Origin of the sequence: Bartonella sp. HY328 (genome assembly GCF_025449335.1) — a bacterium.
Classification (GTDB): Bacteria; Pseudomonadota; Alphaproteobacteria; order Rhizobiales; family Rhizobiaceae; genus HY038.
In genome coordinates, this window is the sequence record NZ_CP104883.1 from 2,111,959 (window position 1) to 2,169,629 (window position 57,671).

Consider the following 57,671-nt stretch of genomic DNA (forward strand, 5'->3'; position numbering starts at 1 on the left):
TGATGAATTATCAGAAGAAGTGCTGCGCCTGCTTGAAGAAAACGTCAAAGCAACTCCTCATATTGTACCATTTTTGCAAAACCTTGCTAAGCCCTATTGTGTTGCATCGTCATCTGCAATGCCACGCATACGCTTATCTTTGACTACAGCAGGATTAATTGATTTTTTTGAACCGCATCTTTTTTCATCCTCCATGGTAAAACATGGAAAGCCAGCGCCTGATCTCTTTTTACTTGCCGCAGAAAAAATGGGAGCGCAAGCACAACAATGCTTGGTCTTTGAAGATTCAATTGCCGGAGTTACCGCCGCCGTTGCTGCCAATATGACTGCCATTGGTTATATAGGCGCGAGACATATGCCCGAAGGTCATGAACAGCGCCTAATTGAAGCTGGCGCAACAAAAATAATTGCCGATTGGAGCGAGGCTGATGCAATTATAAAAGAATATAGGGTATAAAAGCATTTAGAGGATAATTTATAAATTGTTCTTCAATTTTCGTAAGCAATTTTAAAAATAGGTAAAAACAAATAAAATCAATAACTTGAATGAAATTCATCATTCAGTTAAAAAATTACTATAAAAACCATGCAAACCAATGTTACCTATAATATCAGTATATTAGCAATAATTCCTTAACCATAATATAAAGCTACAACACCAATCATTAGATAGCCTATAACGTGTTGTAGCCTATTTTTGTCATTGCTATAACTTAACAGATATGCAACCGAACTTTGCTCAAAAAATTAACGACGGCGGCGGCCCCGTTGTGGCTTTTGTGCCATATTACGGTTTCTTTTGCCTGTTTTATGATGAGAAAGCATTGAGAACGGTAATTCTTGCGGTTTGCTCAACATCTCAAAACGTAAAGCACCCGCAACTGGCAAGGCTTCAACCAAACGCACAGACACAACGTCCCCCATTTGGAAACCTTTTTGGCTGCGCTCTCCAACCAAAGCATGACGGGCTTCATCATGAAGATAATATTCAGCGCCAAGCGTTGAAATTGGTATAAAGCCATCAGCACCATAAGGATCAAGCTGGACAAATAAACCTGACTTGGTCACACCGGTGATACGGCCTGAAAATTCAGCATTAATTTTATCGGCAAGATAATGCGCTATCAAGCGGTCGGTTGTTTCACGTTCGGCTGCCATAGCACGGCGTTCTGTTTGCGAAATTTGCGCGGAGATTTCGCCAAGCTGCTCTTCCTCACGATCAGTCAAACCATCATTACCAAGCTTTAACGCCTTGATAAGCGCGCGATGCACAATCAAATCCGCATAGCGGCGAATAGGTGAGGTAAAATGCGCATAATTATGTAGCGTTAAACCAAAATGGCCAATATTATCTGGACTATATTCAGCCTGAGCTTGCGAACGCAAGACGACTTGATTAACCAAGTCCTGCTGTTCACTGCCCTTTACCTTACTCAAAATAGCATTAAACTTAGATGGTGTAAGATCTGCACCGCGAGCAAGCGGCAAGCCAATTGTTGCCAAAAATTCCCGCAAGGTTTCTTGCTTAGCAAGTGATGGCTGGTCATGAATTCGGAAAATTAATGATTGACCTTTGCTTTTCAAAGTTTCTGCAGCGGCGACATTGGCGGCTATCATACATTCTTCAATTAAGCGATGCGCATCAAGACGCAAGGGAATATAAACATCTTTAACGCGCCCCTCTTCATCAAGAAGTAGCTTCTTTTCTGGTAAATCAAGATCCAATGGCTCACGCTTGTCACGCGCTTTTTTAAGGCTGTCATAGGCCTTCCAAAGCGGCTTCAAAATTGTATCAATAATCGGTGCCGTTTTTTCATCCAACACCCCGTCAATTGCTTTTTGCGCTTGTTGATAGCTTAACTTTGCATGGGAGCGAATCATTACCCGATGGAAACTATGGCTTAGCTTGTGACCATCCTTATTATAGACCATACGCACGCTTATTGCTGGACGCTCTTCACCCTCACGCAGCGAGCAAAGATTATTGGAAATCCTCTCTGGCAGCATAGGCACAACACGATCGGGAAAATAAACAGAATTACCGCGTTTTAATGCTTCCCTATCCATTACCGAATTAGGACGGATATAGGTGGAAACATCGGCAATAGCCACCATAACAATGTGACCATGTGCATTGGCCTCATTGCTGTCTGGCTCAGCATAAACTGCATCATCATGATCTTTAGCATCATGGGGATCAATCGTAACAAATGGAATATCGCGCCAATCTTCACGCCCTGCGCCATCTTTACAATCAGCCATAACCACTGGCTTCACATTATCAGATTCCTGCAAAACCTCTTCAGGAAAAATATGCGGTATGGAATGAGCATAAATCGCAATCATTGAAAGTGCTTTTTCACTTTCAATACTACCCACCACTTGCCGCACCATGCCACGTTTTAAACCATAGCGGCTATCACGACCTAATGTCACTTCAACGAGATCATTTTCCTTGGCATTTTCCAATGATTGCGGATCAATAAGAACAGGATCTTGCTTGCGATCAACCGGCTCCAACCGCCATTCGCCTTTTATCTCGCGCAACACGCCAAGAATGGTGTTATTTTTCTTGTCCACTTTACGAATAAGGCGCCCTGTATAGGCAGGGCCTTTTTCTTTAGATGGAAAAACTTTAGCGGTGATACGATCACCAACGCCAATTGCAGGACCACCGGCGACTTTACCGGCGCGCAATAAAACAATCGGCGGCTCATCATCATGCCAATCGACAGGTCGACCAAGTAATGAACCATCTTTATCACGACCAAAAATATCCAGTACTGCAACCGGCGGTAAACTACCCTTAGAATGAATAGTTTTACGCCGCTTTTCAATAATCCCATCATCAGCTAAACTGCGTAAAAGATTTTTCAGCCAAATACGGCCTTCACTTTTTAAACCAAAGGCTTTGGCAATTTCACGCTTACCATTATTTCCGGGATTATCGGAAATAAATTGCACTACCTCGTCACGGCTTGGTAAATGAACCATTGCCTTATTAGGACTAGATTTGCTGTTGCTTTTCTTTGGTTTTTTAGCCAAGGTTACTCTGCTTTCTCAAAATTATTTTGTTTTCCTATAATTAGTCTGTTTTCTTTGCTGCAGCTTTTTTTGTCGCAGTAGCCTTTTTAGGTGCGGCTTTTTTTGCAGCCTTCGGCGCTTCACCGCTACCCTCAGCTACTGCCGTTTTTTTGGTTGCGCTTTTTGTTGCGACCTTTTTGGCGGACGGCTTCTTAGCAGGTGTTTTTTTAGCAGCCACTTTCTTTGTTGGTGCTTTAGCAGCCTTTGCGGCTAGCAAAGCAATTGCTTCTTCAACAGTTAAGCTAGCAGGATCCATACCCTTCGTTATGGTCGCATTTATTTTACCCCAATTAACATAGGGGCCATAGCGCCCATCACGTACGGTAATTTCGCCACCATCAGGATGCGCACCTAAATTGGCTATGGGTTTTGCACTTGCAGCACTTGCACGCCCACCGCCTTTACTTGCCTTGTCTGCAAGCACGCTCACTGCACGGTTAATACCAATGCTAAACACTTCATCAGCATTTTCTAGGTTAGCATATTTGCCATCATTGGCAATATAAGGGCCATAACGCCCAATGCTTGCTGTAATCATCGTGCCAGTTTCAGGATGCAAACCAATATCACGTGGCAAAGCCAACAAAGCTTGTGCCTTTTCAAAATCGATATCGGCCATTTGCCAACCTTTTGGCAAGCCGGCACGTTTGGCATCCTTACCATCACCACGCTGCACATAAGGACCAAAACGACCAGTGCGCAAAGTTATATCCTCGCCGGTTTCAGGATCCTGTCCTAACACTGCAGGTTCATCACCGAGTGCTTTACCATCACCTTCACCCTCACTACCAAGCTGACGCGTAAATTTACATTCAGGATAATTAGAGCAACCAACAAATGCACCGTAGCGGCCAAGTTTTAACGATAATTGTCCTTGTTTACATAGTGGGCAAGAACGCGGATCTGAGCCATCTTCACGCGCAGGAAAAGCGATTGGCGCAAGTACTTCATTCAAAACATCAAGAACAGCTGTTACCCGCAAATCAGCAATATCGGTAATCGAAGACGAGAATTGCTGCCAAAAATCGCGCAAGACATCTTTCCAAACCAACTTACCATCTGAAATAAGATCAAGCTTGTCTTCAAGACTAGCGGTAAAATCATATTCAACATAGCGATTGAAAAAGTTTTCAAGGAAAGCAGTAACCACCCGTCCTTTGGCTTCAGGAATAAGCTTGCGCTTATCGATATTTATATAATCACGGTCCTGCAATGTCGCAAGAGTGGACGCATAGGTAGATGGCCGACCAATGCCTAATTCTTCAAGCTTTTTAATCAAGCTTGCTTCCGAATAGCGTGGTGGTGGCTCAGTACTATGCTGATCAGCGTCAATGCGAGATTGGGTGAGCACCTCACTCTTTTCCATAAATGGCAAACGTGCACTGCCCTCATCATCTCCAGCATCTTCCTCACGAACATCCATATAGGCAGCTAAAAAGCCATCAAAACGAATAACCGAACCCGTTGCACGAAGATCGGCAATAGACTCGCCATTTCTTGCAGCTATATCAACCGTGGTACGTTCAATATCGGCCGGTAACATTTGGCTAGCAATTGCACGCTTCCAAATAAGATCATAAAGGCGATATTGGTCGGCATCCAAAAATGCCTTCATGGATTGCGGGGTGCGTGAAAAATCAGTTGGTCTAATCGCCTCATGCGCCTCTTGCGCGTTTTTAGCTTTTGCTGAATAAAAGCGCGGCTTTTCCGGCACATAATTATTGCCGAAATTTTTGGCAATTGATTTACGCGCGCCATCAATACCTTCTGGTGCCATTTGCACACCATCAGTACGCATATAGGTTATAAGACCAGTTGTTTCTCCACCAAGATCAATACCTTCATAAAGGCGCTGCGCAACTTGCATAGTGCGTGACGCCGAAAAGCTTAAGCGCGATGACGCGGCTTGCTGTAAGGTAGATGTTGTAAAAGGAGGACCAGGATTGCGCTTTGTTGGCTTTGCTTCCACCGTTTCAATTTTGAAACTCGCACCAACTAACATTTTGCGAATTTTTTCTGCCTGCTCGCCATTTTTAATATCAAGCTTGCCAAGCTTTTTACCTTCAAAATTGGTAAGGCGTGCAATAAATTTTTCCTGACGCGGCGTATTAAGTTCAGCTGCAATCGTCCAGTATTCTTCACGAATAAACCGCTCGATCTCGGCTTCACGATCACAAATCAAGCGCAGCGCTACCGACTGTACACGCCCAGCAGAACGCGCACCCGGCAATTTGCGCCATAAAACGGGCGACAAATTAAAGCCAAAGAGATAGTCTAATGCGCGGCGAGCAAGATAAGCATTTACCAGCGCATCATCAATTTGGCGCGGATGCGCCATAGCATCAAGCACGGAGCTTTTAGTGATAGCATTAAAAACGACGCGGCTTACTGGCTTGTCTTTTAAAACGCGCTTAGCGTTTAGCACATCAAGCACATGCCAAGAAATTGCTTCCCCTTCCCGATCCGGATCGGTAGCCAATATCAATTGGTCAGCATCCTTGACGGCTTTAGCTATTTCAGACAAGCGCTTTGCCGATGCGCTGTCTGTATCCCATTTCATGGCAAAATCTTCATCAGGCAAAACAGAACCATCTTTGGCCGGCAGATCACGCACATGACCAAATGAGGCAAATACCTTATAGTCGCTTCCCAGATACTTATTAATTGTTTTTGCTTTTGCTGGTGATTCGACAACAACTACTTTCATCTTCAATTCCCATTTTGGAACAAACCTATTGGTTAAATAAGTCATCCCTTGTGTTAAATCGCATCAAAATTCAAAAATCGCGAAAAAAAATCTCTGCATTCAAATGACCAGTCAATGAGATAACGTCAAGTCCTGATTTAAAATTAACCATAAATAAGATGTTTTTTGGTAAAAATATCGCACTAGCATTGGCTTACCCTTGAAATATCTTATCATACCGATATTTTTAATCATTCATTCAATGATGCAATGAAAAACAAGTAGCCCAATACATAAGTCAAAATTGATGAGATAAATTATTGTGTTAGGCAAAACATCGCATTAGATAAACGACTAAGAGAGCCGAGGTTACATGACCGACCAAAAGAATCAAAATATTAAATCGGCTAAGGAAATCGATCAGGTCGGAACGATTAACTATATTCATGAAATGACACTTTCTCTAAAATTAATGGCAGCTAAGGTTAACGAGCCACTGCTTTTTTTTCTACTTGAAGTTGTTGAAAAAGAAAGCCTAGTCCGATTACAAAGTCTTAACGACGCACTTCATCATGAAACAGGCGCAAGTGACACCAAACCGCCTGAATGACGAAGCACCTTGCCAGCAAGGTCAAGCTCTAAAATCGCAAGATAGACTTTTGGCAAAGATAAATCACAATAAAGCGCCAAAGTCTCGACATCAATTGGCGTAATTGACAAATGACGAACAACAGCTTTCCGTTCATTTTCGCTAAGATCATCATCAAGAGCGCTATCATTAACATCAAAGTGGTTTGGATTTACAAGTGAAGTACTTTGTGAGCGTGGCTGGTTCGTTATTGATAAAACGTCCGTAATCGGTATATGCTCATCCTCATATAAATGCTGTTCATTAGATTCATTAACATCTAAAGGTAGCATCTTATCAAATAATGTCATTTCAGGGCAAAGAGGTGTGAGGCTTTCAATAATATCTTTTGCACAATCAACAAGACTTGCGCCTTCCTTGATTAAACCATTGGTGCCAACTGCACGCGGATCAAGTGGCGAACCTGGCACGGCAAAAACCAAGCGACCATAATCAGCAGCTAATCGCGCTGTAATTAACGAACCAGAACGCTTTGCGGCCTCAACCACCAACAATCCTAAACCAATACCTGCAATCAATCGATTTCGGCGTGGAAAATCTTGCGCCCTAGGCTGCCAGCTAATTGGCATTTCACTTATTACGAGATTATTGCTTTTTAGAAGGCTTTGATAAAGATCTCCATGCTCCGTTGGGTAAATATGATCAAGCCCACCTGCCATAACTGCAATCGTTCCGGTTTTTAAACTAGCCAGATGGGCAGCCCCATCAATACCGCGCGCAAATCCAGAAAGGCTAATAAGTCCAGCCTCCCCTAAGTTTGCGGCAAATTGGCTTGCCAGTTTTTGGCCAGCCGCTGATGCATTGCGTGAGCCAACTATGCCAATTGCTGTTTTTTGCAACAACTCTAAATTGCCCTTAGCCGATATTAGCGGCGGTGGATTATCAATAGCGCGCAATAAAGAAGGATAGGCTGGCTCACCAATGCCGATGAAATGGATATTGTTACGCTGTGCAAAATCGAGCTCACGCTCTGCATCGCTTGCCTTTGCAATACGAATTTTGCGCCCACCACCTTGTGACGCTAAATCTGGTACAGCTAGCAATGCTTTTTCTGCCGACCCAAAACGCTCAATCAACTGACGAAAAGTCTGAGGCCCAACATTTTCACTGCGAATAAGCTGTAGCCATGAAAGCCTTTGCTTTTCACTTAATTTTATTCCCCGCCCTTTAATCACAATCCCCTTTTATTTCCCTTTCGCGCCAATTTTACTCTCATGCCCAGACATTAGCCGGCTAATATTACCTTTATGTTTAACAACAATTAAAAATCCCATCAAGACTAATATTGCGGTTATCAAAGGAGAGGTAAGAAAATAGGCCACGAACGGCACTACGATAATCGCAACCAGCGCAGAAAGCGAGGAATAACGCGTTATAAAAGCAGTAATCAGCCAAGTTCCAAGAAAAATAAAGCCACCTTGCCAAAAAACTGCAAAGACTACACCAATATAGGTTGCAACCCCTTTACCGCCCTTAAACTGCAACCAAACAGGAAAAAGATGCCCCAAGAAAGCAAAAAAACCTGCAATCAACCCCGCACCAGGAAAAAGTGCATTGAAAAAAATTACTGCGAAACTGCCTTTTAAAGCGTCACATAAAAGCGTAGCCGCTGCAAGTTTTTTATTTCCAGTACGCAAAACATTGGTGGCACCAATATTGCCTGAACCAATATTGCGGACATCCCCTAAACCAGCAGACTTGGTAAAAAGAAGACCAAAAGGAATTGAGCCCAATAAATAACCTAAAATAGCTGCGGCGATGATCCACAAAACTGGAATTGCTGTTAGTTCATTAAAAAGCATAAAGGCCACCCCTTAAATCTGACGGCTAAAAATTTTTAATAATAATTAAAACATTTTTTTAAAAAGGAAAAGTATAGTTTATAAAAATAGATGATTGCAAACTGTAAAACTAACACAGACTTGTTTCAAATCGAAAGTTAAAATAAATAATGACAACCATGCCAAAATTTATTATGCTTGTTAAGTAAAGGTTAATGACATAAAGGTATTTATAATGACAGAATTTTCAGAAGCTGAAATGATAGCACCTGCACTAGATATAATGGCTAAAACGCCAAACGGTTTCATAACAACGACAGATCTTATAGCGCAATTAAGGCATTGTTTAAAACCTGATGGAAAAGATGTAGCTATATTAACTAATAGGAATGATGATCATTTCAGTCAAAAAGTTAGAAATTTAGTTAGCCACAGAAAAGAAGCAAATGGCTTAGAATGTCGTTCATTAGCTGTATATGATGACGACAGGCAAGGTTGGACCATAACGCAAAAGGGGCGTGACTTCATCTAATAAAACAATACTATTGATAATCATTTGTTTTTTCAAGAGCTTTTCGGCAAGGCGGAACCCAAGTTAAAAGAGGTGACGTTTGCTTATTTTTAATCCAAATAAACCAAGCATAACCGGTCGCTGTACTTGCCTTTGGATCCACACGCCCCTTTACCATGGGAACACGCTCAGAAAATTGAGCAAAAACTGTTGGCGGATTTGTTTTATAGATCCCTTCAAATCTGCCAACACTCTCTAAAAAAACCGTACGAGCTAATATGGCGACTCCTTCGCGCGCCACTTTTAAAGAATTTTCTAAAAATTCCTGAGCTAAGCGGAAAGGCGGATTAGTTATGACCCAATCAAACGACTCAAAATCATATCTCCCAGCAAGAAAATCTTGAACATCTGAATAACCATAAGGATAAATATCAGAAGATACCACATCTAAAAAATATTCAGACAGTGGGCGAGACATATAGCCCCTACCACAAGCTGGCTCCAAACAAGTCTTGGTATGCAATTCTTTATTTTTCAATATAAATTCTAAAAGTGCGCGAGTTGCCCAAGGCGGAGTTGGAAAATCATCTAAACTATCAGGACTCTCAAAGCGCTGAGACATGACTGCATGTGATTTGTTTTGCATAGTATTTAATTCACCTCATACCCTAACAAAAGGTAAATTATAATAAAACAAAAAAACTAAAGTGGTACGCCCAAGGGGAATCGAACCCCTGTTTCCGCCGTGAAAGGGCGGCGTCCTAACCGCTAGACGATGGGCGCCCAAGCAGTGAATGGGCTTATAAACACAAATTTTAAAATCCGCAAGCCCTATTTCACATTTTTTTCAAATAATTCTATTTTTTTCCAGAACAGGACCAATTCCAGTCCCGTCGCGGACCAATATCAACATGGATGGCTTGGTGGCAATAGGTACCTACACCGCCGCGCCCTGGCAAGCTGCGTACAAATTTTGCAACTTCGTATTTGTGGACGCCCGGTACAATAATATCAGCGGCAGCACATGACATATGGAGAGAACGATTAGCACCATTGACCTTACGATTATAAATTGGGTTACGGTATCCCGATGTAATATAGACTGGCCGATTATAATTTCTTTCAATTGTTTTTAAGAGATTAATCAATTGCGGTTTCAAACAGCGCGCATCTACGGCTTTGTGGGCAAGACGCAAGCCATTTGGCAGATTACGGCCCAAACCACCAACTGAGGCCATTTGAATAGATGGAAACACTTCCACCTCGTTTGCATCAATATCAGTATCGTCATAAAGGCTAGAACGATGTTTAATTTCAATACCACCATTAGGGCGCACACCTGGCAATTCACCAGAATATTGACTACGATCAACTCTATCGGGCTTTATCGAGGCAAGCTTATCGGTAGAGCCAATCCCGTTACCTTTTCCCGAACTATCGCTATTTCCTGAAAACAACCGTAAACGCGCACCCTTGTCCTGACTATCGGCTCGTCCTAGCAAACTCTTATCGCCAGTCAAATTTTTATTATTGGTAGTTGTGTTTTCAGAATCATTGTTAGGGTTAAGATTCGCGCTGGTTGAACCACTCTTTTGTTGTTCATCATTCTTTTTATTGGAAAACATCGAGAATAACGACTTTGGCTGCTCTTTTTCGATTTGGTCATTGGATCGAGAAGCTGCGACTTCGTTGTCTGTACCGGTTTTAATCTCAGCTTTATCTTGTTTCGTAACATTGCTGTTTTTAGAATCACTTGTTTCACCAGATGTTACTGGCGCCACATTGCTCTCATCTAAAGTTTTCTTGTTGGAAAACATCGACAACAAGGTTTTAGGTTGGCTATCGGAGGCTTCAGAAACATTAGCCGCTTGCGCTTGCTCATTAACAGCTGTTTTGTTTGATAAACTTTCTTTATTGCTTGAATTTGCTTCCACGCTATCTTCATCTGGAACGGGGATCACATCATTAACGCTGCTAGATTTACGCTTTTTGTTATTTTTAGCGTCTTCTCCATCAACTGTCTGAGCGATAGAGGCAGTATCAGCCAATTGATCATTAAGTGATGTGCAGCTGCTAACAAATGGAAAAAGAACCAAAAGTGCCCCCACCATTTTTACCCCAACGATTTTTGAATGTGGGATGAATGGAAAAGCCCCCTTGTCGTTACAAAACAGTTTCAAACAAAATCTCCAATTTGTTACCAATTTTAAGCCAGCAATAAAAATTTATTAATAAAACGCCATTATGCTTAGTTGAATAAAATTCGACAAGGCTAGTATCAATTGGCAGTAGACCAAGCGCTTTAAATTTTCACTTGCATTAGTTAACAACTAAAGCATAGGAAAATATCACGCTATCATAATGCTGTGGCGATTGGGTTCCAGTCAATTATTATTGCGAGATTTTAACAAAAAACAACATAAAATGGTAAAGATTGATGATAATTAATCTGTAAATTAGTTGATTTACGAATAAAACGGCCGCAGATTAGGGAATCGGTTCATTCTTTTCAATTGAGTTAACCTGACAACAACCAGCACTAATGAAATAGTAAAAATATTTATCGCTTTTTAAAAAAAATAAAAATATAGTTTTTTAGTTGCTTTTTGATTATGTTTTTGTTGAAGCCTTGACGATAAAGATGCAATAGTCAAAATAGAATAAGCATAATAAAGCCATCCTATTGGTTTTTGCTATAATGCTAGCCCATAGGCATGAGGAAATGGATTAAAATGACAGTAGAAAACTATAAAAGCCCTAAAATCCTTTTTACAGTCATTATATTGGCACTTGCTGGAGCGCTTGCTGGGTGTGCAGGCGGCAAAGAGTTTGAAACAGTACCGCAGGAGGGCGCCAATAGAACTGGCGTTTTTCCACGTTTTTCACAAATGCCACAAGGTGAAACCGCACAATTCACTAAAGAAGAGCGTGATCAGCTCGCCAATCAATTAACTCAAAATCGCACAAACCTTGAACGAGCGGCCACCGAGGCTGTTCCAACAGCGCAAGATATTGAGCGCCAAAAGCAAGCTGCGGCGAAATCTGCCGAAGAGACCTTGCGCAAAATTGAACAAGCCGGACAATAATAGAGTTTTTTAATCGCATATATCTGAAATATCTCATGTAAAATGCGTTTATCCTAAGGCATAGGTTTAGCATTTTTGTCTAACACTTAAGCTTCATGCATATAATTAATACATATGCTGACAGATATGCCCATTACATAAGCCAACACATATGATTGAATAATTGGCCGTTGACAGAATGCCATTATTATAATCATGTGATTTATCATTTTAATATTAACTTTAATCAACTAATAGAATGGTCTTGCCATGTCGGAAGAATTTCATAAAATTCGTCGCCTCCCGCCTTACGTCTTTGAACAGGTTAATCGCCTAAAGGCCGCCGCGCGAGCCTCCGGTGCAGATATTATTGACCTTGGCATGGGCAATCCAGATTTGCCAACCCCCAAGGCAATTGTACAAAAGCTTTGCGAAGCTGTCCAAGATCCACGCGCCCATCGTTATTCAGCATCAAAGGGCATCCCCGGCTTACGCCGTGCACAAGCTGCTTATTATGAGCGCCGTTTTGGTGTAAAGCTTAATCCAGACACACAGGTTGTTGCAACTTTGGGTTCCAAAGAAGGCTTTGCCAATATGGCACAAGCAATTACCGCTCCTGGTGATGTGGTGTTGTGCCCAGACCCTACCTATCCAATCCACTCTTTTGGCTTTCTCATGTCGGGCGGCGTTTTACGCTCTATGCCAGCAGCACCGGGTGAAGAATTTATGCGTGCGTTAGATCGCGCAGTGCGTCATTCCATTCCAAAGCCAATTGCGGTTATTTTAAATTATCCATCTAATCCAACCGCTTATGTCGCTGACCTTGATTTTTATAAAGAAGTTGTCGATTTTGCCAAGAAAAATGATTTGATTCTACTCTCAGACCTTGCCTATGCGGAAATTTATTTCGACGATAATCCGCCGCCATCAGTCTTAGAGGTACCAGGCGCCATGGATGTAACTGTTGAATTTACCTCCATGTCAAAAACATTCTCTATGCCGGGTTGGCGTATGGGTTTTGCCGTTGGTAATGAGCGCTTGATTGGTGCTTTAACACGAGTTAAATCTTATCTTGATTATGGTGCTTTCACACCGATTCAGGTTGCTGCGACCGCAGCGTTAAATGGTGATGGCTCGGATATCGCAGAGGTGCGTTCCATCTACAAAAAACGCCGTGATACCATGGTTGAAACCTTTTCACGTGCTGGCTGGGATGTACCGCCGCCAGCTGCAACTATGTTTGCTTGGGCGCCTATTCCACCTAAATATGCCCATTTAGGATCTTTAGAATTTTCTAAATTATTGATTGAAAAGGCTGACGTTGCAGTTTCACCTGGTGTTGGCTTTGGCGAGCACGGCGATGACCATGTACGCATTGCATTGGTTGAGAATGAACATCGCTTGCGCCAAGCCGCACGTAACTTGAAACGTTTTTTCTCTGGCGATAACGCATAATAAAGTACACAATAAGTGTCCACGGTTAGCAACATAGCTAACCGTGGAAATCATTTACAAAAACCAATGCTGCGGCTTATAAATAGCTTTAGAAAAACGAAGCTATCCCATTGATTTAACTATAAAAATAATTTTTTTCAGCAGATATCAATGATAAAATTCAACAGCTCCATTACATTTATCCCGCATATTTTAGCTTGGCACAGCTAAAAATCATTAAAACAATTATAAAATAGAATGATAGACAGAGCGAATGTTATCTGGTTAATGATTGGCAACAACCTTTTAATTATGCTGTATATCTGTATAAGCGGTGGATAAAACCATATTTGATATAAAAATGCTATTTGCACTTGATAGAAGAATAACGTTTTTTATTATAGATTATTTAATAATAAGAGCTTGAAACATCATTACAATAGCTTGATATTTTATTGTAGAAGTTGCTACAAACAAAGTTAGAAACCACATTCTATTTAACTACAACAGGTCAAACCATGAGCGAAGTTTTAAAAGTCGGTATTGCAGGATTAGGAACTGTCGGTAGTGCTGTTATCAATATTCTTCAACAAAAGCAGGAAGAATTAAGCCGTGAATGCGGCCGCAAAATTGAAGTTGTCGGTGTATCGGCTCGTAATCGCAGTCGTGATCGTGGCATTGATTTAAGCGCAATAGAATGGTTTGATAGTCCGGTGGAACTTGCAGCTTCCGATAAAATCGATGTTTACGTCGAGCTAATGGGCGGCGAAGAAGGTTCAGCCCGGCACAGTGTTGAGGCAGCCCTTAAAAAAGGGCATCATGTTGTAACCGCAAATAAAGCCTTGCTAGCTCGTCATGGTATTGAACTTGCACAAATTGCTGAGAGCAAAGGTGCCTTACTAAATTATGAAGCTGCTGTTGCTGGCGGCATTCCTGTCATTAAAGTCATGCGCGAAGCGCTAAGTGCTAATAAAATTACGCGCGTTTATGGCATATTAAATGGCACTTGCAATTATATCCTCACCAAAATGGAAAATGAAGGTATCTCGTTTTCTCAATGCCTCGCCAATGCACAAGCTCTAGGCTATGCCGAGGCTGATCCAACATTTGATATTGAAGGCAATGACACCGCCCACAAATTATCGCTTTTAACTCGCCTTGCTTTTGGCTGCGTTACTTCAGTCAATAATATTTACCTTGAAGGTATTAGCAATATCTCCTTGGCCGATATCCATGCGGCTAAAGAACTTGGCTATCGCATTAAATTGCTTGGCGTTGCGGTTAAAACAGAATCAGGCATTGAACAGCGTGTCCATCCAACAATGGTACCAATATCCTCGGTTATTGCGCAGGTGCAAAATGTAACCAATGCCGTTTCCATTCAAACGGATCTATTGGGAGAAATTATACTATCAGGTCCTGGCGCTGGTGGTGCAGCAACCGCTTCTGCTGTTATTGCCGATATTACCGATATTGCAAAATCCACTCCGGGCTTTCAATATGGGCCAGTATTTGGTACCCCTGCCCGAGATCTTATTCCTTATAAAAAAGCTAAAATGCGCTCTCATGCCGGTGGTTATTTTATCCGTCTTTCTGTCCATGATAAGACAGGTGTTTTTGCAGCAGTTGCAAAACGTATGGCGCAAAACAATATTTCATTGGAATCAATCGTTCAACGCCCAATGTCCGAAGAATTACACCCAGGAACAAAGACAATTATTCTTATCACCCACGAAACAACCGAGTCTTTTGTTCGTACCGCTTTGGAAGCAATTACTAAGGATGGCAACCTTGTTGACAAGCCACAAATGATCCGAATTGAAAGACCCGCATCATAAAATCGATTTAAATTTCTAAATGTAATCAATTATAACGTAAGTTGAACGATCAGCCTCTTGCGTCATCGGCTTGTCTTTGACAAAAGACATTATATAAGATTTGCCGATTTGGTTCGGCATAAGGTGTGCAACCCAAATCCGGTAGGATATTTGTGATGGCTAACTCCACTGACCATAATGTAAATGGACTTGATCGTATTTTAACCCTTGAGCTTGTGCGCGTAACGGAGCGTGCTGCGGTAGCAGCTGCGCGGTTACGCGGACGCGGTGACGAAATGGCTGCCGACCAAGCAGCTGTTGACGCTATGCGCCAAGAGCTTAACCGCTTGCCAATTAATGGTACTGTGGTGATTGGCGAGGGTGAGCGCGATGAAGCCCCCATGCTTTATATTGGCGAAGAAGTTGGCACCAAGCACGGGCCTGCTGTTGACATTGCGCTTGACCCATTAGAAGGCACTACAATTTGCGCCAAAAACCAACCTAACTCAATTGCTGTTATTGCAATTGCAGAAAAAGGCAATCTCCTATACGCACCTGATGTTTACATGGAAAAGATTGCCGTTGGCCCTGGTTATCCAAAAGGTGTTGTTGATATTGATGCATCCGCAACCGATAATATCCATGCACTCGCTAAAGCAAAAGGTGTCGCAATCGAGCATATTACAGCCTGCGTTATGGATCGTCCACGCCACGCTAAGCTCATTGAAGAAATCCGCAGTACAGGTGCTTCGATTCGCCTTATTGGTGATGGTGACGTTGCCGGCATTATTCATACAACAGATCCTGACGAAACAGGCATTGATATTTATCTTGGCATTGGCGGCGCACCAGAAGGCGTTTTAGCAGCGGCGGCACTTCGCTGCATTGGCGGCCAAATGCAAGGACGTCTGCAATTAAATACCGATGAAAAAATTGCGCGCGCGGCTAAAATGGGTGTTTTAGATCCGAAAAAAGTTTATGATATGAGCGAAATGGCCAAAGGTGACGTGCTATTTGCGGCGACCGGTGTCACAGACGGTAATATGCTTTCAGGTGTTAAATTTGCTCGCCATTATATCGAGACGGATACCATTGTTATGCGCTCCCATACCGGCACCATCCGTAACATTAAAGCACGCCATCAAAAAACTGATAAATTCGATTAACATTACCTAAAGGAATCGCTTTTTAGCAAAAGCCTGATTACTATTTATGTTGTAGTGTGATTTTTTACAAAACGCCCTGATTTTAATCATGGGCGTTTTTTATTCTTACAGGTTAGTTTTCTTGAAATTTTTTGTTTTTTTAGGCATTCCCAAAAAACTAAACCTTAGCAATTTAAACTACTTTATTAACATTTTGTTTTTACAGATTTTTATTAAAAACCTATTCCATATTTTTCAACGATCTACACGGAATTAATCGCCAATAAGTTTAAAATCTATTTAACTTAAGCAAAAAGCTAATTGCATCTTGGCATTGCCTTATTCTATAAAAGGCTACGGTTTTATAAAGGCACTCGCCATGACACATCAAAATGATCATCCGATTTTTTCCCATCGCCATTTTCTTGGCATAAAAGGGCTTTCACGCCCAGATCTTAATATTTTACTCGACCGCGCTGATGAAAATGTTGCCATTTCACGCCGCGCCGTCAAAAAGAAGTCTATTTTAAGCGGTCGCACGCAAATCAACCTGTTTTTTGAAGCATCAACCCGCACCCAGTCTTCATTTGAACTTGCTGGTAAGCGGCTTGGGCTTGATGTGATGAATATGGCGGTTGCCAATTCATCACTTAAAAAAGGCGAAACGCTGATTGATACAGCTATGACCCTCAACGCTATGCAGCCTGATGTCTTGGTTGTGCGCCACGCATCGGCTGGCGCAGTTGCATTACTTGCGCAAAAAGTGTCTTGCTCGGTCATTAATGCCGGTGACGGTGCCCATGAGCACCCAACCCAAGCCCTGCTAGACGCATTAACAATTAGGCGTGCCAAGGGCACGATTGAAGGCTTAACTATTGCAATTTGCGGCGATGTTTTACATTCACGCGTTGCGCGCTCTAACATTATTAGTCTCAATCAATTGGGGGCTAAAGTGCGTGTTGTTGCGCCTTCAACACTTTTACCGACCGCTATTGAAGATATGAGCGTTGAAGTTCACCGCGATATGGCAACAGGCATTAAAGATGCAGATGTTATCATGATGCTGCGCTTACAACGCGAACGCATGCAAGGCGCATTAATTCCATCGGTACGCGAATATTTCCATTTTTTCGGGCTTGACCGCGAAAAGTTAAAACTTGCTAAGCCTGACTGCATTGTCATGCATCCAGGCCCAATGAATCGGGGTGTTGAAATTTCCTCCAATGTTGCCGATGGCCCGCACAGCGTGATCCAGACACAAGTCGAAATGGGTGTTGCCGCCCGCATGGCAGTGATTGAGGCATTGCTTGACCAACGCAACTTAAAATTTCGCGGAGATATAGCATGAAAACACATGTTTTAAAGAATGCACATATCGTCGATCCATCTCAAAATATTGATGAAACTGGCACAATTATTATCGAAGATGGTAAAATTTCTGCCATAGGCAAAAGCATACAAAATCAAGGCGCACCTGAAGGCGCTGAAATCCACGACCTCGATGGAAAAACAGTTACTCCAGGCTTGGTCGACACGCGAGTTTTTGTCGGTGAGCCTGGGCAAGAATATCGTGAAACCATTCGCTCGGCAAGCCTTGCTGCCGCCTCTGGTGGGGTTACTTCTTTTTTCATGATGCCCGACACAACACCGGTTATTGATGATGTGTCTTTGGTTGACTTTATTTTAAAAACCGCGCGAGACAATGAATTGGTGCGCGTTTTCCCTACCGGCTCGATCACCAAGGGTATGGAAGGCACAGAAATGGCCGAGATTGGGCTATTAAAAGCAGCGGGAGCTGTTGCCTTTACCGAAGGTAAGAAAACAATTGCCAATGCCAATATTTTACGCCGCGCCATGACTTATGCACGTGATTTTGATGTGCCAATTATTCATGAAACGCAAGATCGCGATTTAACTGGTTCTGGCGTTATGAACTCAGGAATTCTTGCAAGCTGGCTTGGTCTTTCAGGCATTGTCCGCGAAGCAGAACTCATTGCATTGGAACGAGATTTACGCCTCGCCCAATTGACCAAAGCGCGCTATCATGCAGCACAAATTTCCTGTGCCATGTCTGCCGATGCAATTAAACTTGCAAAAACTCGTTGCACTACTATTTCGGCCGGTATTTCAATCAACCACCTATGCCTTAATGAAAATGACATTGGTGAATATCGCACTTTCTTCCGTCTTTCACCACCACTACGACATGAAGAAGACCGTTTGGCTATGGTTGAAGCACTGCGCGATGGTGTTATAGATATTATTGTATCTTCCCATGATCCGCAGGATGCTGATACTAAAAGATTGCCGTTTTCCGATGCTGAACCAGGGGCAATTGGTTTAGAAACCTTACTTGCCGCAGCCCTAAGACTTTATCATGATGGGTCCGTACCGCTGATGCGTTTGATTGATGCCTTATCAACCAAACCTGCACAGTTGTTTGGCCTTGATGTTGGCACATTAAAGACAGGTGCAAAAGCTGATCTTGCGATTATCGATCTTGAGGAACCATGGGTGGTGAAGTTGGATGAATTGCATTCACGATCCAAAAACACGCCTTTTGAAAATGCTCGTTTTCAGGGGCGAGTTCTTAAAACCATGGTTGGGGGACGATTTGTTTTCGAACGCTGATTGATACGATTCAAGCAGAATAAAATAGGCATGAATGAAACCATTCATGCCTATTTTTATAAGTTTTTTTTGATTTTGGCTATTGCAATAAAAATTTAATTAAAAAACTTAGTTTGCTGGGCAAGGCCCGTTTGCCTTTACCACAAAATCTTGTGCTTCAGCCATACAACGATTGCCAAAGGTTTCTGCCTTGCCATCTTTCACACCGCAAACTGGTTTATATTCGCGGGTACAGGCAAATTTTAAAGGCCGCTGTTCTGAGCTACTATTTTCAAGAGGCTTTGGAGTTGAATCCGCAGGAACTTGATCTTGCGGCTTACAGGTGCCTTCTTTAATAATTTTAAACTCGGCAGCTTCCGCCATACAACGGTTAGAAAAGTCCTTTTGCTCACCATTTTTTTCACCACAAACGGGCAAATAATTTAATGGGCAAGGCTTAGCACTGGTATCGCTTTCTTCTTTAGAAGAATTACAAGCTGATAACACCCCAATGGTGGCAAAAACTATTGTAACAAGTGAAATTATACGCATGAGTCGCTCCTTGATTAGAACCAACATAAAACTAGGTAAATGAATATCCTATGAATACCAGAAAAGACTTGCCAAATGCTTTGTAATATCGCAATCTCTTTTTTGTTCGGGGCAATTTACGGACATAGAAAGATAGTAATGAGGCATTTTAGGCCAAAAGCGCTTAATCTGTCATGGTTTTATGGAAACCCGTTATAATATCTCTTTCCATATTACAAAAACTGCCTTTGAACGCTGCTTGACTTTTCAGCAGTCAGGCGGTCTAGTTATAAAGCTTTTTAATAAAAGCCAGATATTATACAAAGGAAATTGAGAATTATGGCTCAGACGGGTGAAGTTAAGTTTTTTAATAATGAAAAAGGTTTTGGATTTATTAAGCCAGATGACGGCGGTCCAGATATTTTTGTTCATATTTCAGCGGTTCAAGATTCAGGTCTGCCCGGCTTGAACGACGCACAGAAAGTGTCATATGACACTGAACCTGATCGTCGCGGCAAAGGCCCTAAGGCCGTAAATATTTCTGTTACCGGTTAATTTTATAGCCATAATCGAATACAAACCCGGTTTCCCTTTTGGTTGCCGGGTTTTTCATTATTTTTAAATCTATAGTCTATTTCGTTTTTCGCAATATATATGGCCCACCATCGCATACTTAAAAACCAAACAACTTTGTTTTTGCATCAAAATATTTAGCATTGAAACATTATGTGACACTTTGCGACAAATCTGAAGTTTACAAAAAAATAACCATTAAATACAATAAATTAAGCTACTTACTGCAAAGAAAAAAATCCATTTATCTATTATACCCCAACATTGTTAGTAAATTGTTCATAATCCATTCAGATGCCATCATCAATAATTGCACATGAAAGCGTTTCCAGACAAACCTTGGTTAGGTCTTAAACTCCAAACCAATTAAAACTGGAAATGACCTCATTATTAAGGTCAATGATTCCAGATAATGGAGTGTATTATGAATAAATTTTTTAAAATTGCTATTTTATCCTTTGCAGCTATCGCGTCGGCTTCAGCCCCAATGTCGCAAGCCTTTGCTCGTGGTCCTTATGGACCTGGTCCCGGCCCTTATTACGGCGGTGATGGCTATTATGCACCGCCGCCACCTCCTCCACCTTATCGCCATCACTCTAAGCGCCGTGACCATAGCGATGCCATTGCCGCAGGTGTTATTGGTTTGGCTGCTGGCGCAATTATCGGCGGAGCTTTATCGCAACCAGCGCGACCAAATGTGGTTTATCAAGCACCACCTCCACCGCCAGCTTATTATCCAGCGCAGCCGCAGCCAGTTTATCAACAGCCGCGCCCGGTTTATCAGCCACAGCCTGTTTATCGAGGATTAGATCCATGGACGCCCGGTTGGTATGATTATTGTTCAAGAAAATACCGTACATTTAATTCACAAACAGGTACTTTCCGTGGTTATGATGGCCGAGATCATTTCTGCAATGTGCCTTAAGCATTTTATCAAATGACCTCATTTTAGCTTGCCTCGATAATAACAATATGAGGCGAGATACTATTTGAATAACTTAATTTTTTTAAAATTATAACGCTGCACCCCCTGCAGCGTTTTTTTATTTTACTATAAAAGAAAACGAAAATTGTAATCTAAACCACTAAATATCGCAAAATAGGTGACGCTACAGATTAAATGAAAATCTCATTGCATAATTTTAATTTTGCGGTTAAATAGATTTCCATGAAAACATGTCAAAAACAAACACGCATTTTTAATATTTGGTGGTGGGCCTGCTTATAGCGGTCGTTTTTCGCATGTGCATTTTTTAGGTGCGAGGCCGCAACGGATAACCGAGCGGCCTTTTTAATTTTCCGTTTGGTCTATTCTTGTGACACAACGGGAGAATGTCCAATGATGAAGGACGGATTAATTTTGGAAAATACATCTTTTAAATATACCACAGATGGTGGCATAGATATTACGCGTCATCGTGATTTTATCGCCTATGAAGGTGCAACCGATAAAATGGTTGATGCTCTTGATAGCCGTCTTGGTGCTTTATTTTCTTCAAACTATGAATATCCAGGGCGTTACACGCGTTGGGACACTGGCATTATTGATCCGCCATTAAGCGTCACATCATCAGGACGTAATTTATCAATTGCGGCACTCAATAGCCGCGGTGTTATTATCTTGGCAATGATCCGACCTAATATTGAAGCACTGAGCGATATTGAAATCACATCAATAAGTGCGGAAAAGCTAAGCCTATATATAAAACAACCAACACGGCGCTATACGGAAGAAGAACGGTCAAGACAACCTTCGGTATTTACGGTTTTGCGTGAAATTGTTAAAATTTTTCATTCTGATGCCGATGAAAATTTGGGCTTATTTGGTGCATTTGGTTATGACCTGGCATTTCAATTCGAGGCTATTGATTTCAAGATAGAGCGTGAGAAAGATCAACGCGATCTTGTGCTTTATTTGCCTGATAGTATTTTAATTGTTGATCACCATGCCGCAAAAGCTTGGATTGATCGCTATGATTTTTCTACGTCCTCCCTTTCCACACGTGGCGTTGAAAATGATAGCCAAGGCCAAGATTTTAAAGTTTCCACAACTACTCCACCGCGCAGCGACCATAATCGCGGTGCTTATGCTGATCTTGTGCGTGAAGCAAAGAAAAGTTTTGCCTGTGGTGATTTATTTGAAGTTGTGCCAGGACAAACGTTTTATGAGCCTTGCAAGGATTCGCCATCTGCAATTTCACGACGCTTAAAAAAGACCAATCCTTCCCCCTATTCATTCTTCATCAATTTAGGTGAGCAAGAATACCTTGTTGGTGCTTCGCCTGAAATGTTTGTACGGGTGAATGCTCGCCGCGTTGAGACCTGCCCTATATCAGGCACTATCAAACGCGGAGAAGATGCAATTGCCGATTCAGAACAAATATTAAAACTACTCAATTCTAAAAAAGATGAGTCAGAGCTTACCATGTGTTCTGATGTGGATCGCAATGATAAAAGCCGCGTTTGCGAGCCGGGTTCCGTTCGGGTTATTGGCCGCCGTCAGATAGAGATGTATTCACGCCTTATCCATACGGTTGACCATATTGAAGGGCGTTTGCGCGATGATATGGACGCCTTTGACGCTTTTCTTTCTCATGCATGGGCAGTGACAGTAACAGGCGCGCCGAAATTATGGGCTATGCGTTTTATTGAAGAACATGAAATGAGTTCGCGCGTTTGGTATGGCGGCGCCATTGGCATGGTGCATTTTAATGGTAACATGAATACTGGCCTTACCCTACGCACGGTGCGGATTAAGGATGGCATTGCCGCAGTTCGCGCTGGCGCAACTTTGCTTTTTGATTCCAATCCTGAAGAAGAAGAAGCAGAAACAGAGCTTAAAGCTTCGGCAATGATAGCAGCTATTCGCGGTGCAACCCAAAGCCATAATGATAATATTGCCCATCGTGCCCAAAAAATCGGTGAAGGTGTTTCGGTTTTACTGGTCGATCACGAAGATTCATTTGTGCATACGCTTGCTAATTATTTTCGCCAAACGGGCGCCCATGTCACAACATTGCGTAGCCCAATTAGCAGTGAAATGCTTGAAGAACTATCTCCAGATCTTGTGGTTTTATCACCTGGCCCTGGTAATCCAAAAGATTTCGATTGCGCTGCAACAATTCGCCGTGCACGCAACCGTAATTTGCCAATTTTTGGTGTTTGCCTTGGGCTACAAGCGATTACTGAAGCCTATGGCGGCAGCTTGAAGCAATTGCCCATACCCGTTCATGGTAAACCATCGCGCATTAAAACTCTTGAGGCAGGAACTGTTTTTGCTGGCCTTCCGGAAGAAATTACCATTGGTCGCTATCATTCGCTATATGCAGATAAAGCCACGTTACCAAACGACTTTATAATCACAGCAGAAACAAATGATGGGATTATCATGGGAATTGAGCATAAAAGCGAACCCATCGCTGCAGTACAATTTCACCCTGAATCAATTATGTCGCTTGGGGGGGATGCAGGTTTGCGGATGATTGAAAACGTCATTGCCCAACTTCCTAAAAAACGCGAAATTTTATAACGGCATATGAAGAAATAGCTAAAATGAATTTTAGCTAAAATAATAGAAAACACTCAAATAAAAGCTATTTTACATTGTCTTATGTAAAATAGCTTTTATTGATATGACCCAAGCTTTAAACAAATAGAGAGTGGTTAGATACCATTTTAAAATTTGGTAATAAACGGGTGATATTGGATTGAACAAATTTTTTATAAAAGCAGGATGCAATTTAAATGGCTGGCAATATGAAACTTATTAATCGGATGGCTATTATGTCCATCCCTGTATCTCTTGCTGTATTAGGGCTTAAATATCTTGCTTATTATGTAACGGGATCGGTCGCCCTTTATTCCGACGCCATTGAATCTATCGTTAATGTTATTGCAGCACTCGTCGCTTGGTTTGCTATCCGCATCAGCCATAAGCCAGCAGATCACAATCATCCATTTGGGCACCATAAGGCCGAATATTTTTCTGCAGTGCTTGAAGGTGTTTTAATTATTATCGCCGCATTATTGATTATCAACGAAGCTTGGGGAGCACTCAAAGAACCGCCAGCCATTGAAACTCCCACCTTAGGTCTTGCTATTAATTTTGTTGCCAGTGTTGTCAATTGCGTATGGGCGGTATTATTGATACGTGTTGGTAACCGCCTACGCTCGCCAGCACTTCTTGCTGATGGACACCATTTAATGACCGATGTTTACACATCTGTTGGTGTTTTAATTGGTCTTTTAGCAGCGATTATTACAGGTTGGCATATTCTCGATCCGTTATTGGCCATTATTGTTGCAGTAAATATTCTTTGGCAAGGTTGGAAAGTTATCAATAATTCGGTACAAGGATTAATGGATGTTGGTGTGGAGCTTGAAGAAACCATGCGCATACGCGACATTGTATCAGCCAATGCCGATGGTGCAATTGAAGCTCATGATTTACGCACGCGCCTTGCTGGCCAATTAACATTTATCGAGTTTCATTTGGTTGTACCTGCTGCCATGACTGTAGGAGAATCTCACAAAATTTGTGATCGTATTGAAGATGCTTTACATCGTGAAATTCAAAACAGTAAAGTTGTCATCCATGTTGAGCCAGAGGAAGAAGCAAAACTTCCCCCCGGCACAACGGCAGTACCATTTGCATGATTACAGCCAATTTTGCATGATTAAAGCCAAGCTCAATCACGACAAGAATTGAAATCGCATTTTTTAATGATTATTCTTGGCTTATTAACTATTGTATTGGACAATTGTTCTAATACATATAGAACAGACTTTTAAATTAACGGAGCTATTTATGTGCGGCATTATTGGTATTCTTGGAACAAGACCGGTTGCACCATTATTAATTGATGGTTTAAAGCGGCTTGAATACCGGGGATATGACTCAGCTGGCGTTGCAACCCTTGAAAACGGCATTCTAAAACGCATGCGCGCCGAGGGAAAGCTCGTCAATCTTGAAGAAAAGTCAAAATCGCATCCGCTTGCTGGCACAACAGGTATTGGCCACACGAGGTGGGCAACCCATGGCATGCCGGTAGAAAAAAATGCTCATCCGCATATGACAGAACAAGTTGCCGTTGTGCATAATGGCATTATTGAAAATTTTTCAGAATTAAAGGCAGAGCTATCAGCAAAAGGTTATGAATTTAAAACTGAAACCGATACTGAAACCGTCGCCTATCTTGTAGAAGAATTGCTTAAAGCTGGCAACACTCCAAAAGATGCAGTTGAAAAAGCATTAAAGCGCCTTAACGGTGCCTTTGCACTTGCCTTCATTTTTAAAGGTGAAGACAATTTAATGATAGCTGCGCGCCAAGGCCCCCCTCTTGCCATTGGCTATGGCGATGGCGAGATGTATGTTGGCTCGGATGCTATTGCCCTTGCGCCATTTACCGATCGCATTAGCTATTTGGAAGATGGCGACTTTGCTGTTCTTACCCATGATAGCGTTAAGATTTATGATGGCGAAGGCAATGAGGTAGAGCGTACAGAAACCCGTGCGACAGGTGCTTCATTCCTTGTCTCAAAAGGCAATCATCGCCATTTCATGCGCAAAGAAATGTTCGAGCAACCAGAAGTCATTTCCCATACGCTTGCCAATTATCTTGACCTAGCAAAAGGCAAAATACGCACGCTTGAAGGTATTGACTGGAAAAAAATTAGCCGCTTATCCTTCGCAAGCTGCGGCACCGCGTTTTATTCAACCCTTGTCGCCAAATATTGGTTTGAAAATCTTGCGCGTCTTCCAATAGACAATGATATTGCATCAGAATTTCGCTATCGCGAACCGCCGCTTGATCCAAATACTTTGGCGCTTTTTGTTTCACAATCGGGGGAAACGGCTGATACTTTGGCTTGTCTTCGCTATTGCCGCCAGCAAAATATAGCAACGGGCGCGGTGGTAAATGTTGCCCATTCAACCATGGCACGTGAAGCAGATAGAGTTTTTCCAACATTAGCTGGCGCGGAAATTGGTGTTGCATCGACTAAAGCCTTTACCTGCCAATTAGCAGCCCTTGCTGCATTAGCAATTAATGCAGGCGTTGAACGCGGTGTTATTGATGCAAAAAAAGAACAAGAGCTCGTAAAAATATTGGCGGAAACTCCGCGTTTTATCAACCAAGCTTTGAAGCTTGAAAAATCAGTTGAAGCCATTTGCACTGAATTGATGAGCGTTAAGCACGTGCTTTATCTTGGCCGCGGTACATCATATCCTATAGCCTTAGAAGGCGCATTAAAGCTTAAAGAATTATCATATATTCACGCTGAAGGTTATGCTGCTGGTGAATTAAAACATGGGCCAATCGCCTTGATTGATGAAACCATGCCGGTAATCGTTGTTGCGCCTTATGATCGTTGGTTTGAAAAAACGGTTTCCAACATGCAGGAAGTTGCAGCACGTGGTGGGCGAATTATCCTCATAACCGATCAAAAAGGCAAAGAAGCCGCCAATATGAAAACCTTGGCAACCTTGGTTATGCCTGAGGTACCAGATTTAATTGCACCGCTGGTCTATGCGGTACCAATACAGCTCATTGCATATCATACTGCTTTATTATTGGGCACGGATGTTGACCAGCCACGCAACCTTGCAAAGGCTGTAACCGTCGAATAATTTAGCAAGTAAAAATTCTAAAAGCCGACTTAGAGCGCATTTCGATCTGATTGGATCAGATCGGCGCTCTAATCCATTGTTTACACCGCGTTTTTTGTCCGAAAACCGCTTCACACTTTTCGGAAAACGCTCTAGAATAAAATAAGTCTGCTTTTTATGTCAGCGTGATATTTATCCTCAAGTTAAAAAAAGGTTGCAGACAAAATCTGCAACCTTTTCATTATCTTGCTATAGCAACTAAATTTTAATTAAAGCTAATATTATTCAGCTGCCTCAACTTCAATCACTTTTGATGATGTTTCAACACTAGTGGCATTATTATTCGCAACATTGACGTTGATGCGGCGCGGCTTCATTTCTTCAGGCACTTCGCGCTTGAGCTCAATATGCAATAGGCCGTTCTTTAATTCTGCACCGACTACTTCTACATGGTCGGCAAGCTGGAAGCGGCGCTCAAAAGCCCGTGTAGCTATGCCACGATAGAGAAATTCGCTTTGATTATCATCACTTTGTTGAGATGATTTATTAGCTTTTATAGTCAATTGATTGCGATGAGCTTCAATTTCTAATTCATCTACCGAAAAGCCAGCAACAGCCATCGAAATACGATAAGAACTCTCGCCTAAACGTTCAATATTATAAGGCGGATAGCTTTGTGCACCTTCTGGCTGAGAAAGTGTATCAAACATATTAAATAAACGATCGAAACCAACAGTTGACCGATATAATGGTGTAAAATCTACTTGACGCATAATTATGCCCTCCTTTAGAGCAACATGAATTTGCAAGAATAAAATCCCGCAATGGGCGATTTTAATTTGCACGCAACCCCAATAGTGGCGGTTACATTTACCATGTGGGTAGAGAAATATTATTTTTCAAGATTTATAAATAAAATTATTTTAACCATTTAATAGCCAAAGCAGTTTAATCTATTTAAAGAAAATTTTAAAGCCATAGCCGCCTTGGATGCTCATTAAAACCTTAAGCAATGTGATTGATAATGATTGAAACAATATCGACAATTGATAGTAAAACAGACTATATAATGGTGCGCAAAAACCTATCAATGCGTTATATCATCTCCAAGCCACAAAGCAGCGCGCCCAATGGTACAATCTTGCTTTTACAGGACTATGGCAAACAGGCCGAAGATTATCAATCAACAATTCACAAATTGGCAGTGCGCGGCTTTTTTACTATCTGCCCTGACTTTGTTGGCCAAGGAAAATCAGATAAATTGCGCGGCGACAAATGGGGCGGCCATGTCAAGGATTATCGCAAATTTATTGACGACCTTGATATATTATTTAACAGAGTAATTTTAGAGAGTTTGCCAGCTCCTTACTATATTCTAGCTGACGATATGGGAGCAATCATTGCGCTTACGGCGCATGATTTGTTTGCTACTAAAATCAGACGACAAATTCTAGTTTCTCCACCACTAACACCGGGCAATCATAGCAATAATGGTTTTTTTCATAAATTTTGCCGCATATTAAGCGATAGTGGATTGGGGCGCATCAGAACGAAAAGCCCGTTAATATCTACAGATAACTTTCCAACAAGCGCAAATAATAAAGATAGCACCGCTATAATACATAACAATAAAAGCGCTTATCCAAGCCTTGGTTGGTATTCTACCATGCTTGATGCAATAGGCTATATTGGTTCAAGCCATTATATCGACAATATGACTATTCCGACCCTTGTCTATCAACCCAATCAAGATAATTTTAGCAGTTCGCCGAAAAATCGTGAGTTTGTTTCTAGATTACGAATGGCACAAGTGATTGATTTGCGTGGTGCGCCCCACGATATTTTGGCAAGTAAAGACAAATTTACAAGGCAATTCTGGCAAGGATTTTCAGCCTTTATACCAGGTTCATCCTTTATGCCTAATTTTAAGCAAAAGAATGAATGGTATAATAACATTGCTACCACCAATTCGATTGATAGTGCTGACGCAATGCTAAAAATTCCGGCACGGTAAGCTATATTGTTTTTTTAAACCATTTCCGCAATTAAATAGCTTTGGCTAAAATTTCCATTGCTTTTTCATGCAATTGTGGCGTGGCCGCCGCAACTATGTTACCTGCTTCCTCTGCTTTACCGCCATCCCAACGGCTAATCACCCCACCAGCTTTTTCAACAATTGGAATAAGTGCAACAATATCATAAGGTTTTAATCCAACCTCTACCACGAGATCAACAAAACCAGCAGCCAACATAGCAAAAGCATAACAATCGGTACCAAAACGGGTTAATTGAGCCTTTTGTTCTAAACATGCAAAAGCCTCCCCCTCCTTACCTTTTAATAATTGCGGCGCGGTTGAAAAAAGCGTTGCATCTTCAATGTGAGTGGTATCACGACATTTTATCGTCTGGGTTGAGCCATTATGATGTAAAAAACTTCCCTCATCATTGGCAAAGAACAACTCACCTGTGAATGGTTGGGCCATCATGCCAGCAATGGCGTCACCCTTATGCAATAATCCAACAAGCGTACCCCAAACCGGCAAACCTGAAATAAAAGCCCTTGTGCCATCGATGGGATCAATCACCCAAACAAATTCACGCTCTCCACCTTCAATGCCCCCCTCTTCACCCAAAATACCGTCTTGCGGTCGATTTTGCTGTAAAAATGCTCGCAATGCGGCTTCAGTCTGCTGATCTGCCATTGTGACTGGATCAAAACCATCAACTTCTTTATTGCTTACGGTCAAGGCTTGTCGAAAAAGCGGTAAGGACTGACTCGCAGCTATCTCATTTAACTTACAAAAAAAAGTTTCATCATAAAATGCCGACATAATCAGTCCCCTACACGCCTTATTTACGTAAAATTAGAATATTTTTTTAATCGATTAGTATTTTGTGTCATTTTTTTGGTCAAATTGCATTGACCTCACGGCCAAATTATTTTAATTCTTGGTTAAGCAATGTTTCATTGCTACCTAGATAAACTTGGCCGCATGCTTTTTAAGTATGCGGTCCTTTTATTTTATAGCTGTCCATAATTCAAAATATATTTTAATTAACCAGCCTAAAATTAAAAAGAATGAGTACTACTCTGCTGCATCTTGCTGCAAGATAAAGGCACTGTGTGACAATTGTACCATTTGCTCTACAAAAAATGACATATTTTTCTTTAAAGCATCAAAACCACTATTAGGCTCTAAAGTTTCTGAATCAAGATAAAGATCGCGATTGATTTCAATTTGTAAAGCATGGAACATATGCAAAGGCCGCCCATAATTCATGGTGATAAAGCCTCCAGCATAAGGCTGATTACATTGGACATAATAGCCCATTTCACTTAATAGCTGCGCGGCAAAGCGACTAAGCTGTGAAGCGCAGGAACGACCATAAACATCACCAAGAACAAAATCTGGCTGGCGCGTTCCTTGAAAAAACTTCAATTGCCCCGGCATTGAATGGCAATCTATCAAAACTGCATAGCCAAATTGCGCTTTAATCTTTTGCAATTCAAAATCAAGACAAGTGTGATAGGGATGATAAACCTGCTCAATACGATTTAAAGCAGTTTTGACTGAAATACGTCCAGCATAGATATTTTTACCCTGGGCGACAATTTTAGGAACACTGCCAAGCCCGGCTAAAACACGCGGAGAAGGTTTTGGCACAAAACTTGGCAAAGCCTCTTCAAACATTTGATGATCAAGCTCAAAAGGTTCTCTATTCACATCAAGATAGGCACGCGGAAAATCAGCTAACATAAGCGGTGCACCAAATTGCGGCACAGTACCAAAAATTAAATCAACATAACGATCTTCAGATAACCGGATATCAAAATCATTAAGACGGGTCATTTGCAAAAATGACGCAGGATATTGCCGCCCCGAATGGGGGGAATTAAATAAAAAGGCAACAGTTTGGTTATGCGGACGCATAATCCGAAAGGGAAGTTGCCCGCCAAAATCAATATTTGCAACCATTTATCTGCTATCCCACATTACCAAATTTAAATTACAAAATTAAGTGCCATTTATTAATACGCAATTTTTCAACATTTGCATGCAATGACATCAGGCACTACCCAAGCAATATCTTTTATCAATAAGCTTGAAGGAACAAATCAATCACGCGTTACTCGCTCCAAAATCTATTGCCCTTAGCCACAGCTTCCATAAAACTACTTTAATAAATGAAACCAATAGATTGAAATAAAAAGGATTTTTTAACAGCTATTTTTTTCATTATTAAAAAAATGATAGATATAATTTTATGTTAGGCTTATAAGATTTACAAGGAAAAAGAAGCCGATATTTATTTAACCATGACAAATCTTGCCCTTATTAGAATGCCCCTAAAAAGCAAGTAAGGCACGCCTGGTTAAAATAACAGCCTGTTAGTATTAACCAAGAATGAAGAGGATTAAATCTCTTTATTTCCTTTTTACCAAGACTTGCTATTATCGATTCTCAAATAGGGTCACACCTTAAATAACGGCTTTAATTAAAATTTGGATAGGTCGATGAAACGTATTCTTCTTGCTGAAGACGATAATGATATGCGCCGCTTTTTAGCCAAAGCGCTAGAACGGGCAGGTTATGAAGTAACCGATTTTGACAATGGTGTTAGCGCTTATGAGCGTTTACAGGAAGAGCCGTTTGAGCTACTTTTAACCGATATTGTCATGCCTGAAATGGATGGTATTGAACTTGCACGCCGTGCAACCGAGATTGATCCAGATCTTAAAGTCATGTTTATTACTGGCTTTGCCGCAGTCGCGCTTAATGCAGATTCGCAAGCACCAAGTGATGCGCGTATTTTGTCCAAACCCTTTCATTTACGTGAATTGGTAAGCGAAGTGCAAAAAATGCTAATCGCGGCGTAAAAATAGCGATTTTTAAATAACAAATATGCAAAATAAAAAGCCATGCAAAACCTTGCATGGCTTTTTATGTGTTTAAAACATTTAAAAAGAATGTGAATGAATATTTACCGTTCTTTTTAAATACGTATTCCCACCAAGATATCGACTACACAATTAAAAAACAAAAAAACCAACACCAAGAACCTAAACACCAAGAACCCAAACACTGTGCAACTTTATCCACAATTACAAAATATTTTAAAAATAAACTCATTTTGCAAAAAATGCCATTGACTGTAAGACACTAATATGGTCTATGACGCGACATCAAATGGGCGTGTAGCTCAGCGGGAGAGCACTACATTGACATTGTAGGGGTCACAGGTTCAATCCCTGTCACGCCCACCATTTGAATAAAATTTCTTTGTAACATATTAATTTTATGAAAAGCACTAGCCAGTTTTAAAACTGTCTGGGCATAATATGTTAATTTTTATTGCTGCTTTGCTTGTTAAAATTTTCTGTTGCAAGCTTTTTCCTACCTTCCAATTTTGTATATAAAAACTATGGCATCAGCTTGCCAGCCAAGAAACGCTTTTAGTTGCATAACAGTTGCGCCAGCGTTAGCAGCGCAAGGCCAGTTGATTGATTGGGGTGTGTTTGGCCTGATGAAGGTGCGGCTGCGCATTTTTTTAACCCTTCACCAACAGCAGCTTGCGCCAAAAACTGCTTGGCAAGCCCGAACATCATTGCAGCAGAAAAAGTCATGCCGCTTTGCGCCAAAACTTTTTTAAAACTATGCGCTTGGTAAGGCAAAGGGCCAAAGATGTTTTATGCGCCGCACTGCAAAAACAAAACTCGAAAAATTCATATAAAGCAAGGCCGCATGATGGCGCGCTAAATGCCCCAGTTTCTGCTTTTAGCTGTGGGGATTTTTAAAATGAGAGCCACGCAAGCCAATAGTGCCACAAAGCATGATACCTTTAAACCCCGCCTAAGACCTATTACTGGTAAAGCCCTTGCTGCAAATCGCAGAGGTTTTAGCCTCTGGCGCACAAAATATGGCAACTATAAATGGCGCAACCAAACCGCTGGCGGTTTCGCGTGGGGCGGTTTTACGCTGCCACCCTGCGGCATCAATTTGCCTTTTAGAATGGTAGGGATTTTGGCACAAAGTCCAGCCTGCCCCACCTTGCCCACAACCTCTGAAATATCATGTTTTTGCTTGAGGTTATGAGCAAACTTAGCGGCGTTGATGATCGTGTGAAAAAGGAGGCCATGTGATGGTGGATAATCTTTCATGTAACGCTAGGGGGTACGAGTGGCGGGGCGTCAACATCGCGATCGCTGAGCGGCCGAATACCCCATTTTTTAAAACCACTATTAATCATAGCGTCGGTGAGGGCTTCATCGTTAAAAAAGCAAGTATTACCAAAATCGAGATTATAAAAATTTTCTGTTCTTACTATCCGAAAGTCATGACTAGTAGAAGTAGGAGTCCCCAAAAGGCAATTTTTAAAAACATTTTTATAAGGATAATACTCTACTCCATAATCGAATCACTCGCCTGTAATCGGATTATAATGTGTTTTACTTACCATAATATGTACTGGTATAAATTTGTTTTGTTGGTTAAATGTGCATCTAAAAAATTCGCAATTTTTACATCTAAAAGGTACGTATTTTTCATCGAAAACTGTTTCTTTAAATTTATAACTATCATAAATAATGCCCTTGGTATTTGGCCACATTTTAAGCCCATTAAGCATTTGATTGCTTTTAATTGTTACATCATGGAGAACAACTGCACTCCCATTATTTTGATTGTACTTGTCAATAACATCAAGTGCTTCAAATTCAATTGGATTGGCATTACAATTCATACCATCAGGGCTTTGCCGTGCACGTTCATTGACAAACAATTTAAGCACTTTGACAGCCTGATATGCAAAAACGTTATTTGTGTCAGGAACGTCAATGATGTAAGATAAACAAATAACTCCAGCCATTTTTTCGGCATCTGTTGTATCAGTACCCAACAATTTAGTTCCGTCAACCAGCAATTTTGCAAGATTGTTTTTTTGTGTTTCAATCAAATTATCGGTGGCATTTTGAAATTGCTGGTTACCGAGTTTAAGTTGCTCAATTTGGATTTCTTGTTGCTTTGTATTCAATATTCTTTGCCAAGCAGTAAAACCCAAGGTGAAAAAAGCTGTTACAGCAATCGCAATTTGAATAATTGTAGCCTTATCCCACTCCAAAGTAATATGCAATTTTATGGCAAGCCATTCATAGCAAAAATAATACACCCAGCAAGTTACCCCAATAAACAGTGCAACTACAGCAGATAATCTAAGCCCGTTGTTAAAATTTTGTCAGAAAGAATGTCGGGAAGAAGTGTTGTTTTATTTGGTTTCTTTTTGCCTTCGCTCATGCTTTTCCCTCATATTTCACACAAGGAAGATTTTTAGCATGAGTGGTTCAATAATCAAGCATTATACCTCTAGAGAACTAAAGATAAGACGTTGATTTGCTTTGGAACCGAATTTGAATATTTATTGATGTAAATAGCCAACAGCTTATTGGCTAAATCTTAAATCCAATGCAATGCATATCCAAGCACTGGAGCAAGCATCACATTAACAATGCCTACCAAAACCATCACAAGGCCGGCGATTGATCCTTCTTCAACGCCTATTTGGTGGGCGCGTGCTACCCCTGCGCCATGCGCGCCCATACCAAATAGTGCGCCGCGCGCAATTTTGCTGCGCAAAGGCAAAACCTTCATAACCAATTCGCCAAGGGCTGCGCCAAATACACCCGTTAGAACCACAAAAATTGCAGTTAAATCTGGAATACCACCAATATCGCTTGAGACGGTCATTGCAAAAGGCGTACTCATCGAGCGTGGCATGAGACTTAGCCGCATAGATTCATCGAGTTGCAACATAGATGCTAACCCATAGGCTGTGAGCATAGCAGTTGTGGAACCGGCAAAAACACCAATTGCTAGAATTACCCAATTTTTTCGGATAACCTTTCTTTGTTGCCAAATAGGAATTGCAAAAGCAACAGTTACTGGCCCTAAAATTGCCATTAACCAATGAGTTGAACTTATATAATGTGCGTAATCACCTTTTAGCAGCACCACAAAAATCATAACTAATAAGGGTGTCACTGCTAATGGTGTTAACCACCAAAACGTAAAGCGCCGATAAAAAGCCTTAGCGGCATAATAAAGGCCGATGGTGAGCAATGACCAAAAAACGGTTTGCACAAGCGGATTATAAAAGAAATCAATGCCGTTCATGGCGCAACGTCCAACGATAACAAAGATCAATGGTCAAAGCTGTGACGCTCATCACCACCAAAGTGCCTGCAAGTATGACCAAAAGAATTTTTAAACCAAGAAAACCAATAAACTCCTTATGGTCAAGCAATGCCAATACTGCAGGCACAAAAAACAATAGCATTTCTGCTAAAAGCCAATTGGCACCACGCTTCATACTTGAAAGACTAAGCCAGCCAAAACCTAACGCTATTAAAACAAGACCAAGACCAATGATACCACCAGGCAAAGGCAAATGTGCATAACGGGCAATCACCTCACCCAACAGCCAAAAAGCACCAATGAGCATCATCTGCGCAATTAAACTGCGATGCATAAAAAAGCGTGACTGAATGAATAAACGACGGCTCATGGTAAAAACTCCTTGACCTTTTATATAGACCATTATTATCTATTCTCATAGTGAATTGATTTCATCAAAACTATTCGAAAATGGAATACTATGCATACACGATCGTTAAAAGCTTTGATTGAAGTGGTACGGCTCAACAGCTTTTCAGCTGCTGCCCTTGCCATGAATGCCACTCAATCAACCATCAGCAAGGCAATTAGTCAGCTTGAAACATTTTATGATGTGACCTTGCTTGAAAGAGGTAAAAACGGTGTTCGCCTTACGGCAATTGGTAAGCGTGTTTACCAACATGCACTGCGAATTTTAGCAGAAGAGGACGCTATTTTACGCGAGGTTGCAGACATGAAAGGCATGAAGCGCGGGCTATTACGCATTGGCCTGCCACCGATTGGCAGTTCGGTGTTATTTGCACCTGTTTTAGCACAATATACGGCGCAACACCCCAATATCGATATTGAAATCGTTGAGCATGGTGGCAAAAAATTGGAAGAAATGGTGCGCCATGGTGATTTAGAACTTGCGGCAACCTTGGTACCAACGACCAAAGGTTTTAATTACCAAGAAGTACGCAATGAGCCCTTGGTTGCCTTAATGTCGGATAGTGCCGCAGCCGGGCGCAAAAAAGCATCATTGGCAGAGCTTGCGGTTCATCCGTTTATTTTATTTGAAAGCCAGTTTGCCTTAACGCCAATTGTTTTAGATGCTTGCAAGGAAGTTGGAATTGCGCCTAAAATATCAGCCAAATCTAGCCAGATAGATTTTATTTTTGGGTTGGTTGCCGCTGATATGGGGGTTGGCTTTTTACCTAAAATGATTGCGGAAGCCCGTCCCTACCCTGGCATCCAACACATTGAGATTGAAGACCACCCAATTGCTTGGCATATGGTTATCCTATGGCGTGAAAATGCCCATCTATCAGATGCAGCAAATGCTTGGCTTCAATTATCAAAAAAATTCCACAATAATTAAACACAATTGCAGATAAACATGGATAAAGGTCTAATATTGTAAAGGTTTATTAAATGAAAAATAGACATCCAATATTAGAAACAATCCTATCAAGTGCTGCAATCATTTTATTGCTTATTGTGGGATATCAAACTTATTATGATATAACCTCGTTACCGACACCACAATCGGATCTTTTATTTAGTGATTTTGATCGCAATGCCTATCATTTGGCACAAAAAATTGAAAGACAGCGAGATATTAGTGAACGGGATTTAGCAAAACTTCCGCAGGGAGCGATAAATCAACGCTATGGCCAAGAAATAACCTTGCTTTTCCATGCCTTGTCGCAACGCAACGTGCAAGCAATTGATATGCTGATTGGTAATGGTGCTGATGTGACTATGGTCGATAGGCCATCAAAGCGTCATCCGATGAATTTTATGAATTATTTAGGAATGCCGGGTGGTGGCGATGATGAAGCTGAAGATTTAATATTCATCAATGAACTTATAAAAATCTATCTTAAACATGGTGGAGATCCCAATTATATACAAACAAACAGTAATAATACCCCACTGGTTTTAGATGTTGCTATTGCACAAAATTATAAATGCGTTGATATTCTTGTAAAAGCTGGCGCAAACATATGGCAAAAAGATGGGAGCCAAACTAATTTAGTTGATTGTTTGGCTATGGATCCATCAGGATATAATACATTATTGAGGTTTGTTGATCACGGGCTTCTAGATGATGTCAAAATGAGTAATATTATCGGTACTATCAATCATCTTTCAGGATATACTCAGCGCGGTGATGACCGTAGTATCAGAAATCGCAGCTTAGCGATGAGAATATTAAAACGCTATCCAAAATATCAAGATGATCAATTTACGAAAAGACTATTTGGTGGATCTATACCATGGGCTGAAATTAAAGCTTTAGCCGATTAATATGACCACGTGGAATTGGCAACTTTATTAATATAACGCAACCAGCACAACAGGCGTTTTAATTAGTAATTACGGCCAAAGAGTAAAGGGCATGGGGTGTTTAAACCAATCTTCTTTTAACTCAAACTGTTAGGAATTTATATAAACCTTTAGAAACTTGTCATCATAGTATTTCAGTACTAATAAGTTTAAATAACACTACTCATCATAGCTTTTATAACCCTATAAAATTGGAACTATAAATGACCAGTGAAGAATTTATCGATGCAATGAAAAAATATATAGAAACGGATAGCATTGAAATTGTTAAAGAAAATTTGCAATCACCACCAGGACGCTATCCATCTCAAAAAGATGTTATGATGTCTCAATTTTATAATTCATTGTCTGAAGAAGATAGAAGTAAAATTAATACAATAATAAAAGAAGCTGTTCAAACCACTTTTTTTGAAATATTTTGTGTCATTGATGGTGTTAAATTTATAGAGGATTCACCAGAAAAAGGTATATTTAAACTAATTTTTGAAAAAAATGGAAAACAATATTTATTAAATTCGTCAGATGATGAGTTTTTACATGACTTGTATAATACTGAACCAGATTAGCATTTAGAAAAATAGTTAGCGCGCAGGTTATCATAGGCAATTACACGAGCCATATTTGACGCGGCGCGCAATATTAAAGGATGCAACAGATCACCCTAAATTAAATGCACATTTCGATCTTGCTAATGTGAGTATTCTTAAAAAACTCATTAAATCCCACCATTACCTATCAATATAATGCCTATTCTGGATCAATTGGTAAAACGGAAAAAGCTCCATCGCTCGGAGTAAGATATTGAAAAAGCTCTTCGATGTTTTCAAGCTGGCAAAGGCCTGTGCCCTTTTCCATCACCGCGGCACTACCGCAAGCAACCCCTAAACGGAAGGCATCTTCGATTGATTGACCATGCGCCAGCGCATGCACCATACCACCAATAAAACTATCCCCTGCCCCAGATGCGCTGATGACTTTAACTGGAGGAGATGGCAAATAAAGGGTTTTATCATTCATTGCCAAAACTGCGCCTTGATGCCCAAGAGTAACAGCAATAATCTGGCTCTTTTTTTGGTATACAAGCTTATGGGCTGCTTCAGCTAAATCCGCAACAGTGCGAAACTCGCGTCCCATAGCATTTTCAAACTCTCCTTGACTTGGCTTAATAAGCGTCAGCCCTCCAAGATCAAGTACATGGCGCAAAGCAGGGCCAGATGTATCAATAACAATCTCACCGCCCCGTTGATGGGCAATAGCTATCATTTCATCATAAACATCCATTGGCACACCGCGCGGTAATGAACCACTAACAACAAGCCAGTGCCACGATGCAGATTTTACCGCTTCAACAACCGTCTTCCAGTCATCTTCAGTAAAAATAGGCCCTTCAGCGATGAAGCGATACTCCATACCAGTCGATGTTTCGTAAATCACATTATTGATACGTGTATTACTGGCGATTTCAATTATATGAGCATCTACACCACGTTTTTCTAACAGCTGATCTAAAACCCTGCCCATAACACCACCGCGTGCATAAAGAGCCTTTACGGAACCACCAAGCCGATGAATAACACGTGCCACATTAATACCGCCGCCGCCTGGATGGAAGCTTTCATCGCGGGTGCGTACTTTATGGGTTGGCTGAACACGATCAACTTCGCTTGCTGCATCAACCGTTGGGTTAAAAGTAACAGTTAAAACATTGGCCATAGATACAACCCCTAATTTCACACAATTAAAAATACTCTAAGTAAAACCAATGTTATTTAAATCGATTTAAAAAGCAATAAAATATTTCAAAAATTACTAAATTTTTAGCCATTTTGGTAAAACTTGAGTGTTTTACAAAACAAGCAAACTAGTTTAAATAAAAAGGTGAAATACCGCCACGCAAGGCTAACAAATAAGCCTGCTTCTTATATAAGATTTATATGGCGGTTTTATTGCACATTATTTAACCGTTTCAATAAGTTTAATACGATTATTTTCAAAACTGATGGCAAGAGAGCCTTCAAGCATTTGCAAAGCTTTTTTTCCAAACATTTCGTAGCGCCAACCCTGCATCGCACCTATTTTGGCGTCAATACCATCAACGACTATTTTTTCAATATCGTCACTGCTTGCAATAATCTTTGCAGCAACATTATTTTCCTCACTGATAATTTTTAATAAAAGCTTTAAAATATCAATGGCACTATTAGCACCTTCAGGTAAATTTTTGGGTGGCTTAACAATGGGTAATTGTTCTTTAGGCAAGGCCATCGCCTCTTTAATTGCGGCCAATAAATCATTAGCAAAATGCGAGCGATCAAAGCCTTTGGGCAATGCGCGCAACCGTGATAATGCATCTATAGTTTGCGGTTGCTGTATGGCTATTTCAACTAATGCGTCGTCTTTTACAATACGCCCACGTGGCAAATCGCGTTTTTGCGCCTCGTTTTCACGCCAAGCGGCAACTTTTTGCAAAACAGCAACTTCACGAGGTTTCTTGAAGCGCCCCTTGATCCTTGCCCATGCATTTTCGGGCAAATATTCATAAGTCTGCGGATTGGTTAAGATTTGCATTTCTTCATCTAACCAATTCGTGCGGCCACTCTTTTGCAACTGACGTATAAGGTTTAAATAAACATCGCGCAGATAAGTCACATCGGCCAATGCATATTTAAGCTGGCTTTCACTTAACGGCCGGCGGCTCCAATCGGTAAATCGCGACGACTTATCAAGATGTTTGCCTGTTGTTTTTTGCACAAGCTGATCATAAGAAATCGAGTCGCCAAAACCTAAAACCATCGCCACAACCTGTGTATCCAATATCGGCATCGGGATAAGTTTGCCAAGATGATAGATAATTTCAACATCTTGCCTCGCCGCATGAAAAACTTTCAAGACCTTTTGATTGGCCATCAACTCAAAAAATGCGGTTAGATCAATTTCTGTGGCTAGTGGATCAATCAGCACTTCTAAATCGGGTGAGGCCAATTGAATTAAACATAATTGCGGCCAAAAAGTCGATTCGCGTAAAAATTCTGTGTCAACGGTCACAAAGTCAGACTTGCTCAAGGCGGCAATGGCGGTTTCAAGGTCTTTTGTTGTTGTAATTGAGTGCATAATTGCCCCCTTTATCTCTTTTCTTTAAATCTGTCTTGCACCATTGCGCTAAATTTTGCATCAATCAATCTGTTAGGCTTGACAAATCAAGGGTAAAATGTGCTTTTGCCCAATAGATTTACATATTTTTTGAATTTTTAGCAGAAAGCAGTTAAAAATGCATCGTTATCGCACCCATAATTGTGCAGCTTTGCGCAAATCCGATGTTGGTTCTACCGTTCGCCTCTCTGGCTGGGTTAATCGCGTTCGTGACCATGGTGGAATTCTATTTATAGATATTAGAGACCATTATGGTTTAACACAAATTGTCGCCAATCCTGATTCTTCAGCCTTTAAAATGGCAGAAACCTTACGCGGCGAATGGGTAATTCGCGTTGATGGCGAAGTTAAAGCCAGATCAGAAGACACTATCAATAGCCAGCTTCCCACCGGTGAAGTAGAAATTTTTGCCGAGGAAATTGAAGTCCTTTCCAAAGCAGATGAACTTCCTTTACCTGTATTTGGTGAGCCAGACTATCCTGAAGATATTCGTTTAAAATACCGCTTTTTGGATTTGCGCCGCGAAACATTGCACAAAAATATTATGCGCCGTCTTGATATTATTAAATCAATGCGCCGTCATATGCATGATATCGGCTTTTCAGAATTTTCAACACCAATTTTAACCGCGTCCTCACCTGAAGGTGCGCGTGACTTCTTGGTACCAAGCCGTATCCATGAAGGCAAATTCTATGCCCTGCCACAAGCTCCGCAGCAATATAAGCAGCTTTTGATGGTTTCTGGCTTTGATCGCTATTTCCAGATCGCACCATGCTTCCGCGATGAAGATCCACGTGCTGACCGACTACCAGGTGAATTTTACCAGCTCGACCTTGAAATGAGCTTCGTTGAACAAGAAGATATTCTTTCAACAATGGAACCTGTCATCCGCGATATATTCAAGGAATTTTCTGACGGCAAGCCGGTAACAGACCTATTTCCACGTATCGCTTATGATGAAGCAATGCGCAAATATGGTAGTGATAAGCCAGATTTGCGTAACCCAATTGTTATGGAAGAAATTTCAGATCATTTCCGTGATTCGGGCTTTAAGGTATTTGCGAATATTCTTGCTAATGATGATAAGGCAGAAGTTTGGGCCATTCCTGCTAAAACCGGTGGTAGCCGCGCATTTTGTGACCGCATGAATAGTTGGGCGCAAAAAGAAGGCCAACCTGGCCTTGGCTATATTTTCTGGCGTAAAGAAGGTGAAGTGCTGGAAGGCGCTGGCCCGCTTGCAAAAAATATTGGACCTGAACGCACTGAGGCTATCCGCTTACAGCTTGGACTTGATGATGGTGATGCTTGCTTCTTTGTTGCTGGCGATCCTAAAAAGTTTGTGTCTTTTGCAGGCGCAGCCCGTACCCGTGCAGGTGAAGACCTTGGTCTTGTTGACCATAATCGTTTTGAACTTGCTTGGATTGTTGATTTCCCATTCTACGAATGGAATGAAGATGAAAAGCGCATCGAATTTTCCCATAATCCATTTTCTATGCCACAAGGCGGTATGGATGCATTAGAAAACCAAGATCCACTTACTATTAAAGCATTCCAATATGATATGGTTTGCAACGGTTATGAAATTGCCTCTGGTGGTATTCGTAACCACATTCCAGATACAATGGTTAAAGCTTTTGAAATTGCCGGCCTATCACGTGAAATAGTTGAAGAGCGTTTTGGTGGTCTTTATAGCGCATTCCATTATGGTGCACCGCCCCATGGTGGCATGGGTGCTGGCGTTGATCGTATTGTTATGTTGCTCACAGGTGCACAAAACTTACGTGAAATTTCACTCTTCCCAATGAACCAACAAGCATTTGATTTGTTGATGGGTGCGCCTTCTAATGTATCGCCAGCGCAAATGCGTGACCTACATATTAGATTAGCGCCAACAACAAAGGCGTAGCATATAACAACATAAAGGCCGGTTTTACCGGCCTTTTTATTTTAAACATTTGTTTTAAATTTACTTTTTGGATGATTTTATTGGATTTTTGCCAAAGGTAAATCCGGTTTCCACTACTTTTGATCCAAATTTATCACGCAATTTATCTATGGCTGTTTCAGCCGCCGCTCGTTTTGTCGCCTGTTCATCAACTAAATCAATCGGATCGGCTTGTTCATCATCACTTAATTGCTGAACGCCAATGCCAAGCAGGCGAAAAGAACTGCCGTCTAACTCACGATCCAATAAGTCGACCCCAACACGAAAAATGCGATCTGCAATTTGCGTTGGATCACTTAAATGACGATTGCGCGTACGTAATTTAAAATCCTTGGTTTTCAACTTTAAAACTACGGTTTGGCCAGCAATATCACCTTTTTTCAAACGCTGTGAAACCAGCTCACTTAAATGGCGTAAAACCGCAATAAGGTCTTCGCGTTTTGATAAATCTTTTTCAAAAGTTCGCTCGGCTGACACGCTTTTCATGTCACTTTCCGGCTCAACACGGCGGTCATCTACCCCACGTGAAAGCCGAAATAAGCGTTGCCCCATCACGCCATAACGGCGCATAAGCTCAACCTCTTCTATTTCTTGCAATTGCCCAATCTTGAATATGCCATCATTATTAAGTTTTGCTGCCATCATTTTGCCAACGCCCCAAATCATTTTTATCTCTTGCGAGGCTAAAAAGGACAAAGCTTCTTTTTGCCCAACAATCGAAAAACCGCGAGGTTTATCAAGATCGGAGGCAACTTTGGCTAAATATTTACAATAAGAAAGGCCGATAGAAACACTAATGCCAATTTCATTTTCAACTCGCTCGGCAAAACGTGCCAGAGTAAAGGCAGGCGGTGCCTTATGCAATTTCTCAGTGCCATGCAAATCCAAAAACGCTTCATCAATGGAAAGTGGTTCAACCAATGGCGTAAGTTCTAGCATCATTTGGCGAATTTCTTTACCTACTTTTGCATATTTTGCCATATCAGGAAAAATAACCACTGCTTGTGGACATGCTTCTAATGCTTTAAACATCGGCATGGCCGAGCGCACGCCATAAATGCGCGCAATATAACAGCATGTGGATACTACGCCGCGTGTGCCGCCACCAATAATCACTGGCTTATCGCGCAATTCAGGCCTATCACGCTTTTCAACAGAGGCATAAAAAGCATCACAATCAATATGCGCGATCGAAAGGCTATAAAGCTCATCATGAGCGATAATGCGCGGGCTGCCACATTTCACACATCGCTTTCGTTTATCGCGCTGAATAGTGAGGCAATCTCGGCAAAACCCAAAAATTGGCGTTGAAAAATCGCTTTCTTTTTCCATTAAAACTCAATCGGTGAGCCGCCTGGCAGTGCAGCAAATGCCTCTGCAACACGCTCTGGCTGAATATTGGAGTTTTGGCAAAACATCATCAAACTGGGCTCATGATTAAGCAAAAAACTCAAAACACCAGCTAAAAAACCAGGACTGCTCGCGGCTTGCCTAATATCTTGCCCGGCAATGCCACTTATTGCCATAAAGCGATCCAATAATTCTTGATCACCAGCCAAAAAACCAAGGGCAGTGATGGCAATTGTTTCAGCCTGTTCTTGATTGACACTATGTTTCATTAACCCATTGACCTCATTATGTTTGTTTATCCGCACAAAAGCGAGCCATAGGCACGAATATAATTATTTATGCCTATGGATGTGCAAAACCTTACCATTTCCTTATAACAATTAATATGCTAGTTAGTATTATGTAGTTTTGCAGCACATTGTTGTAAAGCATAGCAAAAAATAATCATTCATCACAGTAGCTTTAAATTTTTGTAATTTTGCAAATTGCTGTAAAAAGACAAAAATTAAAGCAGGAAGACTTAAACCATGGCCAAAACAGTTTTAATTGTTGAAGATAATGAACTCAATATGAAGCTTTTTCGCGATCTTGTTGAAGCAACTGGTTATCAAACAGTAACAACACGCAATGGTTTAACGGTTCTTGAGTTGGCACGCGAACACCAACCAGACCTCATTTTAATGGATATTCAATTACCAGAAATTTCAGGCCTTGATGTGACGCGCCAATTAAAAGCCGATGCAGACCTTGCTTCTATTCCAGTGATCGCGGTCACAGCCTTTGCTATGAAAGGCGATGAAGAGCGAATAAGAGAAGGTGGCTGTGAAGAATATATGTCCAAGCCAATATCAGTACCGCAATTTATTGAGACCATTAAACGCTTTCTCGGTTAAGAATACTATGAGACTTGGTTGCTAGCTCGCCCGATGACAGCCATCATCCCAAATGGCTTTAAACTGTAAATATTCATATAAATCACAATTTAGATAGCAGTTTCATTTACAAAAAGGTTTAGCCTTACCAATTGCAGTTTAGCCTTTTTTACCCGAGCATAGTCAAAAAAGGCAATGGCTTGCGCTCGTTATGCTTTTATTTTTTTAAATTAAAATAAACTTTATATTGTCATTGAAAAAAAACTATTTTTTAGCATATTATGAGAGCAAGGTGGCTTCTTATAAGAGCAATTTTATTTTGCTCAAGTGCTTACATTATCCACACTATGAGCGTATTTTTAAAAAGCCATCATGAGTGATGGAGCAAAATCCCTTAGGATATTAAAATAAATTATATCATTTTTTTGCAATTTACGTTATGGCAACTATTTTAGAAAAATAGAAGTATTGTAAATACTAAGTTGCAGCCACGGAGTTTTATATTGTCCCGCACCAAGACACCGCTATTAGATCAGGTCCATTTTCCGGCGGATATGCGCAATATGCCGGAAGCAGACTTACCGCAACTTGCAGAAGAGTTGCGTAGCGAAACGATTGATGCGGTTTCAGTAACCGGCGGCCACCTAGGTGCTGGACTTGGTGTGGTAGAGCTAACCGTTGCTTTACATTATGTTTTTGATACACCCCACGACCGTATTATTTGGGACGTAGGACACCAAGCTTATCCGCATAAAATTCTAACCGGACGGCGCGATACCATCCGAACATTACGCCAAGAAAATGGTCTTTCGGGTTTTACCAAACGTAGCGAAAGCGATTATGATGCTTTTGGCGCAGGGCATTCTTCTACATCAATTTCAGCAGGGCTTGGCATGGCTGTTGCCGCTGAACTTAATGATGAAAAGCGCAATGTTATCGCCGTTATTGGTGACGGCTCAATGTCTGCTGGCATGGCCTATGAAGCAATGAATAATGCTGGCGCGATGGATGCCCGCCTTATTATCATTTTAAACGATAATGATATGTCAATTGCGCCATCGACAGGGTCAATGAGCGCTTATCTTGCACGCCTTGTTTCTAATCCCGGTTTTAGAACTTTACGTGAGCGTGCCAAAGAACTTACCAAAAAACTACCCAAATTCTTTTGGGATAGAATGCGCCGCTCTGAAGGTTATGCGCGCGGCATGTTGACCGGCGGCACATTATTTGAAGAGCTGGGTCTTTATTATGTTGGCCCGATTGACGGCCATAATCTAGACCATCTATTACCAGTGCTAAAAAATGTTCGGGAAAATCCCTTTGGCCCTGTTCTTATTCATGTGGTTACCAAAAAAGGCAAAGGCTATCCACCAGCAGAGGCTGCAAGCGACAAATATCACGGCGTTAATAAATTTGATGTTATCACTGGTAAGCAAGCAAAGGCACCAAGCAATACGCCAAGCTATACCAAGGTTTTTTCATCAAGCCTCATTGAAGAAGCCCGTCATGATGATAAAATTGTTGCCATTACTGCCGCCATGCCGGGCGGTACGGGGCTTGACCAATTCGGACTTGAATTTCCAAAGCGCATCTTTGATGTAGGCATTGCCGAGCAACATGCTGTAACTTTTGCAGCTGGCCTTGCGGCTGAAGGCTTCAAGCCATTTACCGCCATTTATTCAACCTTTTTACAACGTGGCTATGACCAAATTGTCCATGATGTGTCAATACAAAACTTGCCTGTTCGTTTTGCCATTGATCGCGCAGGCTTTGTTGGTGCAGATGGTGCAACCCATGCAGGTAGCTTTGACACAGGATTTTTAACAGCCCTACCTGGTTTTGTGGTTATGGCTCCCTCAGACAATCTAGAACTGATGCATATGGTGCGCACAGCTGCTGCCTATGACCAAGGGCCGATTTCTTTCCGCTATCCTCGTGGTGAAGGTGCCGGTCTTGAATTGCCGCAACGCGGTGAAATCATTGAAATTGGCAAAGGCAGAATTATACGTGAAGGCACAAAAATAGCGCTTTTGTCCTTTGGAACGCGCCTTGGTGAAGCTTTACTTGCCGCCGATGAGTTAGCCGCTGCAGGTCTTTCGACCACCGTTGCCGATGCACGCTTTGCAAAACCGCTAGACGAAGACTTAATCGCACGCCTTGCTAAAGAGCATGAAGTTTTAATAACTATTGAAGAAGGCGCAATGAACGGCTTTGGCGCACAAGTACTACAACTCTTGGCGCAAAAGGGCTTACTTGAGCATGGTTTAAAAATTCGCACACTGACACTACCTGACAGCTACCTTGCCCATGGTAATCAAGATAAAGTACTTGCACGTATTGGCCTTGGTCATGACGGTATTGTTGAAGCCGTATTTAATGCACTTGGACGAGATCTCGCCAAGCAGCCACAAATTAGGGCTTAAAGTAAAGTGCCCAAAAAGGATGATCAAAAGCCTGATCAAATTGGTGTTAATTCGCGGCTAAGACTTGACCAATTATTAGTTGAACGTGATATTTTTTCAACGCGGTCGAGAGCACGCGATGCAATTGAACGAGGCACTGTTAAAGTAGGCAATACGGTAATAACCAAAGCTGGCGCTTTAACACCTTACGACGCGAATATTGAAGTTGACGATCCTGCCAAGGCTTATGTGTCACGCGCCGCCCTAAAGTTGATTGGTGCGCTTGATCATTTTAAAATTGATGTAAAAAATAGTCATTGCATAGATGTTGGATCTTCCACTGGTGGCTTTAGCCAAGTACTTTTGGAGCGTGGTGCAAGCCATGTAACCGCTATTGATGTGGGGCATGGACAATTTCACCCATCTTTGCAAGATGATCCCCGAATTACCTTGCATGAAGGTTTGAATGCCCGTAATTTGCAAAAAATACATCTTGGCGGTGAAAGACTCGATCTTGTCGTTTCAGATGTTAGTTTTATATCTCTAACCCTCGCACTGCCACCTGCACTGGAACTTGCCAATAACAATGCCAAAGCAATATTGCTGCTAAAGCCACAATTCGAAGTTGGGCGTGAATCCATTGGCAAAGGCGGTCTGGTTAAAGACAAAAAAGCGGTAGAACGCGTTAAGGCCGCGCTTTTTGAGTGGTTAGATAATTTACCGCAATGGCGCGCTATTGATCTTATTGCCTCGCCCATTGAAGGGGGAGATGGTAATCAGGAATTCTTACTTTATGGAGTGAAAGACAAGTGACGAAAGATGTTATAATAACTGCCGTTGGAGCTGGTGGCGATGGTATTGCCAAAGGTTCATCGGGCAATATTTACGTCCCTTTCACCCTGCCAGGCGAAAAGGCAAATGTTGCAACCGAGGGTGATAAAGGCACGCTCATTGCGCTGACAAGCAAATCCAATGAGCGTATCGAGCCAACTTGTGTCTATTTTGAAGATTGCGGTGGTTGCTCGTTGCAACATTGGAACCGTGAAAATTATGAAGCGTGGAAACGTGACCTTGTTGTTCATGCCTTAGAAGCGCGTGGTTTGAAGACTGAAGTTGCACCACTCATTTCCTGCGAACCACAAACAAGGCGTCGTATCGTCTTAACTGCTAAAGCTACTCCAAAAGGGTTGGTTCTTGGTTTTAACCGCTACCAAAGTAACGAGATTGTTGAAATTCATGAATGTCCTGTCACCGTTGAGGCCATAACATCACGCTTTGATGATATTCATGCCATAGCGGCGGTTTTGCAAGATAATGCCCGTAGTTTTCATGTGACGGTGACAGCTGCCAATAACGGCCTTGATATTATGATTTCTGGTGTTGAAAATATCGAAGATCGCCACCGCCAGCGTCTCACAACTCTTGCTATCAAATTAAACATCGCAAGAATTGCCATTGACGATGAAATCATCATTGAAGTTGCAAAGCCCTTAATTGATTTTGATGGCGTTGAAGTTATCCTGCCACCAGGTGGTTTTTTACAAGCTACCAAGGAAGCAGAAATCGCAATGACAGGCATTGCAGTTAACTGGCTAAAAAAGACGAAAAATGCAGTAGATCTGTTTTCAGGATCTGGCACATTTACTTTCCCAATGGCCAAAAAAATGAACGTAAAAGCTGTTGAGAATACTTCTGCAGCTTTACAAGCCTTGGATCGCGCTAGCCGTTACGCAACGGGGTTAAAGACAGTGGCCCACGAAGAACGCGATTTGTTCCGCCGGCCATTAAACACCAAGGAACTTGTACAGTTTGATGGTCTTGTTTTTGATCCACCACGCGCCGGTGCTGAAGAACAAGCAAAAGAAATAGCCAACGCTATTATTAGCCGCGTAGTTGCTGTTTCCTGCAATCCTGTAACATTAGCACGTGATTTATCAATCCTAGTTAAAGGCGGCTATAAGCTTGAAAAAGTGATACCAGTTGACCAGTTTTTATGGTCACCCCATGTGGAGGCTGTCGCGCTTTTAAGTAAAAGAAATCCAAAACCTGGCTGGAAGCTATAAAAGATCCATTTAAACTAAAAAGCCATGCAATTAGCATGGCTTTTTAGCATTATAATGCCGAATTTCTGACACATCATTTCAAATTCATCAAAAAAGAAACCAAATATTTCAATTCAAGTGCGTAATTTTATATGTTCTATACGATGACAAGTCGGACAAAGCAGTGCAAAATCATTTATACTGGTAAGGCGTACGCCTTCCGCCAATGGATCCTTATGATGAATATCAAAAAAACTGCGCTTGGAAACTTTCAGTATTTTAGATAAATTACTAGGATCAAAGCCGCAACAATCACATTGAAAACTATTTTCTTTTTCTCGTTGTCTCAAAAAATCAGCAAGTAATAAACGCGAACGTTTTCTAATCATAGTTAAGCGTTCACCACTATGCCCTTCCAAAGCAAGCAACGCTAAATCACGATCAATCATTTGATGTAAATGCTTAGCAACCTTCATCGGTTCTGTAGCTCTATCGTCGATGTCTTTGGCTATCATCTGCCAAATATCAGTACTGCATGACTGCATATTAAGAGTCAACTCACCCAATGGCTTCCTTACTTCATCGTCGATAAGCCGCAATGATTTAGATGCATGTTGGAATAAGCGCCGATAAATATCAGTTCCCAAAATATCTTCTGCCAAAGGTTTGCCGACAATCTCATAACTTTCTACTACCCTAAAAGCCACCGACCACCGGTATTTTTTTCCTTCTTTAGACCAGATATTTTGCAGCGCCCGATATTCCTTACGACTTAAGATATTTGAAAGCTTTTCAGCAACAGGATTTAGTTTGTGGACGGCAATAAAACGCCCTGCATTGCATTTATGAAACATACGTGCGTGCAGATATTGACGTTCATCTAAAAATTTACGGTTTGGATTGCGAAATTTCTTCGTTACATATTCAATGATATAACCATTAGAAACAAGTTTATTAATATAGTTTTCGCATTTATTACGCGATTCAAGCGTATCTTTTGCAGGCGTAAACCCAATCCAACTTTTCCTACATAACCAATCTGTTTTTGCAACCGTAACCGGTGCTGATAAATCTTTAATTTTCATGGAGTACCCCGCATAAACTTCTTATATAAAATTAGGGCGCGAGTAAAACGGTAAAAATTTAACTAGTCAATATCAATTCAAAAAACCCGAAAAAAGCAAAAAGCCCGCTATAAAACCATAGCGGGCTTTTTAATATTATACGAACTTAAATTAGATTAAGCAGCGTTTGCTTCTTCTTTTGCAGCAGCTTCAGTGCGAGCACGGTCAGCTGCGCCTTTTGCGTTAACATCGCGTTCAACAAACTCGATTACAGCTAAAGGTGCATTATCACCAGCACGGAAACCGGCTTTCATAATACGCAAATAGCCGCCATTACGAGTAGCATAACGAGGTGCAAGCGTATCAAACAACTTAGCAACAAGTTTAGCATCGCGAATAGCTGAAATGGCTTGACGACGAGCGTGTAAACCGCCGCGCTTACCTAAAGTTACTAGCTTTTCTACGATTGGACGAATTTCTTTAGCTTTAGGCAGCGTAGTCACGATCTGCTCGTGTTCGATTAACGATGCCGCCATATTGGCGAACATTGCTTTACGATGACTTGCAGTCCGGTTCAGCTTGCGGCCTGAATTACCATGGCGCATGAGCTTTCTCCTTCAATTAATGGCTCAATATTGATCTTCATAGCGCTTTGCAAGATCATCGATATTCTCTGGCGGCCAAGCTGGTATTTCCATACCAAGATGTAGACCCATGCCAGCGAGAACTTCTTTAATCTCGTTAAGCGATTTACGGCCAAAATTCGGGGTCCGCAACATTTCGGATTCCGTCTTTTGGATGAGGTCGCCAATATAAACGATATTATCGTTTTTAAGGCAATTGGCTGAACGAACAGAAAGCTCCAGCTCGTCCACTTTCTTAAGAAGTGCAGGATTGAATGCAAGTTCAGAAACTTGCTCTTGCGGAGCTTCTTTTTGTGGCTCTTCAAAGTTAACAAAAACAGAAAGCTGGTCTTGCAAAATACGAGCTGCAAAAGCAACTGCATCTTCACCACTAACTGCACCATTGGTTTCAATGGTTAAAGTCAACTTATCATAATCAAGAACTTGTCCTTCACGGGTATTTTCTACCTTGTAGGATACTTTGCGAACCGGTGAGAAAAGGCTATCAACTGGAATAAGACCAATTGGTGCATCTTCAGCGCGATTACGATCGGAAGGCACATAGCCTTTACCATTATTAACGGTAAATTCCATGCGGATTTCCGCACCTTCATCAAGTGTACAAATAACAAGATCAGGATTGAGAATTTCACTATCGCCAACAGTTTGAATATCACCAGCGGTGACAACACCTGGTCCTTCTTTACGAACAACCATGCGCTTTGGACCATCTCCATCCATACGGATAGCAATTTCCTTAATATTCAAAATAATATCTGTCACATCTTCGCGAACACCTGGGATTGATGAGAATTCATGAAGAACACCATCGATCTGAACAGCAGTAACTGCTGCACCACGAAGAGATGAAAGAAGAACGCGTCTTAGCGCGTTACCGATAGTCAAACCAAAACCACGTTCAAGAGGCTCAGCTACCAAAGTTGCTTTTGTAAAAGAAGCATCACTTTGAAACTCAACTTTACTCGGCTTGATTAATTCCTGCCAGTTTTTTTGGATCATGATTAAATTCCTGTCCTTAGCTTTTGTCACCATCCATTCGTGACAATGAGCATGAACGCTAAAGGGGCCCCTTTAGCTAATAAAACAGCCAAATTAAACGCGGCGCTTTTTACGTGGACGACAGCCATTATGTGGAATTGGCGTCACATCGCGAATAGAAGTAATCACAAAACCAGCAGCTTGCAACGCACGAAGTGCAGATTCACGGCCAGAACCTGGACCGCAAACTTCAACTTCTAACGAGCGCATGCCATGCTCTTGAGCTTTTTTCGCACAATCTTCTGCGGCAACCTGTGCTGCAAATGGAGTGGATTTACGTGAACCCTTGAACCCCTGCGCACCGGCTGAAGACCATGCAATTGCATTGCCTTGAGCATCGGTAATTGTAATCATTGTGTTGTTGAATGTTGAATTAACATGCGCAACACCTGATGAAATATTTTTACGTTCGCGCCGGCGAACACGTGTGGCTTCCTTTGCCATATTCTACCTTTCAATCGATCTCTACACTGCCGTAACTTCAGCAGCTCCACCCATTCCTATTTTTGACTTATCAACTTAATAAGCCGTAAGAAAGGGACAGCAAATCTTAAAATAGACAACCAGATTTATCTGGTTAACTATGATTATTTCTTTTTACCAGCAATTGCCTTTGCAGGGCCCTTACGAGTACGTGCATTAGTATGTGTGCGTTGACCGCGAACAGGTAATGAACGACGATGACGAAGACCGCGATAGCAACCAAGATCCATCAAACGCTTGATGTTCATGGAAACTTCACGACGAAGATCACCTTCAACCTGATAGTCACGATCGATAGCTTCGCGAATTTGCAAAACTTCAGCATCAGTAAGCTGATTAACACGACGCTCAGCAGGAATACCTACTTTTTCGCAGATCTCTTGAGCAAATTTTGGTCCAATCCCGTGAATATACTGAAGCGCAATTACTACACGCTTATTAGTCGGGATGTTGACGCCAGCAATACGAGCCACGCCTTTTCTCCTTGGTTCTGGTTAACAACTGCAAATACCGCATATATTTACAGTGAAAAATAGCCCTTAACAGAAATCCATCAGGGCTACAACATTTTTTAAAAATGAATTCGCTGTCTTAATCTTATTTTAACGAAAAAGTCAAGCGAATTCATATATAACCGAAATAATACCTATCTTATTGTAATAGGCTTTGAATTTCGGCTGTTACGGCATGAACTTGCGCCATACCATCAACCTCTTTTAACTGGCCGTTTTGTCGATAAAAATCCGACAATGGTGCAGTTTTCTCGCGATACTCGACCAAACGCTTTGCAAATGTCTCCGGATTATCATCCGAACGAACACTTCCGCCAGCTGCTTGCGTTTCCTTGATCCGACTCTCGAGTCGACTGATCAAGGCATCCTCATCAACTTTTAACTCGATTACAGCATCAAGACCGGTATTCCTAGCCTTCAAGATTTCTTCAAGAGCAGTGGCTTGCGCTGTAGTACGAGGATAACCATCAAGAATAAACCCGTTTACGCAATCGGCTTCGCTAATTCTGTCAGCAACGATTTGATTAACTATCTCATCAGAAACGAATTGACCAGCAGCCATAACTTCCTTAGCGCGCTTACCAACTTCGGTTTCCGCAGCAACTGCTGCTCGCAGCATATCGCCAGTTGACAATTGCGGGATATTATATTTCTCAGTCAAAATCTTAGCCTGAGTCCCTTTACCGGCACCGGGTGGTCCTAATAAAATAAGTTTCATCGTGTCTTCTTACCTCCCCTAAGTTTTGACTTCTTAATCAAGCCTTCATATTGATGAGCAACAAGATGGCCTTGAACCTGCGAAATCGTATCAAGCGTTACCGTTACGATAATTAGGAGGGATGTACCACCAAGTTGCATTCCAATTCCTGTTGATGAAATAAAGAACTCAGGCAACATGCAGACACCAACAATATAAACCGCACCAAGAACAGTAATACGCGTCAATACATAATCAATATATTCAGCAGTTCGTTCTCCTGGACGGTAACCAGGGATAAATCCGCCATGCTTCTTTAGCTGATCTGCTGTTTCCTTAGGATTAAATACAATTGCCGTATAGAAAAAACAAAAGAAGACCATCAGAGCTGCATAAAGCGTCATAAATACAGGATGACCATGCTGTAACATCGTCATAATTGGCTGCGCCCAACCTGGAGTTTTTTCAGCAAAGGCGCCTATGGTGGTTGGCAGCAACAAAAGCGATGATGCAAAAATTGGCGGAATAACACCAGCAGTATTAATTTTCAACGGCAGGTTTGAAGTGTCACCTTCAAACATGCGATTACCAACTTGGCGCTTTGGATAACGTACCAAAAGCCGGCGTTGCGCGCGCTCAACAAATACGACAACTGCAATAAGCACGACGACAAGAATTATAACAGCGAAAACGACAAATGTTGAAAGGCTACCTTGGGCCCGTGCCTGCAACATTTGCCAAACGGCTTGCGGCAAGGTCGCAACGATACCAACATAAATGATAAGCGATATACCGTTACCCACACCACGCGAAGTGATCTGCTCACCGAGCCACATCATAAACATAGTACCGCCGACAAGCGTAATAACAGCAGACAAGCGGAAAGCCCAACCTGGATCAGCGACAATACCGTTACCGCTCTCAAGACCAACCGCGATACCATAAGCTTGTACAATAGCTAACAACACAGTACCGTAACGGGTATATTGGCTAATAATTTTGCGACCAGATTCACCTTCCTTCTTCAATGCCTCAAGAGAAGGAATAACGGCTGTCATCAACTGAATAATGATGGAAGCTGAAATATAAGGCATGATGCCCAGCGCAAAAATAGCCATACGGCTAACTGCACCACCCGAAAACATATTGAACAAGCCAGCAATACCTGTAGCATGACCGGCAAATGCCTTATTTAAAGCGTCGATATTAATACCTGGCATAGGAATATAGGTGCCTAGGCGGTAAACCAATAGAGCCGCCAATGTAAACCATATACGCTGTTTTAATTCACTCGCGCGCGAAAATGCTGAAAAATTCAGATTTGACGCCAATTGTTCTGCGGCTGAAGCCATATATTTTCTCCGGTCTGTCGCCAATCGGGTATAACCCGGAACTGACACTGTATAAAAACAGTAACCAATTCAAATTCAGAATCAGTTGCCAATAGCAACCAACTACAATCATAAGTTATATTTTAAGAGCATTTTTATTAAAAAAAAGCCCTAACTATCTATTTCTATTTATTAATTACAGATAATTATAGATACCTGTAAGTGCTTCACTATTAATATACCGCGTAAAATAACAGGCAATCAACATAAAACGCACAATAAGTTCCGCAACGATACACATTAATGCAGCTTGCTCAAGCACTTTTTATGCAATTTAGCATAATATTTACTCAACGGTCTTATTAAGGTCTTATTAAGCGAAAAAGGCATAACTAATCGCGGCTTTTATACATCTAGCTTTAGTAAAAATATTTTTGCATTAGAAAAATAAAGGCCCATTCAAATGATGGGCCTTCAATAAAGTTTTATAAAAAAAATTCTGGCATGAATTGAATTCACGCCAGAAGAATTAATTAAGCAGCATAAGATTCCCGATTGGGGCGACGTGAGCCGCGACCACCTTGAAAGCCGCTCTTTTTCTTTGCTGAACCATTGGCATTTGGGCCACGTCCATTACCATTACCGCCCTTAGACTTTTTACCATCAAATGCCTTACGCTCACCATAGGATGAACGCTCTTGGCGTTCACCATCTGAAGAAGCCTCACTACGGTTACGGCCATGAAACGGCTTATCATTACGTCCACCTGAACGACCGCCTCTGCCGTTTACATCTTCACCGCCGCGCTTGCGCTCAGCACGACCTTTAGCAAAACGTGACGTATTTGGCTTACCCTTGCCATTGCGACCACGCGATGAACGCTCATCTTCTTCTGGTGGCAATTCAACCGGCACCGGCTTACGCTTCATCACTTCATCGCTCAAAGGCTCAACCGCAAATTTTTTGCGCGTTACACGCTGTACACCGCGCAAACGAACAGTTTCGGTTTCTGCGTCAAATAAGGTAATAGCCTCACCCGATGCACCATTACGACCAGTACGACCAATGCGATGCACATAGCTTTCAGCTTCATCAGGCAAGTCATAATTGATAACATGACTAATACCTGGCACATCAATACCGCGCGCAACAATATCGGTTGCAACAAGAACCCGTAAAGTACCATTACGGAAACCATTCAATGCTTTTTGACGCGCATTTTGGGTTTTATTACCATGAATAACGCCAGATAAAACACCCGCGCGATCAAGATCACGCTTAATGGCATCCGCACCGTGCTTGGTGCGAGAAAACACAATAACAGAACGCAATGCATCATCAGCTAAAAGACCTAAAAGACCATCTTTTTTATTGCGGCGATGAACACCATAAACAATCTGATTAATATCAGCAGCTGTCGTGCCTTGTGGCGCAGTTTCAACTCTAACCGGATCATTAAGCAAACTTGCAGCTAATGCACTAATTTCTTTCGGCATAGTTGCAGAGAACAATGCAGTTTGGCGATCCTTACGCAATAAGGATGCAATTTTTCGCACATCATTGATAAAGCCCATATCAAGCATGCGATCTGCTTCATCAAGCACCAAATATTGGGTTTGTGATAGATCAATTTCCTTATCGCGAACGAGATCCATCAAGCGACCTGGGGTCGCAATCAAAATATCAACGCCAGGACCAACCCGTTTGATCTGCTTCAAGCGAGACACACCACCCAACACAAGACCTAATGCCAAATGCATGTCTTTCGTCATTGCGCTAATAGCATCGAGAATCTGCTGTGCAAGTTCACGGGTTGGCGCAAGAATAAGCGCACGTGCACTTTTGGGGCGGCGCTTATCACCCTTTTTAATGATTTGAGCAATAATCGGCAAACTGAAAGCCAAAGTCTTACCAGAACCAGTCTGAGCGATACCCAATAGATCTTTTCCATCAAGCATAACAGGCAAGGCTTCTTCTTGAATAGGCTTTGGCGATACCATACCGGCACGGTCTAAATTTTTAAGCAATAGCTCAGGCAATCCGAAATCAGCGAAGCCGGATGAATTAGAATTTGTCAATTTAAAATACTTTCTTAAGTTCAAATATCTTGGGACAGTCTATGTTTCATTTATGTTTAAAACATTCCGTGCCTTCTTCAAAACATGAAGACCGCGTGTCCCTAAATGTATAAAACAATGTTAAAAACCCAAATATACAGCTAATAACTGCTTGCAATGGGCACAGCCTAAAAGGCTGTTAAATTCCGTTGGATTTTATGTCATCGGAAAATACAAAGTGAGTAAATTATATACCGCACTTAACTTAATGTAATATCAGTTTTAAATGATAAAAGGTAAAAAACAGTCCAGCTTTTCAACTTGTGAAAATGAACCTTTAATTACTCATTGCTCTATAAGCCTATTTCATCAAGAAAGCAATATGTTTTAGCTATTTAATTTCTCATTCTAGTGACAATGAGAATGTTAATAACACTTTACTTTTTAATTATGAGATAATCTGTCGGCATAATAATTAAACAAAAAAATAGGGGCAGCAAACCAATCTCCCCCTATTACGTTTCCTATAATCTAACATAGCTACTTAGCAATAGCCTTACCAACTGGAACACTCACATTTTGAAATGAAGGATAAATTTCTAAAAAAACCGGATTTTGTACGGTTTTTTGACCACCTAAAACAATATGCCATTTTGTATTATCAAAAATAGCCAAGGTTTGAGACTCCACAATCGCGTCTTTCGTTTCAAAACGCGTTGGTATTAGCGCATAAAATGTACCATCCGAAGTTTCTTTATATTCAATTTTTTCACCATCAAGCTGGTAGCCATTTTCAACAATATTGCTAAATTGCTGCGTAACTTGTTTTTTAAAATCCTCACGCAAAACAATTTCAGTTGTGTACATTTTAATAGCCATTTCTTTATAAAGGCGACTAGGCATTGAATTAACAAGGACTGAAAAATCCTTCTTTGCAACAGCGTCATTGATATTTTTTACTAATAAAACCAATTCGCGTTGCTCAAGACCGCTAGGCTGACGAGCGTTTGCGTTAACGGCCATAGCTATAACCATAAAAAAGCCAATGATAATGCTTGCAATTTTCGTCATAATTATTCTTCCAATCCCCAT

The 57,671-nt window shown here is 41.4% G+C and carries 52 protein-coding genes and 2 tRNA genes (1 of these 54 running past the window's edge); 26 read left to right on the forward strand and 28 right to left on the reverse strand.

What is annotated here, in order from left to right; translation table 11 throughout:
- Positions 1 to 457: the 3' portion of an HAD family hydrolase gene (locus N5852_RS08945; RefSeq protein WP_262097463.1), read on the forward strand. The gene continues 200 nt to the left of window position 1, outside the view; only the last 457 of its 657 coding nucleotides appear in the window; its start codon lies beyond the left edge, outside the window; its stop codon occupies positions 455 to 457.
- A 290-nt stretch (positions 458 to 747) separates the two neighbouring features.
- Here the strand turns inward: N5852_RS08945 and rnr are convergent, their stop codons facing one another.
- Positions 748 to 2,994, reverse strand: coding sequence for a ribonuclease R (gene rnr / locus N5852_RS08950; protein WP_262099735.1), 2,247 nt, complete (start codon positions 2,992 to 2,994; stop codon positions 748 to 750).
- A 91-nt stretch (positions 2,995 to 3,085) separates the two neighbouring features.
- Positions 3,086 to 5,791 carry a type I DNA topoisomerase gene (topA, locus tag N5852_RS08955; protein ID WP_262097464.1) on the reverse strand — a complete coding sequence of 902 codons (2,706 nt, stop codon included), beginning with the start codon at positions 5,789 to 5,791 and terminating at the stop codon, positions 3,086 to 3,088.
- Between the two features lie 352 nt (positions 5,792 to 6,143).
- Between topA and N5852_RS08960 the strand changes: the two genes are divergently transcribed.
- Entirely contained in the window at positions 6,144 to 6,380 is a 237-nt protein-coding gene (locus tag N5852_RS08960) for a hypothetical protein (RefSeq protein ID WP_262097465.1), read from the forward strand.
- Here N5852_RS08960 and dprA read toward each other — a convergent pair.
- Complete coding sequence (gene dprA, locus N5852_RS08965) at positions 6,341 to 7,597, reverse strand: DNA-processing protein DprA (RefSeq protein WP_262099736.1); 1,257 nt, start codon at positions 7,595 to 7,597, stop codon at positions 6,341 to 6,343. The genes N5852_RS08960 and dprA overlap by 40 nt on opposite strands.
- Positions 7,598 to 7,603: 6 nt before the next feature.
- Positions 7,604 to 8,221: a glycerol-3-phosphate 1-O-acyltransferase PlsY gene (gene plsY, locus N5852_RS08970; RefSeq protein ID WP_262097466.1), complete on the reverse strand. Its 618-nt coding sequence runs from the start codon at positions 8,219 to 8,221 to the stop codon at positions 7,604 to 7,606.
- 214 nt (positions 8,222 to 8,435) lie between these two features.
- Between plsY and N5852_RS08975 the strand changes: the two genes are divergently transcribed.
- The gene (locus N5852_RS08975; RefSeq protein WP_262097467.1) at positions 8,436 to 8,732 is read left to right on the forward strand and encodes a hypothetical protein; all 297 of its coding nucleotides are present in this window, start codon (positions 8,436 to 8,438) and stop codon (positions 8,730 to 8,732) included.
- 10 nt (positions 8,733 to 8,742) lie between these two features.
- Here N5852_RS08975 and N5852_RS08980 read toward each other — a convergent pair whose 3' ends face one another.
- The 3 genes from N5852_RS08980 to N5852_RS08990 all read right to left on the reverse strand — a co-directional run bounded on the left by N5852_RS08980 (position 8,743) and on the right by N5852_RS08990 (position 10,891).
- Positions 8,743 to 9,357 carry a class I SAM-dependent methyltransferase gene (locus tag N5852_RS08980; RefSeq protein ID WP_262097468.1) on the reverse strand — a complete coding sequence of 205 codons (615 nt, stop codon included), beginning with the start codon at positions 9,355 to 9,357 and terminating at the stop codon, positions 8,743 to 8,745.
- 62 nt (positions 9,358 to 9,419) lie between these two features.
- A tRNA-Glu gene (locus N5852_RS08985) sits at positions 9,420 to 9,494 on the reverse strand.
- Between the two features lie 74 nt (positions 9,495 to 9,568).
- Positions 9,569 to 10,891: a D-Ala-D-Ala carboxypeptidase family metallohydrolase gene (locus tag N5852_RS08990; RefSeq protein ID WP_262097469.1), complete on the reverse strand. Its 1,323-nt coding sequence runs from the start codon at positions 10,889 to 10,891 to the stop codon at positions 9,569 to 9,571.
- 552 nt (positions 10,892 to 11,443) lie between these two features.
- On the opposite strand from N5852_RS08990, the gene N5852_RS08995 reads away from it, so the two are divergent.
- The 6 genes from N5852_RS08995 to N5852_RS09020 all read left to right on the forward strand — a co-directional run bounded on the left by N5852_RS08995 (position 11,444) and on the right by N5852_RS09020 (position 18,803).
- The gene (locus N5852_RS08995; RefSeq protein WP_262097470.1) at positions 11,444 to 11,797 is read left to right on the forward strand and encodes a hypothetical protein; all 354 of its coding nucleotides are present in this window, start codon (positions 11,444 to 11,446) and stop codon (positions 11,795 to 11,797) included.
- 249 nt (positions 11,798 to 12,046) lie between these two features.
- On the forward strand, positions 12,047 to 13,231 hold the full coding sequence (locus tag N5852_RS09000; protein WP_262097471.1) for an LL-diaminopimelate aminotransferase: 1,185 nt from the start codon (positions 12,047 to 12,049) through the stop codon (positions 13,229 to 13,231).
- A gap of 497 nt (positions 13,232 to 13,728) precedes the next feature.
- On the forward strand, positions 13,729 to 15,048 hold the full coding sequence (locus tag N5852_RS09005; RefSeq protein ID WP_262097472.1) for a homoserine dehydrogenase: 1,320 nt from the start codon (positions 13,729 to 13,731) through the stop codon (positions 15,046 to 15,048).
- A gap of 155 nt (positions 15,049 to 15,203) precedes the next feature.
- Positions 15,204 to 16,193, forward strand: a complete 990-nt coding sequence (gene glpX, locus N5852_RS09010) for a class II fructose-bisphosphatase (protein WP_262097473.1) — start codon at positions 15,204 to 15,206, stop codon at positions 16,191 to 16,193.
- Positions 16,194 to 16,551: 358 nt separating this feature from the next.
- Positions 16,552 to 17,520: an aspartate carbamoyltransferase catalytic subunit gene (locus N5852_RS09015; protein WP_262097474.1), complete on the forward strand. Its 969-nt coding sequence runs from the start codon at positions 16,552 to 16,554 to the stop codon at positions 17,518 to 17,520.
- On the forward strand, positions 17,517 to 18,803 hold the full coding sequence (locus N5852_RS09020) for a dihydroorotase (RefSeq protein WP_262097475.1): 1,287 nt from the start codon (positions 17,517 to 17,519) through the stop codon (positions 18,801 to 18,803). The genes N5852_RS09015 and N5852_RS09020 overlap by 4 nt, the downstream gene beginning before the upstream one ends.
- A 108-nt stretch (positions 18,804 to 18,911) precedes the next feature.
- Here the strand turns inward: N5852_RS09020 and N5852_RS09025 are convergent, their stop codons facing one another.
- Complete coding sequence (locus N5852_RS09025) at positions 18,912 to 19,334, reverse strand: Kazal-type serine protease inhibitor family protein (RefSeq protein ID WP_262097476.1); 423 nt, start codon at positions 19,332 to 19,334, stop codon at positions 18,912 to 18,914.
- Positions 19,335 to 19,652: 318 nt separating this feature from the next.
- On the opposite strand from N5852_RS09025, the gene N5852_RS09030 reads away from it, so the two are divergent.
- From N5852_RS09030 to glmS, 5 genes are all read left to right on the forward strand, one after another.
- Positions 19,653 to 19,868, forward strand: a complete 216-nt coding sequence (locus N5852_RS09030) for a cold-shock protein (protein ID WP_182419167.1) — start codon at positions 19,653 to 19,655, stop codon at positions 19,866 to 19,868.
- A gap of 442 nt (positions 19,869 to 20,310) precedes the next feature.
- Positions 20,311 to 20,811: a BA14K family protein gene (locus N5852_RS09035; RefSeq protein WP_262097477.1), complete on the forward strand. Its 501-nt coding sequence runs from the start codon at positions 20,311 to 20,313 to the stop codon at positions 20,809 to 20,811.
- 417 nt (positions 20,812 to 21,228) lie between these two features.
- Positions 21,229 to 23,415 carry an anthranilate synthase gene (locus N5852_RS09040; protein WP_262099737.1) on the forward strand — a complete coding sequence of 729 codons (2,187 nt, stop codon included), beginning with the start codon at positions 21,229 to 21,231 and terminating at the stop codon, positions 23,413 to 23,415.
- A 227-nt stretch (positions 23,416 to 23,642) separates the two neighbouring features.
- The gene (locus N5852_RS09045) at positions 23,643 to 24,542 is read left to right on the forward strand and encodes a cation diffusion facilitator family transporter (RefSeq protein ID WP_410004259.1); all 900 of its coding nucleotides are present in this window, start codon (positions 23,643 to 23,645) and stop codon (positions 24,540 to 24,542) included.
- A 151-nt stretch (positions 24,543 to 24,693) separates the two neighbouring features.
- Positions 24,694 to 26,514, forward strand: coding sequence for a glutamine--fructose-6-phosphate transaminase (isomerizing) (gene glmS, locus N5852_RS09050; protein ID WP_262097479.1), 1,821 nt, complete (start codon positions 24,694 to 24,696; stop codon positions 26,512 to 26,514).
- Positions 26,515 to 26,774: 260 nt separating this feature from the next.
- Here the strand turns inward: glmS and N5852_RS09055 are convergent, their stop codons facing one another.
- The gene (locus tag N5852_RS09055) at positions 26,775 to 27,266 is read right to left on the reverse strand and encodes an Hsp20 family protein (RefSeq protein WP_262097480.1); all 492 of its coding nucleotides are present in this window, start codon (positions 27,264 to 27,266) and stop codon (positions 26,775 to 26,777) included.
- A 251-nt stretch (positions 27,267 to 27,517) separates the two neighbouring features.
- Between N5852_RS09055 and N5852_RS09060 the strand changes: the two genes are divergently transcribed.
- Entirely contained in the window at positions 27,518 to 28,507 is a 990-nt protein-coding gene (locus N5852_RS09060) for an alpha/beta fold hydrolase (RefSeq protein WP_262097481.1), read from the forward strand.
- Between the two features lie 31 nt (positions 28,508 to 28,538).
- Here the strand turns inward: N5852_RS09060 and hisN are convergent, their stop codons facing one another.
- Together hisN and N5852_RS09070 are read right to left on the reverse strand one after the other, a co-directional pair.
- The gene (hisN, locus tag N5852_RS09065; protein WP_262097482.1) at positions 28,539 to 29,324 is read right to left on the reverse strand and encodes a histidinol-phosphatase; all 786 of its coding nucleotides are present in this window, start codon (positions 29,322 to 29,324) and stop codon (positions 28,539 to 28,541) included.
- Between the two features lie 255 nt (positions 29,325 to 29,579).
- Entirely contained in the window at positions 29,580 to 30,470 is an 891-nt protein-coding gene (locus N5852_RS09070) for an N-formylglutamate amidohydrolase (RefSeq protein ID WP_262097483.1), read from the reverse strand.
- Positions 30,471 to 31,009: 539 nt separating this feature from the next.
- Here N5852_RS09070 and cpdR point away from each other — a divergent pair.
- Entirely contained in the window at positions 31,010 to 31,372 is a 363-nt protein-coding gene (cpdR, locus tag N5852_RS09075; protein ID WP_182419160.1) for a cell cycle two-component system response regulator CpdR, read from the forward strand.
- Between the two features lie 312 nt (positions 31,373 to 31,684).
- Positions 31,685 to 31,759: transfer RNA gene (locus N5852_RS09080), tRNA-Val, on the forward strand.
- A gap of 189 nt (positions 31,760 to 31,948) precedes the next feature.
- Here the strand turns inward: N5852_RS09080 and N5852_RS09085 are convergent.
- Positions 31,949 to 32,119, reverse strand: coding sequence for a hypothetical protein (locus tag N5852_RS09085; protein WP_262097484.1), 171 nt, complete (start codon positions 32,117 to 32,119; stop codon positions 31,949 to 31,951).
- Positions 32,120 to 32,370: 251 nt separating this feature from the next.
- On the opposite strand from N5852_RS09085, the gene N5852_RS09090 reads away from it, so the two are divergent.
- A complete protein-coding gene (locus N5852_RS09090) occupies positions 32,371 to 32,511 on the forward strand; it encodes a hypothetical protein (protein ID WP_262097485.1) in 141 nt (46 codons plus the stop codon).
- Between the two features lie 399 nt (positions 32,512 to 32,910).
- Here N5852_RS09090 and N5852_RS09095 read toward each other — a convergent pair whose 3' ends face one another.
- The 3 genes from N5852_RS09095 to N5852_RS09105 all read right to left on the reverse strand — a co-directional run bounded on the left by N5852_RS09095 (position 32,911) and on the right by N5852_RS09105 (position 35,052).
- Complete coding sequence (locus N5852_RS09095) at positions 32,911 to 33,660, reverse strand: hypothetical protein (RefSeq protein WP_262097486.1); 750 nt, start codon at positions 33,658 to 33,660, stop codon at positions 32,911 to 32,913.
- Between the two features lie 284 nt (positions 33,661 to 33,944).
- Positions 33,945 to 34,661: an LrgB family protein gene (locus N5852_RS09100; protein ID WP_262097487.1), complete on the reverse strand. Its 717-nt coding sequence runs from the start codon at positions 34,659 to 34,661 to the stop codon at positions 33,945 to 33,947.
- On the reverse strand, positions 34,648 to 35,052 hold the full coding sequence (locus tag N5852_RS09105) for a CidA/LrgA family protein (protein ID WP_262097488.1): 405 nt from the start codon (positions 35,050 to 35,052) through the stop codon (positions 34,648 to 34,650). The genes N5852_RS09100 and N5852_RS09105 overlap by 14 nt, the downstream gene beginning before the upstream one ends.
- Before the next feature lie 90 nt (positions 35,053 to 35,142).
- On the opposite strand from N5852_RS09105, the gene N5852_RS09110 reads away from it, so the two are divergent.
- The 3 genes from N5852_RS09110 to N5852_RS09120 all read left to right on the forward strand — a co-directional run bounded on the left by N5852_RS09110 (position 35,143) and on the right by N5852_RS09120 (position 37,558).
- A complete protein-coding gene (locus N5852_RS09110) occupies positions 35,143 to 36,021 on the forward strand; it encodes a LysR family transcriptional regulator (RefSeq protein ID WP_262097489.1) in 879 nt (292 codons plus the stop codon).
- 53 nt (positions 36,022 to 36,074) lie between these two features.
- Positions 36,075 to 36,953: an ankyrin repeat domain-containing protein gene (locus N5852_RS09115; protein ID WP_262097490.1), complete on the forward strand. Its 879-nt coding sequence runs from the start codon at positions 36,075 to 36,077 to the stop codon at positions 36,951 to 36,953.
- Positions 36,954 to 37,195: 242 nt separating this feature from the next.
- A complete protein-coding gene (locus tag N5852_RS09120; RefSeq protein ID WP_262097491.1) occupies positions 37,196 to 37,558 on the forward strand; it encodes a hypothetical protein in 363 nt (120 codons plus the stop codon).
- Between the two features lie 181 nt (positions 37,559 to 37,739).
- Here the strand turns inward: N5852_RS09120 and N5852_RS09125 are convergent, their stop codons facing one another.
- Entirely contained in the window at positions 37,740 to 38,705 is a 966-nt protein-coding gene (locus N5852_RS09125; RefSeq protein ID WP_262097492.1) for a 1-phosphofructokinase family hexose kinase, read from the reverse strand.
- A gap of 240 nt (positions 38,706 to 38,945) precedes the next feature.
- Positions 38,946 to 40,103 carry a ribonuclease D gene (gene rnd, locus N5852_RS09130; protein ID WP_262097493.1) on the reverse strand — a complete coding sequence of 386 codons (1,158 nt, stop codon included), beginning with the start codon at positions 40,101 to 40,103 and terminating at the stop codon, positions 38,946 to 38,948.
- 157 nt (positions 40,104 to 40,260) lie between these two features.
- Here rnd and aspS point away from each other — a divergent pair, with 157 nt between their 5' ends.
- Entirely contained in the window at positions 40,261 to 42,048 is a 1,788-nt protein-coding gene (aspS, locus tag N5852_RS09135) for an aspartate--tRNA ligase (protein WP_262097494.1), read from the forward strand.
- 60 nt (positions 42,049 to 42,108) lie between these two features.
- Here the strand turns inward: aspS and N5852_RS09140 are convergent, their stop codons facing one another.
- A complete protein-coding gene (locus N5852_RS09140) occupies positions 42,109 to 43,419 on the reverse strand; it encodes a DNA polymerase IV (protein ID WP_262097495.1) in 1,311 nt (436 codons plus the stop codon).
- The gene (locus N5852_RS09145; protein WP_262097496.1) at positions 43,419 to 43,706 is read right to left on the reverse strand and encodes a DUF3572 domain-containing protein; all 288 of its coding nucleotides are present in this window, start codon (positions 43,704 to 43,706) and stop codon (positions 43,419 to 43,421) included. The genes N5852_RS09140 and N5852_RS09145 overlap by 1 nt, the downstream gene beginning before the upstream one ends.
- Before the next feature lie 258 nt (positions 43,707 to 43,964).
- Between N5852_RS09145 and N5852_RS09150 the strand changes: the two genes are divergently transcribed.
- The 4 genes from N5852_RS09150 to N5852_RS09165 all read left to right on the forward strand — a co-directional run bounded on the left by N5852_RS09150 (position 43,965) and on the right by N5852_RS09165 (position 48,774).
- The gene (locus N5852_RS09150; protein ID WP_262097497.1) at positions 43,965 to 44,330 is read left to right on the forward strand and encodes a response regulator; all 366 of its coding nucleotides are present in this window, start codon (positions 43,965 to 43,967) and stop codon (positions 44,328 to 44,330) included.
- Positions 44,331 to 44,812: 482 nt separating this feature from the next.
- Entirely contained in the window at positions 44,813 to 46,732 is a 1,920-nt protein-coding gene (gene dxs, locus N5852_RS09155) for a 1-deoxy-D-xylulose-5-phosphate synthase (protein WP_262097498.1), read from the forward strand.
- 6 nt (positions 46,733 to 46,738) lie between these two features.
- Positions 46,739 to 47,524, forward strand: coding sequence for a TlyA family RNA methyltransferase (locus N5852_RS09160; protein WP_262097499.1), 786 nt, complete (start codon positions 46,739 to 46,741; stop codon positions 47,522 to 47,524).
- Positions 47,521 to 48,774 carry a class I SAM-dependent RNA methyltransferase gene (locus N5852_RS09165; protein ID WP_262097500.1) on the forward strand — a complete coding sequence of 418 codons (1,254 nt, stop codon included), beginning with the start codon at positions 47,521 to 47,523 and terminating at the stop codon, positions 48,772 to 48,774. The genes N5852_RS09160 and N5852_RS09165 overlap by 4 nt, the downstream gene beginning before the upstream one ends.
- 113 nt (positions 48,775 to 48,887) lie before the next feature.
- Here the strand turns inward: N5852_RS09165 and N5852_RS09170 are convergent, their stop codons facing one another.
- From N5852_RS09170 to N5852_RS09210, 9 genes are all read right to left on the reverse strand, one after another.
- The gene (locus tag N5852_RS09170; RefSeq protein ID WP_262097501.1) at positions 48,888 to 49,838 is read right to left on the reverse strand and encodes an HNH endonuclease; all 951 of its coding nucleotides are present in this window, start codon (positions 49,836 to 49,838) and stop codon (positions 48,888 to 48,890) included.
- Positions 49,839 to 49,993: 155 nt separating this feature from the next.
- A complete protein-coding gene (rplQ, locus tag N5852_RS09175; protein ID WP_262097502.1) occupies positions 49,994 to 50,422 on the reverse strand; it encodes a 50S ribosomal protein L17 in 429 nt (142 codons plus the stop codon).
- Positions 50,423 to 50,446: 24 nt separating this feature from the next.
- Positions 50,447 to 51,460 carry a DNA-directed RNA polymerase subunit alpha gene (locus tag N5852_RS09180; protein WP_182417111.1) on the reverse strand — a complete coding sequence of 338 codons (1,014 nt, stop codon included), beginning with the start codon at positions 51,458 to 51,460 and terminating at the stop codon, positions 50,447 to 50,449.
- Between the two features lie 93 nt (positions 51,461 to 51,553).
- Positions 51,554 to 51,943, reverse strand: coding sequence for a 30S ribosomal protein S11 (rpsK, locus tag N5852_RS09185; protein WP_182417112.1), 390 nt, complete (start codon positions 51,941 to 51,943; stop codon positions 51,554 to 51,556).
- 143 nt (positions 51,944 to 52,086) lie between these two features.
- Positions 52,087 to 52,455 (reverse strand): 30S ribosomal protein S13, encoded by a 369-nt coding sequence (rpsM, locus tag N5852_RS09190; RefSeq protein ID WP_262097503.1) that lies wholly within the window; start codon positions 52,453 to 52,455, stop codon positions 52,087 to 52,089.
- 178 nt (positions 52,456 to 52,633) lie between these two features.
- Entirely contained in the window at positions 52,634 to 53,212 is a 579-nt protein-coding gene (locus N5852_RS09195; protein ID WP_262097504.1) for an adenylate kinase, read from the reverse strand.
- Positions 53,209 to 54,543, reverse strand: coding sequence for a preprotein translocase subunit SecY (gene secY / locus N5852_RS09200; protein WP_262097505.1), 1,335 nt, complete (start codon positions 54,541 to 54,543; stop codon positions 53,209 to 53,211). The genes N5852_RS09195 and secY overlap by 4 nt, the downstream gene beginning before the upstream one ends.
- Positions 54,544 to 55,055: 512 nt before the next feature.
- Complete coding sequence (locus N5852_RS09205) at positions 55,056 to 56,600, reverse strand: DEAD/DEAH box helicase (RefSeq protein WP_262097506.1); 1,545 nt, start codon at positions 56,598 to 56,600, stop codon at positions 55,056 to 55,058.
- Positions 56,601 to 57,119: 519 nt separating this feature from the next.
- Entirely contained in the window at positions 57,120 to 57,650 is a 531-nt protein-coding gene (locus N5852_RS09210) for a hypothetical protein (protein ID WP_262097507.1), read from the reverse strand.
- Between the last annotated feature and the right edge of the window lie 21 nt (positions 57,651 to 57,671).

Coding starts and splice junctions, on each gene's coding strand:
- N5852_RS09195 (WP_262097504.1), bottom strand. CDS start 53,212: ATGAAACTTATTTTATTAGGACCACCCGGTGCCGGTAAAGGGACTCAG.
- N5852_RS09100 (WP_262097487.1), bottom strand. CDS start 34,661: ATGAACGGCATTGATTTCTTTTATAATCCGCTTGTGCAAACCGTTTTT.
- N5852_RS09005 (WP_262097472.1), top strand. CDS start 13,729: ATGAGCGAAGTTTTAAAAGTCGGTATTGCAGGATTAGGAACTGTCGGT.
- N5852_RS08995 (WP_262097470.1), top strand. CDS start 11,444: ATGACAGTAGAAAACTATAAAAGCCCTAAAATCCTTTTTACAGTCATT.
- rplQ (WP_262097502.1), bottom strand. CDS start 50,422: ATGCGCCATGGTAATTCAGGCCGCAAGCTGAACCGGACTGCAAGTCAT.
- glmS (WP_262097479.1), top strand. CDS start 24,694: ATGTGCGGCATTATTGGTATTCTTGGAACAAGACCGGTTGCACCATTA.
- N5852_RS09015 (WP_262097474.1), top strand. CDS start 16,552: ATGACACATCAAAATGATCATCCGATTTTTTCCCATCGCCATTTTCTT.
- N5852_RS08980 (WP_262097468.1), bottom strand. CDS start 9,357: ATGCAAAACAAATCACATGCAGTCATGTCTCAGCGCTTTGAGAGTCCT.
- N5852_RS09000 (WP_262097471.1), top strand. CDS start 12,047: ATGTCGGAAGAATTTCATAAAATTCGTCGCCTCCCGCCTTACGTCTTT.
- N5852_RS09170 (WP_262097501.1), bottom strand. CDS start 49,838: ATGAAAATTAAAGATTTATCAGCACCGGTTACGGTTGCAAAAACAGAT.
- aspS (WP_262097494.1), top strand. CDS start 40,261: ATGCATCGTTATCGCACCCATAATTGTGCAGCTTTGCGCAAATCCGAT.
- rnd (WP_262097493.1), bottom strand. CDS start 40,103: ATGCACTCAATTACAACAACAAAAGACCTTGAAACCGCCATTGCCGCC.
- N5852_RS09110 (WP_262097489.1), top strand. CDS start 35,143: ATGCATACACGATCGTTAAAAGCTTTGATTGAAGTGGTACGGCTCAAC.
- N5852_RS09020 (WP_262097475.1), top strand. CDS start 17,517: ATGAAAACACATGTTTTAAAGAATGCACATATCGTCGATCCATCTCAA.
- N5852_RS09035 (WP_262097477.1), top strand. CDS start 20,311: ATGAATAAATTTTTTAAAATTGCTATTTTATCCTTTGCAGCTATCGCG.
- N5852_RS09125 (WP_262097492.1), bottom strand. CDS start 38,705: ATGGCCAATGTTTTAACTGTTACTTTTAACCCAACGGTTGATGCAGCA.
- N5852_RS09030 (WP_182419167.1), top strand. CDS start 19,653: ATGGCTCAGACGGGTGAAGTTAAGTTTTTTAATAATGAAAAAGGTTTT.
- N5852_RS09145 (WP_262097496.1), bottom strand. CDS start 43,706: ATGAAACATAGTGTCAATCAAGAACAGGCTGAAACAATTGCCATCACT.
- rnr (WP_262099735.1), bottom strand. CDS start 2,994: ATGGTTCATTTACCAAGCCGTGACGAGGTAGTGCAATTTATTTCCGAT.
- rpsK (WP_182417112.1), bottom strand. CDS start 51,943: ATGGCAAAGGAAGCCACACGTGTTCGCCGGCGCGAACGTAAAAATATT.
- N5852_RS09055 (WP_262097480.1), bottom strand. CDS start 27,266: ATGCGTCAAGTAGATTTTACACCATTATATCGGTCAACTGTTGGTTTC.
- secY (WP_262097505.1), bottom strand. CDS start 54,543: ATGGCTTCAGCCGCAGAACAATTGGCGTCAAATCTGAATTTTTCAGCA.
- cpdR (WP_182419160.1), top strand. CDS start 31,010: ATGAAACGTATTCTTCTTGCTGAAGACGATAATGATATGCGCCGCTTT.
- N5852_RS09120 (WP_262097491.1), top strand. CDS start 37,196: ATGACCAGTGAAGAATTTATCGATGCAATGAAAAAATATATAGAAACG.
- N5852_RS09045 (WP_410004259.1), top strand. CDS start 23,643: ATGAAACTTATTAATCGGATGGCTATTATGTCCATCCCTGTATCTCTT.
- N5852_RS09150 (WP_262097497.1), top strand. CDS start 43,965: ATGGCCAAAACAGTTTTAATTGTTGAAGATAATGAACTCAATATGAAG.
- N5852_RS08975 (WP_262097467.1), top strand. CDS start 8,436: ATGACAGAATTTTCAGAAGCTGAAATGATAGCACCTGCACTAGATATA.
- N5852_RS09105 (WP_262097488.1), bottom strand. CDS start 35,052: ATGAGCCGTCGTTTATTCATTCAGTCACGCTTTTTTATGCATCGCAGT.
- hisN (WP_262097482.1), bottom strand. CDS start 29,324: ATGTCGGCATTTTATGATGAAACTTTTTTTTGTAAGTTAAATGAGATA.
- N5852_RS09040 (WP_262099737.1), top strand. CDS start 21,229: ATGAAGGACGGATTAATTTTGGAAAATACATCTTTTAAATATACCACA.
- N5852_RS09115 (WP_262097490.1), top strand. CDS start 36,075: ATGAAAAATAGACATCCAATATTAGAAACAATCCTATCAAGTGCTGCA.
- N5852_RS09085 (WP_262097484.1), bottom strand. CDS start 32,119: ATGACTTTTTCTGCTGCAATGATGTTCGGGCTTGCCAAGCAGTTTTTG.
- N5852_RS09140 (WP_262097495.1), bottom strand. CDS start 43,419: ATGGAAAAAGAAAGCGATTTTTCAACGCCAATTTTTGGGTTTTGCCGA.
- plsY (WP_262097466.1), bottom strand. CDS start 8,221: ATGCTTTTTAATGAACTAACAGCAATTCCAGTTTTGTGGATCATCGCC.
- N5852_RS09070 (WP_262097483.1), bottom strand. CDS start 30,470: ATGGTTGCAAATATTGATTTTGGCGGGCAACTTCCCTTTCGGATTATG.
- N5852_RS08960 (WP_262097465.1), top strand. CDS start 6,144: ATGACCGACCAAAAGAATCAAAATATTAAATCGGCTAAGGAAATCGAT.
- glpX (WP_262097473.1), top strand. CDS start 15,204: ATGGCTAACTCCACTGACCATAATGTAAATGGACTTGATCGTATTTTA.
- N5852_RS09025 (WP_262097476.1), bottom strand. CDS start 19,334: ATGCGTATAATTTCACTTGTTACAATAGTTTTTGCCACCATTGGGGTG.
- topA (WP_262097464.1), bottom strand. CDS start 5,791: ATGAAAGTAGTTGTTGTCGAATCACCAGCAAAAGCAAAAACAATTAAT.
- N5852_RS09210 (WP_262097507.1), bottom strand. CDS start 57,650: ATGACGAAAATTGCAAGCATTATCATTGGCTTTTTTATGGTTATAGCT.
- N5852_RS09060 (WP_262097481.1), top strand. CDS start 27,518: ATGATTGAAACAATATCGACAATTGATAGTAAAACAGACTATATAATG.
- N5852_RS09180 (WP_182417111.1), bottom strand. CDS start 51,460: ATGATCCAAAAAAACTGGCAGGAATTAATCAAGCCGAGTAAAGTTGAG.